This window comes from Flavobacterium quisquiliarum (assembly GCF_019308285.1).
Classification (GTDB): Bacteria; Bacteroidota; Bacteroidia; order Flavobacteriales; family Flavobacteriaceae; genus Flavobacterium; species Flavobacterium quisquiliarum.
Genome location: NZ_WWEM01000025.1, coordinates 1 through 57,671 on the forward strand (window position 1 = coordinate 1; position 57,671 = coordinate 57,671).

Genomic DNA, 57,671 nt, shown 5'->3' on the forward strand with positions numbered 1-57,671 from the left:
GGGAAGTTCGCATGTATATCCGATATTATTGCAATTCTCATATTTCTTTTAAGCAGTTTCTGCAGGCAGTTGTTTTGTAAAATACTTTTTTCTAAACCAAAATGCAAGGTTTACCAGTGCTATAAGAGCAGGTACTTCTACCAAAGGACCAATAACACCTGCAAATGCCTGTCCGCTGTTTATTCCGAATACTCCAATTGCCACGGCAATAGCCAATTCAAAATTATTGCCGGTGGCTGTAAACGCAATAGATGTAGCCTTTGAATAGTCAGCCCCAAAATATTTTCCTGTAAAAAAGCTGATGACAAACATTAAAGTAAAGTATATGACAAGCGGTATTGCAATACGCACGACATCCATCGGGATTTGAACAATAAGTTCCCCTTTCAGGCTGAACATTACAATGATCGTAAAGAGCAGTGAAATAAGAGTAATCGGTGAGATAAACGGCACGTACTTATCCTCAAACCATTCAGAGCCTTTTAAAGCTATCAAAGCATAGCGGCTTATGATTCCCAGAGCAAATGGAATACCTAGATAGATACCCACACTCTCGGCAATCTGTGCAATGATGATATTGACTTCAAAACCATCATATCCAAAATAGGGAGGTAGAATGGTTATAAAAATGTAAGCGTATACACTATAAAGCAGTACCTGAAAAATACTGTTTAGGGCAATTAGTCCTGCAGCATATTCGCGGTTTCCGTCTGCCAGATCGTTCCATACCACAACCATTGCGATACAGCGTGCCAGGCCAATCAGGATCACCCCGATCATGTATTCAGGATATCCGCTTAAAAACAGGAGCGCCAACAAAAACATCAAGACAGGGCCTACAATCCAGTTCAGGAATAAAGAGGCGCCCAAGACTTTAGTGTTCTTGAAAACCTGTCCCATCTGTTCGTATTTTACTTTTGCCAGTGGCGGGTACATCATCAGGATAAGTCCTATTGCCAATGGAATGTTTGTTGTTCCGCTGGAGAAAGAATTGATGAAATCTCCGCTGGAAGGAATAAAGTATCCTATAGCCACGCCTATAGCCATAGCAAGGAAAATCCAAAGGGTCAAGAAGCGGTCAAGGAAGCTTAACTTTTTGCGTCCGACAGCTGGTGCACAGTTATTTGCTGACATTTTATTTTTTTATTTGTGAGAATATGTAAAACATTTCAGTTCCAATCTGCAGACTGCGCTCCAGATAAGTTTCTTTCTGCTGAGGCGTTCCGTCGGAAATTTTTGGATCTTCAAAAGTGATCGGGATTCTTTTCTCAGCGCCTGCTATAAACGGGCATCCACCGGCAGCCTGCGAACAGGTCATTATTGCGGCAAATCCGCTTTCAGGATTGAAATCATCATCATAGGTTTTGGAAAAACCAATGACAGGAAGTCCGTCAGGTGAATATTTTATGGAATAAACGGGGTTTGATCCCTCTGAAAGAGTTTTGATGTTGAATCCTGAATGCTTCAAAATCTCCGCTGCCATTGGGAAAAGGGCAGTAGCCTCGGTTCCCCCCGAATAGCATGAAACGTTTTCGATGCCGTAATAGGCAGCCGCAGTCTGCGCCCAAACCTGCGAGAGATGGCTTCTTCTGGAATTGTGCGTGCAGATTAGGTTTAGTCTGGTTTCCAGCTTACCGTCCGCTTTTGTCTGAATGAAGTCGATTAGTGGCTGCAGGACTGCTTTGCGCTCTTCGGAGATCTGCTTAAAATCAAATGATTTAACGGTATTCTCAATTTGTGGATATAACATAGTTTTTTGGCTGTAAAGGTTTATTGATTTTCTGTTTAATGATTAGCAGCATCCTCCGCCCGGAGTGCATGAAGCGCCATTATCAGTATTTAGCTGAGATAATTTTACTTTTGGCTTATCAGAGGCAATGCCGCACTGCTCCTGAGCAAGGCAGGCTGTCTGTTTATTCAGCAGAGTGAAGTTTCTGCCGTTAAAATCCAAATCGTATTTACCGATAGTTGTGTTCTGGTACTCCACTTCAATTTCATGGTCTTCAATTCCCAATACTTTTTCTGAAAGCTCAATGATGTGAATCAGCTTTCCGGGTTTAAGCCTGTGTTCGTAGTCGCTGGCATCCCAAAGCTGGAAATTTACAACCGTTTCTTTTCTTACTGTTCCTCCGCAGTCGATGAAGTTTTTGGTAACCAGGCCTACTTCAGTCACGTGGAAATATTCCGGTACAAATGTGCCGTTGGGCAGTTCAAAATTTACAGCTTCAACTGTTTTAAGCACTTCTTTAATTTCTGAAAGTTTCATGTTTTTTTATATTTAGTTCAACTATATTTTTTATTAGATAATAACGGAGCTTCTTCTTTCAAGAATCGCAGTATCTCTCCAGATACCATTTTGTTTTCCAATTTTCTCCCTTACACCAAGTATCCTGAAACCTGCTTTTTCATGAATGCGCAGACTTGCTGTATTCTCAGGAAAGATCCCTGCCTGAAGTGTCCAGATTCCTTCTGCTTCGCTCTGCCGGACAAGTTCATTTAAAAGAGCAAGCCCGATTCCTTTTCCTGAATGTGCTGGATCCACATATACGCTCACCTCTGCAACCCCTGCATAAACGCAGCGTGAAGAAACAGGGGTAAGGGAAGCCCAGCCAATTGCCTTGCCATCTTCCTGCATCACAACTCGGCAGGACTTAAGATGTGACTGATCCCAGTTTTCCCATGAAGGGGCGCTGGTCTGGAAAGTCGCATTGCCGGTATCTATCCCTTTTTGGTAAATTAATTTTACCTGATCCCAGTGTTTATCCGAAAGTTTTCTGATTTCCATATCTTTTAGATTAACAGCATTCGCTTCTCTTTTTTGCAAGATTTGCTGATATATGCTCAAAAAAGCCTTTTATCTTTTCCAGTCCGGGTTCATTGATGCAGTAGCAGATAGAATTTCCTTCGATGCTTCCTTTAATCAGACCTGCATTTTTCAATTCTTTCAAATGCTGTGAAACTGTCGGCTGCGAAAGGGGAAGTTCGTTTACAATATCTCCGCAGATGCAGGCATCCACTTTTAATAAGTATTCCATAATAGCAATACGCGCAGGATGGCCTAATGCTTTGGCTAAAACAGCCAGCTCATTCTGGCTTTCTGTAAAGTGATCTGTTTTTGTTGTTCCCATCGTCTTATATTTATATTGCAATATTACGATATACAATTTAAAGAAAAAAAGATTTTATGTTTTTCTTTTGCTGGGTAAGATGCATGATCCGCAGAGGGCGCCCAGATTGTCCATAGCCGCGGTAAAGAAGGAAAGCAGTACCTGAATTATTTTTTAACGGCAGCTGAAAATGAGGCAGAGCTTATAAAATCATAGGTGCGGCGGAAGATTGCGGACAGACTCTATTGCCTGAGGGGCATACGCTTAGGAATTATACAGCTGGATTAGTTTTAGATTTGATCCGGGATTAGGTGGTAAGCAGAAAAGGAGCCCTGTTAAAAAACAGGGCTCCTTTAAAAAAAAATAAAAATGAAAACTACTAATTCCAGCCGCCGCCTAAGGCTTTATAAACATTAACAAAAGCATTCATCTGCTGTTTTTTGGTTTCGATAAGTTCAAACTTAGATTCTAAAGCATCTTTCTGGGTCAGTAAAACTTCCATATAATCTGCCCTGGCAGAACTAAATAAGTTATTGGATATCTGAACAGATTCGTTTAAAGCATCAACTTGTTTTGACTTCAAATCATAGCTTTTTGCTGTATTTTGAATTTTAGAAAGCTGATTCGCAACTTCAACATAAGCGTTTACCAAAGTTCTTTCATAATTGTAAACTGCCTGAATTTGTTTGGCGCTTGCAGTAAGATAACTTGCCTTAATAGCATTTCTGTTGATCAGAGGAGCAACCAAATCTCCGGCTATGGAATACAATAGAGATTCTGGAGAAGTCAGCAGATACTTGGCATTGAAAGCTTCATAACCAATTCCTGCTGAAATGCCCAGCGATGGATAAAATTTAGCTTTAGCGGCCTTAATGTCGAGTTTTGCAGCGATTAGTTCCATTTCTGCTTTTTTAATGTCGGGACGATTCTCCAGAAGCTGAGAAGGCACTCCGGCATGAATATCTGCAGGAGTTATAGAACTGAATGTATTGCTGTTTCTGGCAATTTTTTGAGGAAAACGCCCCAACAGGAAATTGATTTTATTTTCTGTTTCGGTTATCTGCTGCTGTATGTCAAACTGAATGCTTTGCGTGCTTAAAATCTGAGCCTCAAACCGGCGTACAGCCAGTTCGTTTACCCTTGCCGCTTCTTTTTGTATTTTTACGACTTTTAATGCATTGGTCTGAATGTCAATATTTTGTATGATGATTTTCAATTGATTATCCAATGCTAAAAGTTCGTAATACGAATCGGCTATTTCTGCAATCAAATTGGTAACTACAAAATTCTTTCCTTCAATAGAACCTAAATAACGGTTTAAAGCTGCTTTTTTAGCATTATGCAGTTTGTTCCAAATATCGATTTCCCAACTTGAAGTCAGCGCAAAACGATAATTAGGAAGCGGATCTGGTGTTTCTTTCCCAGGCATAATTTCTGTTGTAGCTTCACCAGAACCTGTGCTTGTGTATCTTCCTGACTTCGTTACATCTGCACCGGCGCTAAAACCTACAAAAGGCAGGTATTCTCCTTTTCGTGCTTTTACTTCGCTTCTGGCAATTTCAATTTCCTGAAGTGTGATGTTTAATTCCTGATTGTTTTTTAAAGCGATATCAATCAGATTTTCTAAATTTTCGTCTGTAAAATAACTTCTCCATTTTACTTTTCCGGTATTTAGAGTGTCTAAGCCAGTGTCAGCATAGTTTTCTGGCAGTGTTTTGTTTTCTGTTTTTTCTACAATAGTTGTCGTTTTACAACCCGCTATGGTGAGTAATACGCAGGCAAGACCTGCGTATTTTATATTTCTGTTATTCTTCATTTTCCTCCGTTTGATTGTTTGTTGAAAAATCATGTACATGATGCATAAAATCATCAGATAATGAACTTTCTTCTTCTCCTTTAATTAGTTTTCGGCCTTGAGCCAATGAACCAAAAATGTAGTATAGCCCCGGAACAATAATTACTCCGAAAATGGTTCCGAAAAGCATTCCACCAAGCGCGGATCCTCCAATAGTTCTGTTACCGATTGCACCCGCTCCAGAAGCGAAAATCAACGGAATCAATCCTGCAATAAAGGCAAATGATGTCATTAAGATTGGTCTGAAACGAACCTTAGCGCCTTCAATAGCGGCTTCGAGAATGGTAGCGCCCTGCTGGTGTTTGAGGACGGCAAATTCGACTATCAATACGGCATTTTTACCGAGCAGTCCGACCAACATAATTAATCCGATTTGCGCATAAATATCGTTTTGTAAGCCCATCATTTGAAGAATGACAAACGAACCTAAAATTCCAACAGGAATCGATAAAATCACTGAAAACGGAATAATAAAACTCTCATATTGCGCAGCTAACACAAAATAAACGAAAGCCAATACGACTAAAAAGATGTAAAGTGATTCGTTACCTCGTCCAGCTTCATCATAAGAAAGACCTTCCCATGCAATATCATATCCTTTAGGCAATGTTTTAAGCGCTGTTTCCTGTACTGCTTTAATGGCATCAGCAGTGGTGTATCCTTTTGCAGGCTGACCCTGAATAGCAGCAGAATTATACATGTTGTAACGCGTGATCTCATTAGGTCCCTGTGTTTTTTTAAGCGTCATAAAAGCAGAATAAGGCACCATTTCTCCATGATCATTTTTTACATAGAGATTCAATATATCTGACGGAAGTCTTCTGAATTTTGGATCAGACTGCACGTATAATTTAAAGAAACGTCCAAATTTGATGAATCCTTGTTCGTAGGTACTTCCGATTAGAATGTTGAGGTTTTCCATCGCTTTACCAATAGAAACTCCTTTCTGCATCGCTAAATCATTGTTGATCTCTAATTCATACTGCGGATAATTGGCAGCGAAGAATGTAAACAAACCAGAAAGCTCTTTACGTTTGCCTAATTCGGCCATAAACTGCTTGTTGATTTTGTCAAAGTCCTGATAATTGGTATTGGTTGTTTTGTCTAACAAACGCATAGAAAAACCTCCAGAAGAACCAAATCCTGGAATTGCAGGCGGTTCAAAAAACTCTACAACAGCACCCAGATCTTTAGATTTCTTTTCTAACTCTTCCATGATTTCTGTAACAGAATGTTTTCTGTCCGACCACGATTTCAAGTTAATCAAACACGTTCCAGCATTAGAACCACGGCCTTCCGTCATGATTTCGTAACCCGCCAAAGAAGAAACCGATTCAACACCTTCAACCTTTTCACAGATTTTCTGCAGTTTCTGCGCTACCTGATTGGTTCTTTCTAAAGTTGCACCCGGTGGTGTTTGAATGATTCCGTAAATAGTTCCCTGATCCTCACTCGGAATAAATCCAGAAGGTAAAACTTGATTTTCTATAAAAATGAAAGCACAGAACGCAATTAAAATTCCGAAAGTTAGAACTCTTCGGCTCACAATTGTTTTTAGAACGACAACATAACGGCCTGTAAGTCTTTCAAACCATCTGTTAAAAGCATCAAGAGACTTCGTCAAGATATTTCCTTTTTTCTCTTTTCCGTGATTGTTTTTCAAAAGAATCGCACAAAGAACAGGAGTAAGGGTTAAAGCCACAATTGCTGAAATAATAATCGAGCTTGACATGGTAACCGAAAATTGTCTATAAAAAGTTCCAACCGGACCCGACATAAACGAAACAGGGATAAAAACCGAAACCATAACGGCTGTAATGGCGATAATCGCACCTCCAATTTCACCCAAAACTAATTTTACAGCATGGTAAGGCGTAATATGCGGAAATTCTTCAAACTTGGCATGGACGGCCTCGACAACGACAATCGCGTTATCAACTACAATTCCTATCGCTAATACCAATGAAAATAGGGTTACCAAGTTGATTGACATTCCAAACATCTGGATCACAAAGAAAGCTCCAACCAAAGAAACTGGAACGGCAATAATTGGAATTAAAGTGGAGCGCCAATCTCCTAAAAATATAAATACAACTAAGGCAACCAAAATAAAGGCATCTCTCAAAGTATGAACCACCTGATCGATAGAAGCATCTAAGAATTGCGAAACGTCATAACTGATTTTATAATCCATTCCTGGAGGAAAACTTGCTTTCATTTCTTCCAGTTTCGCTTTAACGTCATTGATTACGTCGCTTGCATTACTTCCGTAGTTTTGTTTTAATACAATTGCGGCAGAAGGATGACCATCTAGATTGGAGTAAATATCAAAGAATTCACTTCCTAATTCTACTTTTGCAATGTCTTTTAAGCGAATGCTTTCACCTTCAGAATTCGCACGGACAATTACATTTTCGTATTGTTTTGGCTCGTCGTATCTTCCTTTATAAGTCAATACATATTCTAAAGATTGTGCTGCAATACCAGAACTTTGTCCTAATCGTCCCGGACGGCCAATAATACTTTGTTCTTGTAAAACTTCCATCACTTCTTCAACAGAAATTTTGTAAGCTCGCATTCGGTCAGGATTCAACCAAACACGCATGGCATATTTACGGCTTCCTAAAATTTGAGTTCTCGCAACACCTTTAACACGGCTGATTTCCGGAATCATTTTTACATCAGCGTAGTTGTAAAGGAATTTTTCATCCATGCTTTTGCTTTTCGAATAAAGATTCACATACATCAGCATGCTGGGCTGAATAGGGGTAATAACAACTCCTTCACGCTGAACCAGTTCAGGTAATAATGGCATTACCTGATCGACCCTTGTTTTGACTCTGATTACAGCTTCATTAGGATCGGTTCCTGGTTCAAAAATGATTCTAAGTGTTGCTTCTCCAGCACTTGTGGCATCTGTCGCCATATAACGCACACCTTGTGTACCGTTAAGCGAATTCTCTAAGGTGATTAAAGTAGATTTTACCAATACATCGGCACTTGCTCCCGGATAAGCAATAAAGATATTTACAGTTGTGGGCGCAATTTGAGGGAATTGCGAAATAGGTAGCTGTTTGATCGACAGCGTGCCTATAAATACAATTATAATCGAAATTATAATTGCAAAAACGGGTCTATGTATAAATTTATTAAACATTTCTTTTTCTTTTAGATTCGGTTATTCCGCATACAGTTCTAAGTTGGACATAACCGATTCGGGTTTTAAAACTTCGTAGTCTATTTTTTGATTTTCTTTTACAAGACGAAGTCCCTCTAAAAGTATTTTATCATGAATCGACAAACCTTCTTTTATTACAAATAGGTGAGGCATTTCCGCGGCAATAACAACCTCTCTCGATTTTACTGCATTGTTTTTATCAATTACATATACATATTTCTTGTCCAAAACTTCAAATGTGGCTTTCTGAGGTATCAGCATAGCATTTTTCAGTTCTATCGGCATCTGGATGCTTCCGGTTTCCCCGTGTCGTAACAATCTTTTTGGATTTGGAAAAACAGCTCTAAAAGGAATATTTCCTGTTTCATTATCAAAATCGGCTTCAATGGTTTCTACAACTCCGGGATATTGGAATTTTTTATTGTTGGCCATCAATAAATAAACTTTCATTTTACCATTTTTTCCTGCTTTTTCCTGATAATCTAAATATTCAGATTCCGGTACATTATAATATACCCACATTGAACTGTTGTCTGCCAATTCTGTAAGCAGTTCGCCTTCATCAACTAAACTTCCCTGACGGACATGAAATTTATCGATGATTCCGTCAAAAGGCGCTCTGATTTCTGTAAACTGAAGATGAACTTTGCTTAAGGCCATTTCAGCATTTGCTTTTTCCAGTTTGGCTTTTGCCATTGCCAGTTCATTTGGAGAAACCACTTTTTCGTCAGCTAATTTTTTAGCATTTTGGTATTCTATTGAGCTGAAACTTACTTCTGCTTTAGATTTTTTTAATTCGGCTTCATAAAGCGCAGGCATAATTTTAAACAACAGCTGGCCTTTTTTAACCATTTGTCCTTCATCTACATAAATTTTTTCAAGGTAACCGCGCTCTTGCGCTCTTATTTCGATATGTTGAATAGAGTGTATCTGCGATACATAATCTTTTGTAATGGTAGTATCTTTTTCAATTGGATTCGTAACCAGAAATTTGGTTTTTTGCTCTTTTTCTCCTTCTTTTTTAGAGTTGCAGCCTGCAAAAACTAATGCACATAAAGACATGAGCATGAAAATTCTTTTCATAATAATTTCAGAATTAAAACGTAATGATTTTGATTTTTTTAACAGCCTTAAATAAGGCTGAAGTATTCCACATCCGTTTGCCGGCTTAGAGAAATCATCTGCTGGCAAAGGATAAAACGGTAAATTGGAAATAGTTTGTGACTACTTAGGATAAAAAATCAAATTCTGAAAACTTGAAATCGAAGGTATACTTTATTAGAAAGTAAGGCGAAAATTTTAAAGTTATTAGCCTTTTTGTTAAAGGCAGGACACACTGCAAATTTATTGCGGCGCAGGAAATGTAAAAAGCAGCTGCTTTTTACAAGCTGTTTTTGAATGGTGGAAAAATTTTCTTCATTTTCTTCATTATCTAAAAGACAGCATTTTCTTTTGAAGGTTTCAACAAAATGTCTTTTAGCCAGATAAGCTCCCATATCGGACTTTATTTCCTGAAGTGCTGCAGGGTGCGGTTTTTTCTCTGAGAATTGGCTGCTGCTTGTATATACACTGCCATATCCCATTAACAGGACAACAAGTGACAGGGTAAAACTAGCAAACCATTTTTTCATAGGAAATACAAATTTAGATAAAGAATTTTATAAAAACAATCACTGTAATTTACTAATTTATGGCAAATGGTAATTTGGGATTTTTTAGACGATTTATTAAAAAAATCATTTATTTTTAGCCCTCATATTATGAATTGGCAAATAAATAGAGATTATGCCTTGTCTTTTTTTATCAAAAGCCGGCCGTTTTAAAGAAAATGAAAAGCTGGGCACCAATTCCTAATATGAAGTATGGTTCCAGCCCAGGTCTTATCAATGCCTTTTGCATATCAGCTCTTAAAAGCAGGCTTTTTTATATAAGGGCTGATGATGAAGAGACCGGATAAAATGAACGGGATACCCAGCCGGTGCCCGTTAACAGTAGAGTGCTAATTAGTGTGCCTTTGCAAAATAATCTTACTTACGTGAATGGTCCTAACTGGCATTATTAATAATACCGGGTGCTGGTTCATTTTTATGCATGGATCTTCTTGGCATTTTAAGCCCTAATGCCTATTTTTGTCCAATGGCAAAACTTATAAATCTCAAAATTTTCGCGCATTTTTTCCAATCTTCCGCAGCAGGAGGGATTCTGCTTTTAATTTGTGTGCTGGTTTCTCTTATAATGGCCAATACGGGGCTCGGAGTACATTTTAATGATTTGCTGGGGTATCCTTTGGGATTTGAAGCAGCGGGCCTGCAGCTGCGGTATCCGATCCTGCTGTGGATCAACGATGGTTTGATGGCTGTTTTTTTTCTGCTGGTAGGCCTTGAAATCAAGAGGGAAGTGATAGAAGGTGAGCTTTCATCTCTTCGCCATGCGGCCCTGCCGGTGCTGGCAGCTGTAGGAGGGGTCATGGTTCCCGCATTGATTTACTTTCTTTTTAACGGACAAAGTCCTGATATTGCCAAAGGATGGGGAATCCCAATGGCAACCGATATTGCTTTTGCGCTTGGAATACTTTCCCTTTTAGGAGATAAGGTTCCCTCGGGGCTTAAAATTTTTCTTGCCGCGCTGGCCATTGTGGATGATCTGATTGCTATTTTGGTTATCGCGGTTTTTTATTCCTCGGAACTTCATTTTCTGTATCTGGTTTATGCAGGGGGTATATTTGTACTGCTTATGATTTTTAACCGTTTGGGGGTAAAGAATTTGTTTTTTTATCTCCTGCCCGGTGCGGTGATGTGGTATTTTATACACCATTCAGGCATTCATGCCACGATAGCCGGAGTGCTTACGGCCTTAACGCTTCCCACTAACGAAGAAGAAACGGATTCCCCTTTGGAAAAGCTGGAACATGCTTTGGCTCGTCCGGTAAACTTTATCATCATGCCTGTTTTTGCACTGGCCAATACTAACATTGCTTTTGAATCTGAAATGCTGCAGGGACTTACCGGTAATCTCGGACTTGGAATTATTCTGGGGCTTTTCCTGGGCAAACCCATTGGCATCTTTGTAATGTCATGGTTCTCGGTGAAGATCAGGGCTGCTGATCTGCCTGCCCAGACTACATGGACTCATGTACTTGGACTGGGGCTTTTAGGCGGAATCGGCTTTACCATGTCCATATTTATAGCGCTATTGTCTTTTAAGGAACAGGCCTATCAGAATGAGGCGAAATTTGCGATACTTACTGCTTCTATACTGGCTGGGGTATCAGGCTTTATGCTACTGAGCTGGTATAATAAAAAGAAACGGGAACAGTAGTTTTTTGTTGATTCTTCTTAAGGGCTTACTGTCTTTTAAACAATACGGCATCTTTCACTAAAAGACGTTCATTGAGCCATTTGGTCAGTTTTTCACTTTCCTCTGCCGTTAGGTTTTTTGAGGCATCGTAAATTACAGCGGTGATCGTTGAGGTGCTGTCTTTATAATTCACTAAAGTGTTTTTGGCAATGGAAAGCGAATGGACATCAGGAAATAAGGTTCTTATTTCTTTTAAAAGCTGTTTGTTGTCAAATTTGTTTTTTGCCAGCTCTTTTTCCAGCTGGATTATTTTAACATCCTTTACATTCATTTCATTCTCGCTGCTCTTGATCTGATTTAAGATATCGCCTTTTATGTCGTTAAAGCGGTCGGTGCTGTCCTGTCTGATGCGAAGGCTGGTGCCGGCAAGGTACTTATTGCTGTTGAGTCTGCTTTTAAGGCTCTGAATCTCCTTATCGGAAAATCGTTTGGACAGGAAAGCAAGTTCGAGTTTTTTCTGCTTCGCGTTAAAATCCGTCTTTTTATAAACCACCGTATAACCCTTGCTGCTGAACTCACTGTCAACAAAAAGCTCTATATTTTTTTTAAACTGCTGTTCCCTGTATAGAGAGTAGGCGAGATAACTGCTGGGAACGAGCATTGCAGTAATGAGAAAAGCAATAATATACTTAACTTTTTGCTGCTGCTTTTCATCCACCTGTTTAACAGCAGGATAATTCAGGTATTTTATGATTAGAAAAGTGGCGATACCTATAAAAACGCAGTTGATGCAATAAAGGTAGAAAGCTCCTAGAAAAAAGCTCCACTGGGCAGTTGCAATCCCGTATCCTGCGGTGCATAAAGGCGGCATCAATGCCGTTGCAATAGCTACTCCGGGAATAGGATTTCCTTTCTCTGACCGCGTAACGGCAATGACCCCGACAACACCGCCAAAAAAAGCGATAAGAATATCGTAAATGTTCGGGGAGGTTCTCGCCAGAAGCTCCGACTGAACGTCCTTGAAAGGACTCAGGTAAAAATAAAGCGTGGAGACCACCAGACTCACAACCGTTGCATTGAGCAGGTTTTTGAGTGATTTTTTAAGCAGTGAAAAGTCATAAATGCCCAAGGCAAAACCGGCCCCTACAATAGGCCCCATCAGAGGGGAGATGAGCATCGCTCCGATGATAACAGCTGTTGAGTTTACATTAAGCCCCACCGAGGCCACAATTATGGCGCAGGCCAGTATCCAAAGATTGGCTCCTTTAAAGGAAATGTTTTTTTTAACGGTCTGCAGTGTTTTTTCCCTGTCGTCTTCTCCTTCTCTAAGATTCAGAATATCAGTAATTTTTCTCATAAGCTGTCTAAGTTAGTGTGAGCGCTGTGATATGGCATTGCTGTATTTAAAGATAGGATTTATTTTAATAACAGGGATGGAGTTCAAACAGATTAATTACTACCCCGGCTGGTTTATTATCCATTGATTTTATCTTTGTGGTATTGTTTGAGCCATTTTTCCATTTTTTGCAAAACCTGAATTTCCTCTGGATCACCTGCCGGATCTAAAAGGCCGATGATTGTTCTGTCGTAATTGAATTTCTTATCTTCAAAAATACAGCTGAATTTGGGTACTTCGTTGTGAGATACAAGCCATTTTCCGTGCTCTGTTTTTTTAATTTGAAATTTTTTCATAGGAGTTTAAATTTGTCTGAGTGCGTTAATTATAGTATTATTATAATGGGCAGGCACCGAACTATTGTAAACGGCTGACAGCAGTCAGTATTGTTCACACAGATTAATTTTTTTCAAAGCGGCAGGATCTTGGAGCTTTCGGTATTGATATAAAATTAATCCACAGCCTTATAGCCGATACAGAATAATGTTTCGCCTTCGTTTACCGGAAGTCTTCCTGCCTTATAGAGAATTGTGCCGCTTTGGGGCGCGGTGATTATTTTCACATTACAGCCAAAAACATCTGTGATATAGCCAATTTCCTCTTCTTTTATAACTCTGCTTCCTGCTTTAAAACTGCTGTAAAATAATCCCTGGCCGGGTCCCGAAACATAGGCCTGTCTGTTGTATTTGTTTTTTGCAGGAGCAGCCGGTATCACTTTTTTGCTTTCATACATTTGCAGCTCTTTGAGCATGCGGTAAACTGCATTTTTAGTAAAGAGCACATCTGACTTCTCGCAGCTGCCAAGCTTTCCAATTTCAATACTGAGCGCCGGGATGCCCAGCCTTACGGCCTGCTTAAAGGCATACATCGCCGGCTGGCCTTCGGCAATGGCATAGGGATAACTCACAATGGTGGAAAAACCGCTGTTTTCACTAAGACGGGAAACCAGCCGGGTCTGCTCTTTGAATTCCTTGTTATCGTAATAACAGATAAAGGGTATTAGATCTTCATTGACATCCCCGCCATGCAGATCCAGAAACAAGTCCGTGGCGTCAAAAACCTGAGTGGTGATAAAATTGGCAATTACCTCGGTGATGCTGCCTGTTCTGCTGCCTGGAAAAACACGGTTTAAGTTCAGGTTGTCCGAAGGGTTTACAAAAGGAGTTCTCTGGTAGAAGGACTGCAGGTTCATGATGGGAATAATGATTAAATTTCCTTTAAGCTTTTGAGGATTTATTTCCCTGCGAAGCTGCAGCAGAGAGGCTATGGGGGGATATTCCATTCCGTGAATACCTGCCGTTATGGTAAAAGTGGGACCGCTCTGGCTGCCTTTAATTAGAGTTGCGGGAAGATCTGCCGTAATGGAATCCAGGGTGCTTAAATGAAATATGGTGTCTTTGACACCTGGCTGCTGCAGGGCTAAGATCTTTTTTAAAGAATTTTTTTGAGACTGTGCTGTTTGAAACAGCAGAAAGGAAAATAAAAAAAAGAGTAAATTTTTCATGCGTATCTTAATGCGGCTGAAGCGCTTAATATATTATTGTTTAATTGATTTAAATTCAAAATAATAGCCCGGGATTCAATTTGCTGCAGGGAGAAAAACAAAAGCTGATCGGACGGCTCTTTACCTGTTTTTTAAAATTTGATGCAGTCTGCATTTTTTTATTGCATGGAACAAAAATGTTCCATTGTAATAATCCCTAAAAGTTATTATTCAAATGTCATGGATTTAAGCCTGTTTCGGTAGGATTCCAAAATATCTGATTTAGCCATAAAACCATAATACCTGCCGTTTTTTTCCACAGGGAGAAAAATTTTACTGCTTTTCTCAAATTTATTCATGACCGTTTCCATGCTGTCAAAAAGATAGATAGTTTGAACCGGCTTTAACATTATATCTTTTACCATTGTATTTTTAATTTGAGAAGTATCAAAAATGATTTCTCTGATGTCATCGAAATAAACCAGTCCCTCAAGCTCATTCTCCGTGCTCACTACTCCAAAAACCACCTGATCGCAGTGTGCCAGCAGATCGGAAATCTTTTCCATATCCTGATCTGCTGTAAGGGTGAGATAATCTTTTTTTACAAGATCCTCAATATTGAGCGTGCATAAAATATTGCTGTCTTTATTGCTGGTGAAGGCATTTCCCTTTCGGGCAAGGTTTTTTACATCGAGAGAATGTTTTTCAAAACGTTTTGAAACAGCAAAGCTCACCGAAGCGACGATCATAAGGGGTATCATCAGATCGTAGCCTCCGGTTATTTCTGCAATAAGAAAGATCGCTGTCAGCGGGGCATGAAACAGCCCGCTGAGGATTCCTGCCATCCCTACAAGGGTAAAGTTGCTTATCGGAAGATCCGTTAAGCCGGTCAGATTTAGGAGTTTTGAAAAGAAGTATCCAGCATAGGAACCCAGAAATAAAGAGGGGGCAAAGTTCCCGCCGTTCCCGCCGCTTCCAAGGGTTATCCCGGAAGCAAAAGCTTTTAGGAACATGGAAAATCCAACGAAAGCCAGCAGCACCCAGCTGCTGCTGCTGTACTGCTCAAAGAGTGTGTTTTTTAAAAGTGCTCCCGGGTTCTTATCGGCCAGGATTTTGATGCTTTCATAACCTTCACCAAATAGGGTGGGGAAAACAAAAATAAGAATTCCCAATACCGCTCCTCCAATTAAAGCTTTTTTATAAGCTCCGAATTTTAAGTGCGCAAAAAGATGTTCTGTTTTTAAAAATTTCCTGGCGTAGAAAACCGCTGTAAGACCAGTAAAAAGTCCCAGCAGCACGTAAAATGGAATATTATGATAGTCGAATGTCTGCTTTTCTCTGAAAACCAGCAGTATATTTTCATTTAAGACCACTGCTGAAACAAGCGCGCCTGTGGCTGCTGCAATCATAATAGGGGTAAAAGCCGCGATTGTGACATCTACCAGCAGCACCTCGACAGCAAAAAGCACACCGGCTATAGGAGCGTTAAAAGCGGCCGCTATACCGGCTGCAACCCCGCATCCTATGAGCAGCGTCCGTTCCTGGTAGCTTAATTTGAACTGCTGGGCAAAATTGGAACCAAAGGCGGCACCGGTAATTACAATTGGACTCTCCAGCCCGGCCGAGCCCCCAAGCCCAACAGTAAGGGAACTGGTCATGATCTGGGCGTACATTTGTTTTTTAGGGATAATGCTGGCTTTTCGCGCGACTGTGTACAGGATTTGAGAAGTCCCTTTCTCCAGGCTTCCCCCTAAGATCCTTTTCACCACAAATACAGTCAATACGATCCCGATAACGGGAAGCACACTGTTAATGAAACTTAATTTTACAATTGCGTTGATGGAAGCAGCAAAGGAAAAGACCCAGTGGGCAAAGGCCTTTAAAAATATTACAGCAAAGGCTGCAGTAATTCCAATTAGTACGCTGGAGAGAAAAATGAACTGTTTGCGGGTTAATTTTCTCTGTCCTTCAATCAGGATGTGTTTGGCTCTTAAGAGCTGTGTTAGGACTATCTTCATTGATTAGTAATCAGGTGCGGGAAGCCAGCGGGCATTTAAATATTCAGCCTGGGATCTGTCCTGCCTTGTTAGTTATCTCTATTGTGTTTGTCTGCAGTGCAGAGCTGGATTTATTATTTTACTTAGCCGCAGCGGTTCTCTGCAGGCTGAAATTTTTATTTTAGCAGTAAACAGGCAGAAGATTTCTTCTTGTTCTTGTCTTTCCGCTGCGAATGCTTGTAATTGCTGTAATGCTTTTTTATTGGTGCTTATCAGTGAGGAAATTTCTGCAGTATAAATTGAACAGCACCTGCGGACATAGTTTTTTAAAAAAGCATCGCCGGAAACAAGTGCCCAGACAGTACTGAGCCTTATTTATGGATGCAGAGCTGCCAGCAGTGTCTTTGACTGCCTTCACTAAACTATGCTTAGTACTGTATTGTGTCCTGCTGTTAAGCGGCAGATAAGGGACTGCCGAGCAGTTCTCCCCAATAATGAAAACTCATTTTAAAAAAGCTGGTAGAGGTGCAGGTAGTTATGACGCTGAATTTGGTAAATAACTTCAATACCGTAAATTAAGCTGTTTTTAAAGATTGTAAAAAGTGCTGATTTAGTGCTGTAAGGAATATTTAAAGCATCGCTTTCCGAAGCAGTTGCACGGTATTTTACTTTACTTTTAAATTTAAAATGGACATCCAGCTCTTTATATTTTATTACGAATGCAGAAGTGATTAAAGTATTGTCAAAAGAGATAAAGCCAGTTTTTAAGTGCCCAGCGCAAGATGGCTCAGGTGATCTGCCTGATGCGCTGTCAGCTGTGAAGGCAAGCAGCGATATTAGAAAAACGTATAGTAACTTTAAATGCTTCATTAGGGAACCTGCAGGGATTGTATTTCTCCAGAAAGAAAGTGTAACAATATAAGTGATGCAAATATACTGATTTTGAAAAAGAAGAATTATTAAATGACCTAAAAGCTTTATTTTTTTTTGTACGGGTTCTTTGTGCTGAATTTTAATTTTTTCATGGTTAATTTTTCCTGTCCCGGATCAGCAGGTTTTTGGCCTTTACGAATTATTTTTTGAATTTTTTGCTAAGTTGTATACTAGAAATACAAAGCTGCCTCTTCAAAGGGGTTAATGGGAAAAATCAAACGTTAATGTAATGCTGATTTTAAAGGCGGGGTTTACTGCGCGAGATATTTTGACTGCCCTTACTGCTGTTTAGAATTTTAGCAGATACGGTAAGCTCTGTATAAACAAGCAGGCAGATAATTGCTGTTTCAAGTGAAAAGTACATCAGATCAAAAGCTGTAAGCTTGCTGTAATGAATAAATAAAAAGGCAGTGGTCAGCGCACAGTACAGTAAATTGGCAGAACTTATTATTCTGATGTAAAGCGTCCATTTTGTTTTTAAAAATAAAAAGCATACAGCGGAGTAAAAGCATAAACAAGCCGCTATTGAGAAGAGTAGAGTTAATGTTGTCTTGGGCATCCCAAAATAGGGGCTTAGATTTGAAAGCACGGCAGAGAGCAGCACAGAATTAAGCAGAGCCCCCACAGAGTCAATTAAGAATAGTCTTCTGGGATTTTTTGCTAGATGACGGGTCAATTTTTCAATAATTTTATTCATTTTCGATTGCTGTTCTCTGATTTAAAGGTAATGGTTTTTTATCAGAGATTCTTATCTGTTCTTTTGTACTGGAACAATTTCCTCTTGCTGCTGTGATGTTATTCAAACACAAAGCCCAATTCAATTGGGGTTTATGTTTTTAAATAATTAATTCTATTTGTATTTGATCAAGCTATTTGTTTTCCCTGTGGAAGCAAACAGGAAAGTTTTTTTAATTTGGTTTGAGGCCGCATCGTCAATTGTATATAATGCTTTTTTTGAGCTCTTCCCGCTGTCCGTTGCAGTCTTTTGTACCGAACCCCGGCATAAAAGGATTTCCACTGCCATCGGGGCTGGGGCTGCTGAGGAGCCCTGTTTTGATAAACCCGCCAGATACAATTAAGTACAAGGCGGGCTGTCCATAAACATAATCTTCCATTTTATGTCTACTTAAAAACGTGTCAGTGTATGCTGTAATATCTGCAAATTGAAATATACAATTTACCAGAACACTATAGAGATAAGAATCTCCCTGTTTATTTATTTGTTTACAAGGGGCTAAAGATAAGAATCGGACTGTTTTAAAGGAAGGGTCACTGTAAATTCAGCGCCGTTGTCTTTCTCCCCCAAGGCAGTAATAGAGCCATTGTGCCTTTGGGCTATTTTTCTGCACAGGGCAAGTCCGAGCCCGTTTCCTTCGTATTTGTCTTTAGAGTGAAGCCTTTCAAAGGCATCAAATATTTTCTCTGCAAAAACAGGATCCAGTCCAATGCCGTTGTCCTTTATTTTTATTTCCAGCATCCCGGTGCCTTCTTGATTGTTTTTAATAGTAGAAGTGATTATCACTCTGGGCGGTTCCTCTGCTTTTGAGAACTTAAGGGCATTGTGCACCAGGTTATAAAAAAGCTGGTGGATCAGTATCGGCGCCCCTTCTATATGGGGAAGCTCACTTATGACCAGAATAGCTCCTTTTTCATTTATGATCAGTTCCAGATCGGTTTTGATATTTTCAATGACCAGGTCAAGGTTTATTTTTTCAACAGGCTGCGATCTTTTATCCAGGGTCGAGTAGGCAAGGATGCCTTCAATGATATTCTGCATCCTTTGTGCGGACTGGTCTACCTTTTGCAGGAATTTTTTAGCGTTCTCACTAAAATCGGCTTTGTACTCATTTTTTAAAATACTATTGAACGTTTTAATTTTTCGAATAGGCTCTTTCAGGTCATGGCTCACAACACCTGCGAAATGCATAAGGTCATCATTGGATCTGCGAAGCTCCTGTGTTCTCTCGGCGACCTGTTTTTTGAGTTCCTCTTCAAAGGCTTTCTGCTCGTGGATATCCTGTATGATCCCGATAAGGGTGCCGGGGGTTCCATTCTCGCCGGTGATAATTCTGCCATTGATCTTCACCCATTTAATCGATCCGTCATCGTTTAAAATTCGGGCCTCGTAGCACATTTTTCCTGTAGTCTGCGCCTGCTGGTGCGCTCTCTCGCGCAGGGCCTGGTCCTCCGGGTGCAGTCTGGCTATGAGCTCTTCGTTGGCAATCTCATGGTCGATGGACCAGATGGCATTGAAATTTCCCGAAGTTTTGATTTTTTTGGTCGCTAAGTCTATTTCATAGGTTCCCATTCCCGAGGATTCAACAGCCATTCTGAGCCTTTGCTCGGCACTCTGGGTCTGCTGTTTTGCAAGGTGCAGCTCGGTGACATCCGAGCCTGTATTCATCACCGCATAGATCCCGCCTCCCTTATCAAAAAGAGGGATAAAGCTGTAATTGAAATAATAGGTTCTAAGGGCACCGTCCACCATTAAATCAACCTGTTTGTCCTTTGCGTGAAAGGCAGTTCCGGTCTTGAGCACTTGGAGTGCCTGCTCAAAAAACGGCTGGTTTTGGGTTTCAGGGAGCACCTCCAGGTAGTTTTTTCCAATTATCTTGTCCCCTTTGCCCCAGGCCTGCATCATAGCGGGGTTGGCGAGTTGTATCTTTAATTCGTCCCCTGTATAAACAGCGGTGGGCAGCGGGGTATTATCCACAATGTCCTTCAAAAGCAATATATTGTCATACATCGTTGGGTGGTTTAGATTCTAACGAAAGTAGATTTAATTAATTTTAGTGTGTTACGTAAATATAAAAGAATGTTTCATAATTCCAATAGAATATTTTAACTGACTGCCAGATAATCAAAGTGTAGTGCAGTGATTTATTTAAATAATTAGTACTGGCTGGAAAATAAAGCTGTTTTGGGAGCTTCTCCCGCTATGCGTTTCACCCGAGCGCAAGCGAACTGGCGAAGCAGTCGGGGCTGGGGCTGCTGCTGAGACAGCAGAAGCTTCAGGCAAATCTGTATCAACTGCAAATCACGATTACTAAACACTGATAAAAGCAGCTCAAATACAGCGGCTGTCAAAGTCTATAACAAGCGCTCGTTCTCAAGGATTAAAATCCGGCAGTGTTAATGTATTAACAATATTGCAGAACAGGATCATCGTTTTATCAAGTGGCGCATACAGAACGGATTAGGTTTTAAAAGTTTTGAATCTGCAGAGAGAACTCTAAGCGGAATTGAAGTTGTGAATATGCTTCAAAAGAATCAGATGATTGAACCGGGGATATCTATGTTTAAATCATTCTGTAAATTGGCGGGCTGATTTTTAAATCACTTAAATTCTTATATTTTATTCTGACAGATGCGGCAGAACCTAAATTTTCCTATTTAAAAAAAACTGGTAAATTAAAAAAGCATGCACCCATATGGGCGCATGCTTTTAGATTATAATCTTTTGGTTCTAAATTAAATTTTAGTCTGATAAACAGATTTTCCGTCTAATGAAACTTCAATTAGACCAGTCTTTTCGGTAAATGTTGTTCTTAAGACACTTCCTTTAAAAAGAGAAACATCACCGTAAACTTTTCCCGTTTCATCGGTAGCATATTCGAACAATAATTTTTTGTTGTCCGGTTCGATTCCCAGCTTATAACTTGAAAACTTTGTTCCTTTTAAAGCGAATGACTGCTGGGAATCGATTATTTTATCATCCGCATAGAAATTTGTAACTGCCTTGTTCAGCGTAATGTCCGGATAATATTTATTTACTTTTTCAAGCAGGGAGTACTGAGCGGTGTTAGCATCTTCGAGTTTAGATGTAATGGTCTGCGCAGATGAGGCTGCTGTAAAAATAAGAGCTAAAAGTAATGTGATTCTTTTCATAATTTAAATTTTAATTGTTAGAGTTTTAAAATAATCTCTAAAACTTCATAATATCCATTTTTTTTGCATGATATATGATATTATTTCCATCAAGGTACTAAATATTTAGCACTGTTTGAAATAAAAAGCAAATTTTTTAGAAAATAACTATAAGAAAATGTATGCCTGCATCAGCTGCAGATTCGAACCTAATTGTTGGATCCGCTAGCATAACTCATTTTCTACTTTTACAATATTGGTGTGCCACGATTGTGCCACGAAACTTCAATTGGTAAAATGTTTTTAGAAAACAGCCTTAACATTTTGTGGCAAAAAAGGTATCCATTCCAAATGCAATGTGCCACGATTTTGCCACAAAACTTAATTTAAGGTTTTAAACCTAAATAAAAGTGCTATTAAGTGCGGGAAAAGGACTCGAACCAATGTTCTTCGATAATGATCTTGGAGTGCTGCTGTAAAACTTAGTTAATTGGTTGTTTTTTCTTTTTCTGTTATTTCTTTTAGATTTTTTATTTAGATTTTTGTCGATGATAGGGGTGATGGATGGAAAGCAAGAATAAAATAGTATCAAATTTTTCAATATTGTCGCTTGATTGCAGGTTTTTAAGACATTTGGACAATAAACTATTAGTATAAATAATTTATACTAAAAGTGTAATTTATTATCTTTGTAAGGATGAATAAAAATCTCTATATAATTGCAGGCTGTAATGGTGCTGGCAAGACTACTGCTTCATTTACAATACTTCCGGAAATACTAAATTGTAAGGAGTTTGTAAATGCGGACGAAATTGCTAAAGGACTTTCGCCTTTCCAGCCTGAAAAGGCTGCCTTTGAATCGGGAAGAATAATGCTCCACAGAATCAATGAATTATTGGCAAATGATGAAGTTTTCGCCTTTGAAACGACTTTGGCCACAAAAAGCTATAAAGCGAAAGTGATTTCGGCTCAGGAAAAAGGATATAAAGTGGTTCTTTTATTTTTTTGGCTCGATAGTGTTGACCTGGCAATTGAAAGGGTCAAGACCAGGGTTCAGGAAGGAGGACACAATATTGAAACCGATGTTATTAAACGCAGATATAAAAACGGAATAACTAATTTGTTTGCTATATATTTGCCTATAGTTAATGAGGCATTGATTTTTGACAATACAGCTGTAAAAGCTGAATTGATAGCACAAAAAACTTTGGGCAATGATATTGAAGTTATAAATGAAATCAAGTTCGATAAACTCACAAAGAACAAGTCATGAGAGAATACAAATCAACAACGACACCGACTCAGAAGAAGATTATAGAGGCAATGGATAAAGTTTCTGAAAAATTAATTGAGTTTAAAAAGAAAAATAACAGCGATCTGGTTGTTATGCAGGATGGCAAGATTGTAAGGATAAAAGCCAGTTCTTTATAAAAAGAATAGCTCTAAGCATCGAGAGCTCTCAGAAATGAGGGCTGTTTTATCTTTCTATCTTTATTAACTTAGTGTTTTTTCTTTTTCGTATCTAAAGTTTCGAACCTAAATTTGTCAGGCTTTGATACAGCTGATTTTTCATTTTTTCAAATTCCGATGTGCCGCGATTCTGCCGCAAACTTAAAGCGGTGGAATATCTTTAAAAAACACCTAAGCTTTTTGCGGCAAAAAAATAGCTGCCCGTGAGATATAGAACTCAGGTTTCTCATAAAAACAGCTCTGCTGTCTTTTACTGGGAATTTTAGTAAACCCTTAAAGGGTGAAATAAATGATGCTCTTCTGATTTCTGTTTCTCTTTGGAAGATAATTGATATAACCGTAATCATTCAGGTCTGCGGTGCATCTATGGCAGGTGACAGGGCCGCTTATTTTGGCAGTCTTCATAATTTCATGCCTGCAGGCTTTGATAGGATTAATATAGCCTGTGTATACTATTATTTTTTAGGTTTAATGTTAGTTTTAAGTTTTGGTATTATTTTTTGGAGCTCTTCCCGCTGTACGCTTCAATCTTTTTTGCCGAACCCCGGCAGAAAAGGATTTCCACTGCCATCGGGGCTAGGGGCTCCCAAAGAGCCCTGTTTTGTGTTGGAGAACTTGACATTCAAACCCAAATGCTGTATTTCTAATCAATACTTAAAACCGTAGATATAATTTTCTCACAATACTATTAGTTCCTCCGTCCAAAAAAAAATAGATTTTGCGGCCGCAGAAGCAGCACATCTATGCAGCAGATCATGATATGTTACCATTAAATTAAATTATGGTTAACTGCCTGTCTGTATTTATATTTTAAAATAATTAATCCTGAAATTTACAAGTGTATTGATAAAAAGTATAAACAAATTTCTCTTATAATAGTATCTCATTAAACGTGCAAAACTATCTTATCCCTTCAGAACTATCATGGCTTTCTTTCAATAGCTGCATTTTAGATGAAGCAGAAAACGTCAATAATTCACTATATGAACGAATTAAATTTTTAGCAATTCATTCTTCTAACCTGGATGAGTTTTTCAGGGTTAAAATTAGAAAACTGCTGATTAAAAATTCAAAGAAGAATAAAGATTTACTGGATAAAATTTTAGCTGAAGTTAATCTCCAGCAAAACAGGTTTGGTACTATTTGGAAGAATTCACTACTTACGGAATTAGCTGCTAATAACATTATTTACTATGAAAATCAAGAGCTTACTGAAGAACATCTTGAGGAGATAGAATATTATTTTAAAAGTATCATTCTCTCCTATATACAGGTCATTCATATTTCAGTAAACCAGCCTAAAACTTATTTCTTAAACAATCGCAGTTTATATTTTTTGGTGAAGTTAAAAGATTCTGCAGGTAACTTTAATTATGCGTATCTGAATATTCCTTCGGATAAACTCGATCGATATAAACAATTGCAAAGTCCGGGAGATACACATTATATTATTTCCATTGATACCATAATAAAGAATTGTTTATCCCTAATATTTCCTTCCGGAAAAATAGCTGCCTGCTATGCCATAAAATTAAATCGGGATGAAAATTATCTGATAGAAGATGAATACTCAGGAGATTTGATAGCAAAAATTGAAGCAAAAATTGAAGAACGCAAACGAGGTTCATCCACAAGGTTTTTGTATGATTCTAATATGGATGCTGAAACAATTTCGGTATGTAAAAAAACTTTCCGCCTTAAAAAAGATGAAATGATAAAAGGAGGAAGCCATCATAATTTTTATGACTTATTCAAGTTTCCAAATCCTTTGAAACCAGATCTTCAGGGAGCAGATTATCCGGGTCTCAAACACCTGCCTTTTGAAAGCAGCAAGTCAATTTTTGAAATTATTGACAAACAAAATCAATTATTACACTTTCCGTATCAATCCTATTATTATGTGCTTCAGTTTTTTAATCAGGCGGCAATTAACAGAAACGTCCTGGAGATAAAAATTACCTTATACAGGATTTCATCGCAGTCCTTAATTGCAAATGCTTTGATAAGCGCCGCCAAAAACGGCAAAAAAATAACTGTTTTTGTAGAAGTCAAAGCGCGTTTTGATGAATACAATAATTTATTCTGGTCTCGGGAAATGAAAAATGCCGGTGTAAAAATTATTCAAAGTATGCCGAATTTAAAGGTTCATGCTAAAGTTGCAATGGTGATAATGAAAGACAAGTATGGAAATAAAAAATGCTATAATTATTTATCAACTGGAAATTTTAATGAAAGCACGGCAAATGTTTATTCTGATTTTGGATTTTTCACTTCAGAAAAAAAATATGCAGATGATCTGAAAAAAATCTTTACATTTTTAAAAACCAAGAAAAAAGCAGAGGCGCCAAAAAATATTCTGGCGGCAGGCTTTAATATGAAAGAAAGGTTACTGGAATTAATAGATACTGAAATAGAAAATAAAAAAGCAGGCATGGAAGCTGCTGTTTTTTTAAAAGTAAACGGAGTTGATGAAAAAGATATTATCTACAAGCTTATTGAAGCCAGCAGGGCAGGTGTTGAAGTAACATTGATAGTTCGTGGAATCTGCACTTTATTGCCAGGAATTAAAGGTGTAAGCGAGAATATAAAAATCTACAGGATTGTAGATATGTTCCTGGAACATTCCAGAATTTACAAATTTGCAAATAATGGACAGGAAAAAATCTATTTGTCCTCTGCCGATATGTTAAGCCGAAATTTAAACAGGAGAATAGAAGTTGCTTTTCCGCTGTATGATGAAAAACACATTGCAGAAATTAATACCATTATCCAGTTACAACTGCAAGACAATACAAAAAGAAGAACCATAAACAGTGAAGGAAATAATGAACTCGGCATTCTCAGTACTGATGAAAAAAGACGTGCGCAAACCGAAATTTATGATTGGCTTGCCGAAAGTAACATGGAATAATGTTTTTTAATCTTATATGTAAGTAAATCTAAATCTAACAAAAAGCCTGAACGTAATGTCAGGCTTTTTGAATTATTAACTTTAAGATTATTCCTTTATTTAGTGTACTTTTTTCTCAGGATATTTATTTCTTTAGGCCCAATTCCCATTTCCTGCTGCAGGAAGTTTTCTATACTTCCGTATTGTGTTTTTATACCTCCAAAAAACAAGTGGATAAGCTCTGGTTTTAGTGCCATTTCCTTTTCTATCTGAGCTTCAGTTAAGCCGCTCATTTTTGCAAGCGGTGCCATCATTCCCTTGTTCATTTTCTTAAGATAAACATTTGATGCCACATAATCTTCTTCGATCGTTTTCTCAGGAACATTTAAAGTATATAAAAATAATGCTGTTGCCATACCGGTACGGTCACGTCCTCCGGTGCAATGATACATTACCGCTTCTTTTTTATCTGCAGTCAATAATTTTACAAATAAGGGACGGAATCTGTCGCCACTGTATTTTACGGCATCTGAACCATAAAATTTTTCAAGAAAACCTCCTTCTTTCAAAAGTTTGACCATTTGTGCCGCATTAGGAATACTATCGCTTCCTGCAGGACTTAAAGTATAATCCGTATTTTGCGGCAAACGGTCCGGAGCAGCTTTCGATTCAGCCACACCTCTAAAATCAACAACGGTATGAATTTTCTTTTTATCTAAAAGTGCTATATCTTCATTGGTCAATTTATCAATTCCGGCGCTTCTGTATACTTTTCCCCATACAACCTCTTTTCCATCTGTAGTTTTATATCCGCCTACATCTCTAAAGTTTAATGCGCCTTTTACAGGAACTAATCTTTTAATACTGTCTGTTAGCTGAGCGTTTGCCAATGTTTGTACCAAAATGGCCGCTATAATTATTGTTTTTTTCATTTTTATATTTGATTAATTTATTTGTTTTAAAATATGTCATAACGTATTCCTGCCTGACCTCGGCTTCCGTACCATTCCTGCGAAGTAATACGGCGTTTATCATTGCCCATAAACATTTTTACAGGAGAATCGCTTAGGTTATTTAATTCTATAAATACCTTAAGTTTTTTGTTGATGTTTACCGTTGCAGAAGCGTCAATGGTAAAGTTAGAATCTGTCCAGATGTAATAATCCGGACCTAATTGCTGATTAATCGTTTCTACTGATTTTCCGCGGTAATTACCTGCAAGACGAACCATTACGCCGTTGCGTTCGTAAAAAAGGATAGCGTTAAATAAGTTTTTAGATTGGTTTGGCAAACTTGTTTTATCATTATAAACAGCAGTTCCGTTAACGCGCGGTACTTCTGTATTGGAGTCGATAAAAGTATAGTTGAATTCTACTCCGAATCCGCTCCAGAAACCGTTAAGAAAATCAAATCTTTTATTGATTCCGGCTTCAAACCCATATAAAGAGGCTTTGTTTAAGTTTTTTGCCTGCGTAACCAAATAGTCACTGCCGTCAACATTCTGCATGCTTACATCAGTAAATACCACATCGGTAATGTTTTTATAAAATGCACCTCCGGATAAAATTCCAACATTGTCAAAATAGTATTCGCCCATCAGGTCAAAATTATTACTGAAAGTTGGTTTCAGATCAGGATTTCCCTGTGTAATTGTCTGAGGTGATGAAGTTGTATTTGTTGAACTACCAGGGGTCATGTCACCAAAATTAGGACGTACGAAGGTTCGCGTGTAAGCAGCACGAAGATTTGATTTGTCGTTTAATTTGTATTTTAAATGAAGCATCGGAAGAAATGAATTATAATTATTTTCTACCACAGAAGGGCTTAATGTAATTACGGCTGGAGTGCCTGTAGTAGTGGCTTTTGTACCGTTTAAAGTCATAGCAGTATATTCGTTACGCAAACCTCCAACTATTTTTAAGTTATCTGTAGCATCAATTTCGGCCATTGCATAGCCGGCAATTACATTTTCATCACCAGTATAAAAAGACGTTGCATTTGTTTTAGAGGTAAAATCCATAAATCCGTTAGCGGTCTGGAAAGACTGTCCGTACATATTAAACAATTGATCTTTGGTTAATGGATTTACAATAAACGAGTTGAAATCTCCATTCATGTTTGCGAAAAACTTACTTCCACTTGGAAAACTAGTAGTCTGCAATGCTGAAAGAGGAACTAGTGCAGGTGAATTTGGAATTCCGACAGCGGCTCCCGGCAGATAAACATAATTAGATCCGTAAGTATTTGTTCTGTCTTTATGGCGGTATTTTGCACCAAACTTCAGGTTTACTTTAGAACTGGCTTCTACTTTTAAATTTACTTGTCCAATCTGATCCCTTTCGCTGTTGTCAAGCTGTGCAATTACCAATTGATTGAGTAATAATTTTGTGGGATCCATTACTTCGTTTGGATTGGCAAGTCCAGTTTCAAAATGATCTACTGTACCGCCAACTCCGTTTGGAGAATCAAATCCCCAATAGCGTTTTCCATCGCTGGAAAGATCGTTGAAACCGCCTGTTATTTTTTGACGGAAAGTAGCAATAGGAAGACCTTTGTTACCAGAAGTAGGAGGAGTATCCAAGTAATATTCTGATTTATGATTGCTGTAACTCCAGTCCAGTTTAAATTTTTCGCTCATCTGGTGTTCCCCGCCAACTTCGAAACCGTTTAGAGCTGTTTGATAATGAGAATATCTGTAATTGTACTGAAAACGGGAATTGGTATAATCAATATAAGATTCATAAACAGGACGGATATCATCGAATTTATTGGCCATTGCTCTAAAGAATATTTTATCGGAAGAAGTAAGTTTGTATTCCGCGCCTACATTTAAACCCTTGGTTTCACGTTCGCCCATATAACGTTTAAAAAGCACGGTATTAAGTGATTTTTTTTGTTCCATAACAGTGGCACCGGTATTGTAAGTGGCTGCAAATTCATCAGATCCCCATTGTCTGCTCCAGATGGCTCCCGAAACAATGATACCAAGTTTATTATTGAAAAAGCGGTCTCCATAAGTTACTGACGCGTTATAAGTACCGTTTTCGCTAAAGGTGTTGTAGCCTCCTGCAGCACTTACATTCAGCACACGTTTTGTCGGCGCTGTACGGGTAATAAAATTAATTGATCCGCCAATTGCATCTCCCTCCATATCTGGTGTGATAGCTTTTGCTACCTGTACATACTGGATCATTTCAGAAGGAACGGCATCCAAAACAGAAGAGCGGTTACCCATCACATTTGAACTCGGAAGACGATTTCCGTTAAAAAGGGTAGAAGTCCACGCAAAAGGCGTTCCACGGACAGTTGCCTGATCTGCCTCGCCATGATAACGGGCAACAGCTACACCCTGCATACGCTGTACAGCTTCGGCAGCATTACGGTCCGGTAATTTACCAATGGCATCGGCAGCCATTACATCCATAATGGCAAGAGAATTTTTCTTAATGCTGTACGCTTTTGCCTGAGAAGGGGCCATGGTGCCTTTTACTACGATTTCCTTTAGTGCCGCTGAACCATCCGGTGACATTTGAATCAGGCCAAGGTCATTTATCCCTTTTACAAGAGTTACGGTTATGGACTTTGTTTCAAAACCAATATAACTGATCTCTATAGTAACCTCTCCTTCTGATGGCGCAGTTAATGTGAAGGCACCCTGTAAATCTGAAATGGCGGAGTTATTAAATGTTTTTCCTGCAATATTGGCTGTAGGCAATGTTCCTGCATCGCTGGTAACAACTCCTTTTATAGTCTGCGCATAATTTGAAGCCAGAGAGCAGACTGAGAATACAGCAGTGAAAAGTATTTTTTTAAATATCTTTTCCTGCTTAAACAAAGATTTTAAAATAATTTTTGGTGTCATGTTTTGTAGTTTTTCTGCAAAGATTGCTTTGATTTAAACTACAAAACGACTTTGTCGAACTAGAACTACTTTTAGAAAGTGCCAAACTTTTTACCTATGATTAAGTTATTGGTTTTTAAATAATTAAGTTTTGTTATTAAATTGTTATCAATCAATTTTTTTGCATTTACCAAACATTAAATTAACAGCCTGATACTACTTTAGCACAAAGATTTTACGATGAAATACATTATTGCCATTGGAATATTTCAGGCGCTCCTGGCCGCAGTTTTATTGCTTAGAAGCAGGTACCGAAAAAATGCAGATGATTTGCTGATTTCCTTAGTTGTCTGTATAGGACTGCATCTCTCTATTAAGTTTTTCATTTTTACTTTTGTCCAGGATCAGCAGGTACTCAATATGCTCAATACTTTTATCGGCTTTTGTTATATACCTTTATTGTATTTGTATACTTTAAAGACCATTCGCCCTGAATTTGTAAGCGCTTCAAAATGGTACGTTTTTATTCCCTTTGTAATTGGGGCCATAGGTTATTTCTCCACCGTTTGTGTCTTATCGGTTACATCGCCAAATGCTTATTTAGTTCTGTATTGGTATAACACTATTAGTCTTTATACACTGCTTCCACTGGATATCATATTTTCATTGGGCATTATTTATTTGGCCATTCATAAGCTGCCAAGAAACAGTCAGGAGAAAAAACTAATCGTGCAGCTTGCGTCTCTTTTTTTAAGTATCGGAATATTGAGTGTTTTGCTTCTGATTTTTAGTCCGTCTGTTTTCTCTCTAAATTATGTAAGCAGATCTGTTGTCTATACACTTCTTGTTGTAATTACCATTAGAATAATTACCTATAAACACGGAGTGATTGCGGAGCCGGTTGCAGCTAATTTAAATGATGAAATCTTAGTATCGACATCAAGTTATAATGAGGCTGCTGAAACTACTGCCGAAATAATATCAGATGTAAATCGTTCCTTGCCCCATAATGTTGTTGGAAATACTTTAATGATAGAAAAAGAAACATTGAAGCCTCAAAGGCGAAAAGAAATTTTAAGCCAGAGTGAAATGTTTAAGATATTACTAAAGCTTGAAAAAGCGATGGAGAGCGAGAAGTATTACAGGAACAGTGAATTAACACTTGACGGGCTTGCAAAACTTACCAGTATTAATAAATATCATATAAGTGAAACATTAAATCATTTCGTAAATAAGCCATTCTACACTTTTATAAATGAGTACAGGATCGGATATGTAAAAGAGCAATTGAAGAGTTTGTCTGAAAAAAGCAGCAGTATTAATATTCTTGACCTTGCTTATGAATCCGGATTTAATTCAAAATCATCATTTAATAAGTATTTTAAAGAGATAACCAGTCATACACCAAGGGAATATATAAATTTAATTGCAGCAGAATTAGTTGTGTAGCAGTATTCCAAAAGCCTTTTCTTTTTTGATTTATTAGTTTGAAGCCTGATTTTATTTGAAACTGACACTCATTAACAAGATTTTTTATTTCAATATAGGGAACATTTCTGTATTGAGGTTACTGAACTTTTTACTCTGGTTATTTCTTAAAAAAGAAATAAACTCCAGTGTAGCTTCTTAAACTAATGATAATTTATTATAGTAAACGGATTGTTAACATTAATAAAAGGTAATGTTGAAATTGCCATAACTTATGCTTGCATATTAAATTGTTTTTTTGATATAAAAATTTTTTTATGGAAAAGAACAATGATTTAGGCAGAAGAAGGTTTCTTAGAAATTCTTTATTGGCTGCCGGAGGAGTTTTCATCGCCCCGCTTATTGAAAGCTGCAGTGACGATGATAAAACCGATAACAGCGGTGCGCCCGATGGAATGAAAAATGAAGGGTTTGAGACAGGAGTAGCCAGTTTTGACCCGACTGAAACAGGAGTAATTATCTGGACAAGATATTCTCAAGGTTCAGATGCTGAAATTACCTGGGAGATCAGTAAGGATGCCGCATTTTCTCAAGTCGTAAGAAAAGGACAGGCCGGGGCATCATCCACGAATGATTTTACAATAGCGGTAGATGTTCAGAATATTCCTTCCAATACAAAATATTATTATAGATTTTATAATGCCAAAACCAAACAGGTAACCCTTACCGGAGAAACACGCACGCTGCCCTCTAAAACAGATAGTGTAACTGATGTAAAAATGGCTGTTGTTTCCTGTTCTAATTTTCCGGCAGGACTTTTTAATGTGTATGGAGCTATTGCTTCTTCGGATGCCGATGTAGTGGTGCATCTTGGCGATTATATTTATGAATATGCGCCGGGACAGTATGGAACAAATCCTTTTACCAACCCGCTGGGCAGAGAACATAAACCAGCCAGGGAGATTACAAGCCTGAGTGATTACAGGGAACGATACAGACAATACAGGGGAGATAAAAACCTTCAGCTTCTTCACCAGAAAAAACCTTTTATATGTGTTTGGGATGACCATGAGTTTGCCAACGATGCTTATAAATCCGGCGCAGAAAACCATCAGGCGTCCGAAGGGGATTTTCAGATGAGAAAAATGGCCGCTTTTCAGGCCTACAGCGAATATATTCCGCTTAAAACAGGAAAAGACCTTAGAATATACAGAAGTTTTAATTTCGGTAATATTCTGTCCCTGTATATGATGGATACCAGAGTGATTGCAAGGGATAAGCAGATGAGTTATGCCGATTATATTGATAATACCGGAAATTTTGACCAGACAAAATTTACAACGGATCTGCTGAGCACCAGCAGAAAATTAATCGGAAGCGAACAAATGACCTGGCTGGGATCACAGATTAGTGCCGATACGGCAAAATGGAAAGTACTGGGCCAGCAGATCCTGATGACAAAAATGCTGATTCCGGCTGAGCTGCTGTTGCTTTTAAACCAGGTTTTAGCAGAAGTGGATCATTTCGGAAGTGCACAGCCGGCCACCATGCAGGCCCTAATTGGTGCAATCTCTGCGCTTGTTGTTATTAAAATGAGATATAAACAGGGTGATCCATCTTTAACTCCTCAGGAAATTGCGAGGGTTACCACAACCCTGCCGTATAATCTGGATGCCTGGGATGGTTATTTTGCAGAAAGGGAACAATTGTACGGGGTGCTTTCCGGGAAAAATGTAGTGGTTTTGGCCGGGGATACCCATAATGCCTGGATGGGTAAACTAACCGATATGCAGGGGAATCATATAGGTACTGAAATAGCCTGCAGTTCTGTTTCATCACCAGGACTGGAAGCTTATCTGGGCATTACCTCGGACCCTGCAAAAGCAATAGAATTAGCGCAGGCCTTTACAGTGCTGATTGATGATTTAGAATATGCAAATTTGTATAAGAGAGGATATACCTATCTTAAGTTCACATCATCTGGCTGTGAAGCGGAATGGAGATTTGTAGATAGTGTAACGGCTGATACTACCGCTACATTTACAGAAAAAAAATATACCATAGCATAGGTTTGCACTGATCGATTTTTTTGCTAATGCCCAAAAACTAAATAAATTTGGACTGTAAAAATTAAATCGGGGCAGGAGTAAATAATCCTGCTCCGATTTTTTATCTTATGGATTTGAATGATTATAAACGAAGGATGGATTAGTAATATGTTTAAGATAAATTAACTGGTAAACAGCCTTCGTTAAGGCAGAAAAGGGACCGGTCATTAAGTTATAAATTTAATTTGCCGGATCATTGTCAGCTTTGCAATAGCATTTCATTGTTTTTCAATTTTGTAAACCGGTTATCTTGAAGCCTGATTTTTTTTATCTGGCGCAGACATTCATTAATGCCATTTTTTATCTCAGCATAAGGAACATTGTGAATTGAAATGATGGAATTTTTCACGCTTTCTGCGTAGTTTGCTGCATCAATTAAATCTGTTTCAATATTCTTTAAAATGCTGTTTTCCAGATTTTTATTTTTCTTGTAATAATAAATACAGGCAGTAATGTCCTCTATTTGTCCTTTTAGATCAGCTATTGCTTTTTTTGAAATGGCACGGCGGTAATAATTGGAAAACTCCAAGGGGTTATCTTCAATGAGTTGGTCGAAATCTTCAATTGCCTGGCAGTGCCTGTTTAGTTTTTGAAGGCATTTTGCCCTAAGTTTAAAAAACTTTACATCAGATCCCAAAGCTATCGCATTATCAAAATAGAACAGCGCTTCGCTTAATTGGTTTGACAGGTACAGTTTTTTTCCTTTTCTAAAATTAAGCAGTTCCTGCTTTGGGTTTGCCCTGGAAAAAATATTCTTAAATTTTATTGCCGATTCATTAAACCATTTCATATTCTAAAATTTAGCGGTCAGATTATTTATAAAATTTAAAGAAAACAAGGGCTTTAAATTTAGTGTTTTTTTTAAATATAATACCCTGTCAGAAGAATTAATTTTACATTTCCCTGACAATTAGTTTCTTAAAAAAAGGGCGGATGCCTTTGGTTATGCTTATAGAGGAGCAGATAGTATGCATAATGGTAAAGTATTTGCTGAAAATATAAGTTTTTACTTATTTTATTATCAGGTTTTAAATTTATTTTGTTCAATAAGCCTTCTATGGGGCCCTGCAGGCGTGTTTAAAAAACTTAACATTGGAAAATATATTTTAACAGTACATTTGTTTACAATTTGATAACAATAAAACAATCATTTAGTTAAATGCCTGTCAAGTTTGTAGAGGTGTGGTAATTTTTTATTATAACAGTAACAGCAAATGAGCAAAAACAACAGCGAGGAAAAATCCGGTGACCAGCAGGATAGCAGCCAGGCAGAGAAGGCCACTGAAATACCTGCCGCTTCGCAAATCCTCTGCGGCGAACTTGCCGGCATAGAAGCCCAAGCTCCTGAAGCCGGGGATTTACAAATCGATACGGAAAAACCGGTAAAAGAAATTTCTGAGGGAAAAGAAAAATCAGAAAAGAACAAACTTAAAATCAAAAAGATGAAAGAAAAAGAAAAAGAAAAAGAGAAAAAACAGTCAGCAAAGAAAAAAGAAAAGGCTAAAAAGAATAAAAAAGATAAAAAGGCAAAACTAAAAGCGAAGGCTAAAAAGAAAGACCGTACCCAGAAAGCCAAAAATAAAGCCAAGGCAAAGAAAATTGCCAAAAAGAAAGCGAAAAAGAAAGCTAAAAAATCTAAGAAATAAGAGTAGCTCTTGCCATGGCAAGGGCTTTTTGCTGATATAGCAAGAGTCTGGTTTGAACAATGTTCATTTTATCTATTGCATTATCGTTATGCAAAGAATGAAAAACACCTGCAATTCTTATTAAATTGTAAATAAAAATGCATGCTCAAGCTCCTGCTCCCTGCCAGCGCAGTAGGCCCAGGTCCAATATTAAGTTTGCATCAGCGAGGCGAATTGAATAGTAAGTTTGCCTATTTTTGTCTGAAATAATTATAAACCAAAACCAAAAAATGGAAATCTTACGTTTTTTAAAGCCTAAAAAAAAAGAAGCGCTTTGTTTCTGAAAATGTTTTTACGGCCAATCAGGATAAACAATTCAGGCTTTCAATAGAAGCGCTGGTGGGTCTTCGGGACTCGGGGGTTGAAGAAGAGGATGAATTAAAAATCGATTATTTCTTTTACACCGATACTTTGGAAAAAGCCCGCGAATTCGAAAATGAAATCCGAAAAGTGGGCTATATTGTCAATCACGGGACGGCTTCCCATGATAAAAGCCTTTTTGTCGTATCAGGCAGGACCACACCAATTAGAATGATGCATGAAACCCTGAGCAGCTGGATTGCAGAGATGTGCCAGATGGGGTATAGGTCGGACTGCAGCTTTGATCATTGGAGCATTGTTGAGCAGTCCAAATAGGGCCGCGTATTTTTTCTCAAGCGCCTGGTGGTAACAAGTTTGGTTTTATTTTTTGTCAATAAAACTGTTTTGTATAAAATGCAAATTAGAGAAAATAGAGAATGAAAACAATCCAGTTCAGAACAGATGACCTTACCCAGTATACCGTTAACATATCGCAGATAACCTGTATCTTTCCAGATGATCAGTCAAAGGGGACTTGGGTATACCTTAGCTGCGGCACCAGGCTTAAAACACTTCTTGCACTTGATGCTGTAATGGAAATGATAAAGCAGGCAGAAGAAGGATAAGTATTTTTATTTTTTCAGCGCATTTGGTTACTTAAAGGTCTATTTTGTCGGATAAAGTTGGATTTTGGAGAAACAATTATAAACGGTAATATTTGAGATTAACCACTAGGATACTCTTGTGGATCTAAGGGTAGATCTGAAGCATCTATTAATGTATAATAGTTTCGAACCTAAACTTGGTAGACCTTTATTTTGTTGTATTTGTGTTTTTCAATATACCCATGTGCCGCGATTCTGCCGCAAAACTTAAAGCGGTGAAATACCTTTAAAAAACACCTAAACTTTTTGCGGTAAAAAAATATGTGCTCGTGAGATAAAGAACCCAGGTTTCTCATAAATACAGCTCTGCTGTCTTTTACTGGGAGTTTTGGTAAACTCTTAAGGGGTGAAATAAATGATGCTCTTCTGATTCTGTTTCTCTTTGGAAGATAATTGATATAACCGTAATCATTCAGGTCTGCGGTGCATCTATGGCAGGTGACAGGACCGCTTATTTTAGCTTTACTCCGATTGGATTCTCGCTTTTAGTTTCCTTTGAAGCTCGTCTTACAAGTGTATAGAACTCTTTTAAATGCCACCAGGCAGGGCAAATCTCAAGGTCTCCTTTATAATGGTATATAGTGAGAAAACAGCTTTTAAGGAAAAGCTGGGAATCTGTGATTCTCGCCCATGGTTTTAACTCTACCGGCTGTGGAGGGGGAGTGGCTTCAAAATAGCGTTTTATTTCTTCTGGGGTCATGGGGCAAAATTAGTTAAAAAGTATAGGCCTGTCAAGGGGTGATGGGGTGTTGGCTTAAAATTTTAAGTTGTCTTCTCTGCTTTTGTTCCAACTGTACTGGCAGTCATTAAATTACTATGCCGATTTTATTTTTAGTTTTTGGAATCAGTTTGAGACCCCTCCGGTGTTGCATTATCCATTAGGTCCTTTTCTATGCCCTTCCCGGTTATGTCTTTGGGGCCGCTTTGGGGTTCCTTATAAGGGTTCTGCGGGTCATAGGGACTGGGTGTTTTTGGCTGTGTGTTTTGGGGCTTTGATCGGGTTTTGGGAATTACGGTGGTCCTTGTGGTAATTTTTTGTTGTATATTTTTTGGTTTGATATTGTTTTTTTGGAGCTTTTTCCCGCTATCCGTTTCAATCTTTTGTGCCGAACACCGGCACAAAAGGATTTCCTCTGCTATCAGGGCTAGGATCTGCAACAGATCCAATTTGTCCTTGGAGAATGTAATTTGAACCCAAGTTGATATAAGGAATTGCAGAGATTGGTGTACCACATGTCTATCCAGTCTTTGTATGGCTATACCAATTTGTTTTGGATGTCCTGTTGGGGCTTGTAGTGAAAGTTTATTATTATATACCACAAAAAAACTAATGATAATAACAAGTTCCAATAGCAATATTTTGCGGTCAAGCGCTTCACAAAAGGATTTTATCGCTTTGGAAGCTAGTTCAATTTTTTTTCATATGTATTTTTTATTTTAATGCCCAGCTTTTGCAGAAGTTCATTTCCCTCTTTTTCATTCACAAAAGAGCTTTTTTTATTTTTATAAAAATTAATTAAAATATTCTCCGCCTTATCGTTTTCCAAAAGCATCAGAGGCAACAGATCATAGCAGTAAGTGTTGTATGTAGTTTGATCATTTATTTTAGCAAAAGATAAATCATAATTTTTGATTTCATTAATGTTCTTGCGTTTAGCTGCCATAATCTGGTTTAAATACTTGTCATCTGCTTCTTTCATAAGATATTTTAAAGTGAAGTATTCGGTGAAAGCCTCAGTTAAAACCGGGTTTTCAAAACGTATTGAATTATCTCCCCACCACATATGCAAAATTTCATGTATTAATATCCTCTTGTTAAAATAATCATTTTTCAGAAACTTTTCATTTAAGGCTAGCGCTCCATATATATTTTTACCTGCAAGATTTCCCTCAAATGGCATGAAAACTATTTTTGGTTTTTTACTTACTGGTTCAAAAATCTGCTGAAAATTTTCAAATGATTTGGCTATAATATCAATAATCTGATACTTTCTTTTTTGATTTTCAGGAAGGGTTTTCCTCTGGTAGATTTTGTAATCTTTGTATAATTCTTCTTTGAAATCCCCCGCAATAACGGGAGGAGCAGTATAAAAATCCTGCTCTAAATCATCTTTCGCAGGGTATATGAGCGTTAGGCTGGAAGGAAGCGCAATATTGAGAACAATTTTCTTTTTTGAATTAAAAGTACTTTTTTCCATTGCGAGGTAATTCTCGGCAATAAAAAATACCGATTCCTTTAAAAAGAAATTATCGTAATGCGCAGTGGGCAGGTTTACGGAATATTCCAGTCTGCCGGCAGATTTTAAATACTGCCGGTAAATACCTCTGAATAAATCTGTTTTGTCTTTCAATGACTGCTCATTACTGCCAATAAGCGGAATATTTTTGTGAAGAAGAAGTGTGTCTTTTTGTGTTATCCCACTGATATTTTCGCTTACATTGATAGAGCCTGCAGTATTAATTTTTAGATTAACTTTAATTTCCTGGGAATTTCCTGGGATGAAATGAAACAGAACAAGCAGAGAAATTATTTTACATATATTTTTCATAAACAGTGTATTTAGGTTTATAATTGACTTTTTCAGGTAGAGTCTCATCGTTGAAACTGTAGACACGTAATTCTAACTTATCGATACCTTTAGAAATTAATCGCTGCTCCATATCTGTCATTAACTGCCTTCCTATGCCATTTCTCTTTTGCTCTTCATGTACAGCAACATACAGTACTTCCCCGATTACCGAATCTTTAAAAATAAAATTATTCCGAACCTGTGTTATTTTAGCCAAAGCGAAGCCTACCACTAAAGTGTTTACTTCAGCAACACTCAATATTAAATTGCTCTCTTCTTTAAATACATTAGTAAAGAGAAGGTTATAGCGGTCCAGATGAATTTCCTTTTTTACATCCATACTGTTCCTGGCGTGTTTGGCATCAAGTTCCTTAAATAATGGCAATATTGAAAGGCAGTCCTCTTTTTTGGCTAATCTAATTTTCATTTTTAAGTATATCTATTAAAGTAATAAGTTCAATTTCAGTAATTTTTTCATAGCAGTTTTTTAGAATATCAATACGTTCACTGACTGTATTGAAATATTCATTTTCAGTCTCTGAGTATTCTTTGAGCAGAATATTATGAGCAAACAGGAGCGTTTCCATCCTTTTTAATTTTATTGTGAGAAGTTTCAGCCGATCTTCTTCAATTGCCAGCGATTCAGCAAGATCCTTTACTTCTTCATATAGAAAGTTAATCCGGTCAAGAGTTAAGAGTTTTTCCTGTTTTAAGTTTGATGTTTCAATATCATACTGAGTTCTGCTGATTTCAAGTTCAGTGCGTTTTCTGCCAAAATCCAATAGGGGAACACTTAAAGAAATTGAAAAATTCTGGCTCTGATTTGGATTCTGGAAAATGTCGTAGTAATAATTAGATGCATTATTAAATCCTGCGCCTATAGTTACATTAGCAGAGTAAAATCTACTACTTTCAAGCCTTTTTACGCTTTTCTCAAGTCCCAGCAGACGGCTGTTTTCCATAACCGCAAAAAGCTCTAAATAGCGATCGATATAATATTGTTTGTCTTTTAAATCAAGCTGGAGTTTCGGGGTTTCAAAATAATCATTATCATCAATTATCCTTGAATTAAAAAAATGATTGATGCTCTCGGTTTTCAAGCTTTCTGATTTACTTAAAAAGCGGGATCTTTTCTGAAGGTCTAATACTTTTAATTCGATATCTATGGAATCATAAGCAATTAATCTTCCGGCATTAATGAGTTTTTTGAGAACTTTTTTATAGATGTCTGCCGTTTGTAGAGCCTTATTATTAATAATTTTTTCATTCTTTATCTGAAGTATTTGAAAATATTCTTCAACGGCTTTCTTTTTCACTTCTATCTGTACTCTTTTATACTCGATTTCATTAGCTTGGTATCTCGCATCCTGTATCCTTTTATCCCATTTCATCTCATTGAAAAAGTTCAGAGGCTGAGATAAACTGGCTCCAAGCCATGATGCAGAATAAGAGGTGGTTACATCTCCCTGGTCAAAATTGTCCAGACGGTTAAAAGAATTTGATATTGAAAGCTGGCCGCCTGTAAAAGGAAGCTTTTGAGATACCGTCAGATTCACACGTGAATTAGCATTGTTAGATTCTCTAAATGCATAGGTCCCATCGGGCTGCAGAATTTCAGAAATAGACCTGTTGTAAGCGGGAAGGGTAAAACTAAGTGAGATATCTGGAAGAAAACTTTTATTGAACAGGCTGTTCTCTTTAATTTTTATGCTTTGATTTTTGTTAATATTTGACATTTCAGTTGAACTGTACATATTGTTTATAAAATCGTTTACCTTGTGGGTACGCTGTGGATATAATATTTGAGAACAAAAAAAGATACTGATAAAAATTATTTTATAATTCATTATGTTTTAAGAGAAAAAGGCAGGAATTTTCTTTGATTCCTGCCTTTAATAATGTCAAGACATTTAAACAGCTGTTAATTTGCTTACTGCTGCAGTAGATATCTTAATTGTTAATTTCGAATCTGGATTTAACACTCTTGCAGTTATATACTATTTTTTGTTCTTTTTTTTTGAACGTTATAAGTTATATATCCTAACAATACAGCTACAGGAATTAATGTAAAAGGAGCAAAAGTTTTGGAAGTATCATGTGTAACTTTTTCCATAGCTTTTTGCTGCTGTTCTGACATTTCATTTTCCGTAAAAAAACCATCTTGGTTTAAATCAAATTTCGAAAGTTCCTTTTTATAACGGTTTCCATTAAAAATCACTATCGAATTTAAAATGAGATAAGATAGTATAGTAATTAAAACAGCAGTTTTTAAAGGAGTGAAGAATTTCATGTTTTATTTTGTTTTTGAGAATGTTAAATTTAGTAACCGTACTGGTAGCCAGAACCGCCGCCTCCGTAATCATATTCAGGAGTGGTGCCGGCCTCATAGTTGTAAATAGTACCGCTCGCGCCTTCATCCCAGTTTCCAACAATTTCGAACGGTGTTCCGGTAGGATCCCACGAACCTTCGAAATTATTAAATAGATCCCAAGGGTCTTCAAATGAATCATGAAAATCAATATTTACATTTGCTGACCATGTAATATCGCCAACGCTGTCAACAGTGAAACTTCCCTGGGCATTACCATTAATTGTTGCGGCCCCTATGGCAAAAGCATCACCAGTAAAGTCGTAAGCATTATTGAAGTTATACTGCACAGGTCCGCTTGAATTGGTTTGAATGCCATGAGATTGAATGTATGAAATAATTGAAGCTTCAATTTGAGCATTTACTCTTCCCATCATCTCTGTGTATTCGTCACTTTCTCTTATGTAAAATAATGACTGATTAACATCAGTTAATAATAAGTGCTAAACCGCTGTAAACTTAATGTTTACAGCGGTTTTTCTTTTTTGTTCCCTATTGTTTCTGCTATTTTTTAATCTTTTTTGCCTTTTATTTGTACCTTATTTGTACCGGCACTTAAAAGGCGATAAAGTGGTACTTATGTGTACTTGTGGTCTATAAATGACGAGAAATAGTCGATTAAAAGATTAAATAAAGAATGTCTATCTGCGGGGAAGAATTTCTGTCCAAAAGGGTGGCTTCTGCTTACTGCTCGACTAAATGCAGCAAGAAGGCATACAAAAAACTCTAAATACTATAATGAATTAAGAAACACCAGTATTATTCATTTTTTGCTTAAAATACATCCAAAATATTGGATACTATATTCATTGTAGCAAAGCTTTTAAAAACACCCAATTGACATTGCTTTAAATTTTATGATAAATAATAAAGAAGCCACAATTCGTATCAAGATTTGAGGAGGATTGATTTTAGTTGTCCACAATCTTAACTTCTAGTTGAAAAAAAATGTATCACTCTAATTTTAGAATTTTGAAGTAATTGATAGTTCATTTCTTAGGAAATTTTCTGAAATAATTTTTCAGATTAAGAAATTTCTGAATCATAAAGTTTGAATCAAGATATTAGTATAATATTCTAATTTTTACAAGTTTCTTATTATTAGATATTTAAAAGGTATTAATGTCATTTAGATAGAAAAATGAGAAAAAGCAAGGTATTAATATCTATTAACTTTATAGAGTTTGTATATATTTGTGTACTTTAAATTTAAAATTTTTAATTAATTTTTAAATGTTTATATTGAGCCGCTGTTTTACAGTGTAATCTTACATTTTTTATTTTTAACTATTTTGAATTCTTAATATTTTTCAGCCGCAGAAATGAAAACATTAACATCGAAAGAGTATAAGTATATATTTGATAGTATGTACACTAGTTTGTGCCTGTTTGCTAACAAGTATATTGAAAATCTTGAAGCCTCACAAGATTTAGTGCAGGATGTTTTTATTAAGATATGGGAAGAAAAAATTGTCTTTACGAATGACAAAGCTATTAAATCATATCTATATACAGCAGTTAAAAATCAGTCCCTCGATTATTTAAAGAGTGCTTATGTAAGAACAACTAAATCTTTAGATGTAGAAGATATATCTAAATGGGAGACGGATCAGTTTTTTCATAGTGAAGTGGTTATCTCCGATACAAATCACATATTAGAGAATGCCATAACAGCATTACCTGAAAAATGTGCTCAAGTCATAAGATTGAGTATGAAAGGAATGACTAACCCAGAAATTGCTGAGGAACTTGAAATTTCAATAAATACTATTAAATTACAAAAAAAGATTGCCTACAAGCGTTTGCGCCCTTTATTAAAAGATTATTTCTTTTTATTCGCTTTTATAGCCGAATTAAAAAATTAGCTACAAATTATACAGTGATAACTTGTTTTTGTTATCGATATTTAGGTGTTTTTGTAAAAACATTAAAAAAAATATTTTTTTTTTTCTATACCCACTTTATCTTTTTAGTCGTCTTAGTATAAAAAAGAAACTAAAATGACGACTTTAAACAAACTTTATAAACTTTCAAGACAGATTGCTCTGTCTCTGGTCAAAGAAGAAGATCAAAAAGAATTAAAAGAGACGGATCTTTTTGAGCAAAAGTATAAAGATTACATTTTTGAAAACATAAACAGTCCTGAAAAAAGAAGACAGCGACAGTTATTAGTACAACAAATAAATAAAAAAAGGGCTTGGAAAAATGTACAAAAAGCCATTGGCGTAGCTAAACCCCCTATATGGAAGTATGCCGCCGCTGCCGCAGTAATTGTCTTAGGAACTCTATTCTATTTTGCTCAGTACAATTCAGCAGGAAAAATTGAAACCACAGTTGCATCTGGTAAACCTGCTATTGCACCAGGTACAGATAAAGCGACCTTAGTTTTAGGAAATGGACAGACTATCGTTTTAGGAAACGGAAATACTTATAAGGGCAATGGAGTAGCTGCAAATGATAAATCAGTAACCTACTCAGATAATAATGCATCTATAGAGTACAATTATCTAACCATTCCGCGTGCAGGACAGTTCTCTTTATTATTAGCAGATGGAACAAAGGTCTGGCTTAACTCTGAAACCAAGCTGAAATTTCCAAATCATTTTATCGACGGTAAGCCTCGTTTTGTAGAACTGGTGTATGGTGAGGCTTATTTTGAAGTATCTCCAAGTTCAGCTCATAAAGGGTCACACTTCAATGTAAAAACCAAAGGACAAAATGTTGAAGTACTCGGTACCCAATTCAATATCAAAGCCTATAAAGATGAAGAAAATCTAATAACCACCTTAAAAGAGGGGAAGGTTGTTATTGATTATGCCGCTAAAAAAGAACAACTAAGCCCTGGAGAACAATCTGTCGTAAATGTAATGGCTTCTTCTTTAAGAATAACTCCTGCCAATCTAGACAGGGAATTAGCTTGGTTAAATGGTCAATTTGTTTTTGATAATTTGACATTAAAAGATATTGTAAAAGTTCTATCCCGATGGTATGATGTTGAATTCATTATCAAAGATGAAACGATTAAAGATGAAAAATTTAAAGGACAATTTAGTAAAAATCAAAACCTTGAAGTGATACTAGAATTAATCAAAACTACTAACCAAATTAAATCCTATGAAATAAAAGAAAAGACTGTAATTTTTAAATAAATATAAAAAGAGGGAAAGCATATAAACTTTGGCCGGTGTATAACAATCCCCCTTTTTGATTCCCAATGACCAATTATTTTTAATAACCAATCACCATTACAAATTTATGAAAATTAACCAAACCATTTTTCGTCCCTCTTATCGGGATCGATATTTTATTTTTATGATTCGAACCATATTGTTATTTAGCTGCCTCACTGCTTTTAGTATGTCGCCAACAATAGCTTTTTCTCAGAATGAAAAAATTGTGATAAAGAAAGACGTGACAATTAGTGTTAATGAAATATTTGACTTAATTATCCAGCAAACCAATTACAATTTTATCTATTCTCAAGATTTGTTTTTAAATGCACCCAAGGTAAATTTAAAAAAGGGAACAGTTAAAATTTCAGATTTACTTGAAAAGTGTGTTACAGCTAATAAGCTTGAGTTTTCATTAGCTGGAAATAACACTATTGTAATCAAACCTTCTCTTGTAGCAATTCCGCGTAATTCTAATCAGCAAATAGAAATTCAGATATCTGGTATTGTAACAGATGTTAAGGGTTTAGCTATACCAGGAGTAAGTGTAACTTCAAAAAAGACAAAGTCTACTGAAGTTACAGATTTGAATGGACAATTTACTATACAAGTTGCTGAAAATGATATTCTTCAATTTTCATATATAGGTTATAAAACTAAAGAAGTTGAAATTTTTAATAATAAGCAGATTAAAGTAGTTTTAGAAGAAGATGTTACGGAACTTCAGGCTGTAAAAATTGTATCTACAGGAATCTACACCAGAAATAAAGAAAGTTTTACCGGCGCGGCATCTACATTTACTGCCGCTGAATTGAGAACTATAGGAAATCAGAACTTAATTCAAAGTTTAAAAGTACTAGACCCCTCATTTGTTCAGATTGATAATATAGCTGCTGGATCGAATCCTAATATTTTACCAGATGTACAAATCAGAGGAGCTAACAGCTTACCAGGTTTAAGTGGCGAATATGCAAATAACCCTAATTCCCCATTGTTTATCTTGGATGGGTTTGAGACTACTCTGCAGAAAATTTACGACCTGGATATGAACAGGGTAGCCGCTGTAACGATCCTTAAAGATGCCGCTGCAAAAGCTATTTATGGATCCAGAGCGGCAAACGGAGTTGTTGTAGTTGAAACTAAAAGACCTCAAAAAGGGAAACTGAGAGTAAGCTATACGGGAGATTTAAATGTAACCGCTCCGGATTTGAGCAGTTATCATCTAACCAATGCTGAGCAAAAACTACAAGTAGAATTAAACGCAGGAAGGTATAGTTCTAGTTTTTATTATAGTGAACAATTACTTAAAGAGCAATATAATCGAACCTATGCTGAGGTAGCAAGAGGAGTTAATACCTATTGGCTTTCGCAGCCCTTAACAACAGCTGTGGGGCATAAAAGTACATTGTCTTTAGAAGGAGGAGATGATAATTTTACTTACGGAGCAGATTTAACATATAACTCCATACCAGGAGTTATGAAAGAATCAGGGCGCAGAACGACTTCGGGCAATATATTTTTATCGTATCGTGTGAGTGATTTCATTTTTAGAAATATTTTGACGGTTACCGGCAATCATGCTTACGATTCTCCTTATGGTTCATTTTCGGAATACACAAGATTAAATCCGTATTGGACACCATATGATGATAATGGCAATATTAAAAAATTATTAGGACAGTTTAATTCCGGATCTGGAACTCCTGTAAACTATTATAATCCATTATTTAATGCCATGTTAGGAACTAAAAATTTTAGTGATTACATTGATATTACCAATAATTTTCAAGCAGAGTGGACTGTTTCCAAGGCACTTAAAATTGTTGGTCGTATCGGCTATACGCAGATTCATGAAACCAGAGAAGATTTTTATCCTGCCAATCATACCCGCTATGCTGAATATTCGGAAGAAGATTTCTATAGAAGAGGGGATTATACCATAACCGATGGTATAAGCCATTCTATTAAAACAGATCTTACGCTAAATTATTCCAAAACGATCAATAAACACCTTTTTTATCTAAATGCCGGATGGAATTTATATGAAGTGGGAAGCGAAAGCCATGGTGTACATGCTCAAGGATTTTTAAATGACAGAGTTGATTATATAAATTTTGCAAGACAATATGCTCAAGATGGACGACCATCAGGTTCTGATGCTCTTACTCGTGAAACGGGATTACTTTCTGCATTAAACTATTCATATGATGACCGCTATTTAGCAGATCTTACCTATCGTTTGCAAGGATCCAGCATATTTGGTGCCGATAACCGCTGGGGGAATTTCTGGTCGGTTGGTTTAGGATGGAATATTCACAAAGAAAAATTCTTCAAACAAGATTGGATAACGCAGTTAAAATTACGCACTTCTACAGGATATACAGGAAGCCAGAATTTTAATCCCTATCAAGCCATGGCTACTTACAACTATTTTACAGATAGTTATTATGATAACATTGTGGGGGCAAAATTAATAGGTCTGGCAAACGATCAGTTGAAGTGGCAGCAGACGCAAGATTATAACTTTGGTCTAGATTTAGGGTTATGGAGCAAATTATCTTTACGATTTGATTATTACATAAGTCTCACTAATAACCTGCTAACACCTGTTTCAATGCCCGGATCAGTAGGGTTTAGCACTATTTCAGAAAATTTAGGCGAAATAAGAAATAATGGTGTCGATGCCACTTTAAACTATAAAGTATGGAGTAATCCTTCCAGCAATAGTTTTGTTAATTTATTTTTAAACGTTGGATCTAATAAAAACAAATTAGTTAAAATTTCGGATGCACTGAACTCAGTTAATGATGAATTAGAAGCAGATAGAGGCACATCTACAAAACCCTTTGTAAGATATCAGGAAGGAAAATCGACTACTGCTATCTGGGCTGTTCGATCTATGGGAATTGATCCTGCTACAGGGAGTGAAATTTTTGTAAAAAAGAATGGAGAGCTAACTTATGTCTGGGATCCAAATGATCAGGTAGCTGTAGGAGAATCTACTCCTAAAGTGCGAGGAAGTTTTGGATTTAATGCACAGTACAAAGGTTTTGGTATCAACTGCGCATTTTCGTATCGTGTAGGAGCCCAATATTACAATCAAACTTTAGTAGATAGAGTAGAAAATGTGGATATTCAATATAATGTCGATGAACGTGTATTTACTGATACATGGAAAAATCCAGGAGATAATGTCTTCTTTAAAGCAATTGGCCGTACTCCAACCCGAACCAACCCAAGTTCCCGATTTGTTCAAGATCTTGATGAATTACTATTGAATTCTGTGAATGTTTCTTACGATTTTAGAAATAAGAACTTTTTAGAAAAATCGCATTTAAGCAGATTAAGATTGACACTATTCGGTAATGATTTAGCAAGAATCTCAACTATTAGAGCCGAAAGAGGATTAGATTTTCCTTTTGCAAGAACGTTTTCTTTTTCTGTCCAAGCATCATTTTAAGTGATGCAATATTAACGTATAAAGTTTTAAACAATGAAAATATATAAAATATTTCTCCAAATAATAGTCTTAGCACTATCGCTAGTTTTGAGTTCTTGTACAGACTGGCTCGATGTTGAACCCAAATCCCAAGTTCGCGATAGTAATTTATTTTCGTCCGAAAGTGGCTTCAAAGAGGCATTGGCAGGCGTTTACACGACTTTGGCCTACGAACCATTATATGGAAGAGAAATGACCTTTGGATTAATGGGTGTTTTAGGGGCTGAATGGGATTTTCAAAGTATTTCTTATGACTTTGATAAAACCTATGATTATAAAAATAGTACTATATCTTTAAACAGAATTGATGCTATTTGGAATCAGATGTATAACGCAATAGCTAATGATAATAAATTACTAGAAGAAATTGATGCTAAAAAAGGAGTCTTTAGGGATAATAATTTTGACATTATAAAAGGAGAGGCTTTAGCACTAAGAGCATGGATTCATTTTGATCTTCTTCGTGTATTTGGGGCAAGCTACAAGGAAAACCCAAACAAATTATCGATTCCCTATTTCACAAAAGCCAGTAAGGGAATTGCACCGCAACTTTCAGTAGATGCCGTAATTACTAATGTTATTACTGATTTGAACCAAGCAGCAGAGTTATTGAAAAACGATCCTGTAGTAACAGGCCGGCAAATTACTATTGCAGATGATAATGGATATTTAATGAATCGTCAGGTGCATTTAAATTATTATGCAGTCAAAGGACTCTTGGCAAGAGCTTATCTCTACAAACAGGATTATGCTCAAGCAGTCTCAAATGCTATGGAGGTAATAAATTCAGCGAAATTCCCCTGGATTACTCAAAATAGTTTGGTAGATGCAAATAATGCAAACCTTATATTTTCTACGGAACATTTATTTGCTTTAAATATTGTTCGAATGAATACTATATATCAAAACTCGTTTACCACAACAGGTGGCAGTAATGTTTTTTATATGTTTCCTGCAACCAGAACCGAATATTACGATAGTAATTCAGATGATTACAGATATCTATACTGGTACAGAGCAAACAATGAAGGGAATTATTTTTTAAGAAAGTACGAACAATTAGAAAGTACAAGCTGGCCGACTGCTTATCGCAATAAAATGCCAATTATCAAATTGTCTGAAATGTACTTTATTGCCGCGGAAGCACTCAAAGATACAGATATTACAAAAGCTTCAGCCATGATTAATGAAGTACGAATACATAGAGGGTTAACCACAATGAATATTGATCGTACTGTATTTGATACTGTTTTATTGCAAGAATTTAGAAAGGATGTTATAGGTGAAGGACAACTCTTCTTTTTTCATAAAAGATTAAACTCAAGCCGTATTCCTCGTTCGCCAATTAATGATATAATAGCTATTAAAGGTTACAAATTACCAATTCCAATAAGTGAGCTTAATAACGCACCTGGCAGAGTAGATAATCAATAATTAAAAAACACATTTCATCACTATGAAAAATATAACATTTGCAATACTAATCTGCTCCTTGCTATTTATAGGATGTGAAGAGGAACCCAAATCAGTATTTCCTGAAGATTTCAGCGGACTGAATTTATGGTTAGGCACTAACACTACAAAACCAGATAGTTTGGAGTACAACTATGCTTTTAAATCACTTAACAGCGTCGACAGCATAATGTTTTCTGTTAGACTAACGGGATTCTCTAGTGCTCAAGACAGAACTTTCAGGTTAAAGCCAATAGGTGGAGATACCACTGTAATTTTAAAAGGAGTTCATTATAAGTTAAAGGACTATGTATTGAAAGCAAATACCTATCAAGATGTTTTTCCTGTTTATATTTATCGTTCTTCTGATTTTAAGAATAAGTCTGCTAAGATTGTTTTTGGTCTTAAAGAAAATGAAAACTTTAAAAAGGGAATTACAGAACGTTCTGATTTAAAAATTGTTTTCAAGGACAAATTTAGTAAACCGGCTCATTGGGATGTAGACCCGCTTCCTTATTACAGATTGTCTACCTTTTTCGGTGTCTACTCTGATGTGAAATTTCAATTTATTACAACCATAATCGGTGAAGCACCAGTATTCAAAGTTCGTTACACAGGCACACCGGTTCCTCCTAATGAAATTAGTTATACGCGTGCCCAGTATTATCAAAATCGCTGCAAAAGCGAATTGATAAAGTACAATCAAGAGCACAGTCAGCCTTTGAGAGATGAAAATAATGTATTAGTTGTTTTTCCATAATCTTTGGATAAGACTAATTAAAAAAAATAAAAATGAGAAAAGCAAATATATTTAAGTTGTACAGCTTCTTGTTTCTTATGATTACCATGGTTTCCTGTTATGATGATAAAGGGAATTATGAGTATCAAAAGTTAGATGAAGTAACTATTGATGTTTCTGAAATGGAAACCTCTTATTCTATTTTGCGTTATGATACCTTAACGTTAAAACCTAAAGTAATCTATAAGGGTACACAAGTAAATCCTGAAAACCCTCAATTTAAAGAGTTAAGTTTCAGTTGGGAAATGTATCCCGCCCAGATCAATAGAGATGTCCAGGAAAGACACGATTTAGCAACTACTTTACACCTTCATAAAGAGATTACGGCCAATGAATTAGTTTGGGAGGTGCTTTTTACAGTAACCAATACAAACACAGGAGTAAAAACATTTGCAAAATTTCCTGTGGCTGTCACTCCTTCTTTAGCCGAAGGCTGGATGGTACTCTACGAAAAAGATGGTAATACAGATGTTGGTTTGATAACTAATAATGAAATTTCTAAAACCGCCACTAATGAACGGGTGTATTATGATTTATATGCAAATGCTAATGGAGCTCCGATATCTGGTAAACCAGGTTCGCTAATTTATTCACTTGCTAACTTAACCGGAGCTCATGCTTTATATATACAAAGCACTAATGATGCTGTTCGCGTTGATCCCACAACATTTAGAAGTACTGCTGTTTTTAATGATAAATTATTTTGGACGCCTCCAGCAGTAAAAACTCCTGAATTTGTCAATGCAACTATAGCCAGAAAGGAATTTCTAATAAATAACAATCAGTTGCATGTGGTTGATTATACCATTATTGCACCTGGAGACAGAGCATTTAATGATGCATTAGCAGGCAGCTATGGAAAATTAGCACCTTGGATGGCAACTGCGACGAGTGCAGCTTTTGACGCAATTTTATATGACCAAACCAAAAAGAAGTTTGTAAAAGTGGTTTCCAGAGGCGCAGAAATTATTCCTATTGCAACTGCACAGGTTGCAACGGCAGCATTTGATGTCAATAATGTCGGTTTAGAATTAATCGATTCTGATTTAGGATTCAGCAATTTCGAACATATGCTTATGAAAGATGCTGTTGGCAGTTATTTTTTACTAACTGCAAATTTTATTGGCGGAGAGACCACTACAATTGGACGAGGTAAATATAACATGAGTTCGTGTCCCGAAATAGCAGGTGTTAATGCTATTGCCGCAGGGGCATATGGCGAAGTATTTTACTATAGTTCGTCTAATAATTTATATCAATTTAAATACACGCCTGGCACTACAGATAGACTTTGGACTCCTCCGGCAGGCGAAACCATAACAACAATTTCTTTACAAAAATATTATAATCAAAATAGAGCTACAGGTGTTATATATGATCCTAAGAATTTTTGTAAGATTTTATACATCGCAACGTATAATGAAAGCACAAAAACAGGATCGGTTTATCAAATGGGGGTAAATGAAACCAATGGGGCAATAATAACTGGTACAGAAAAAAAGTACACAGGGTTTGGTAAAATTAAAGCCATGGCATGGAAACCATTTATTGTCAGGTAATCGATTTTATCCCGATACGCCACAAATGTATCGGGATAAAATAATAAGTAATTAATAACAAAAAACAATAAAACTAAATAAATGAAAAAGTTTATAATTTCAGTGATAATGTGTTCTGCTGCAATTGCAGTTAGTGCACAAGATTTTACCATTAAAGGAAAAATTAAAGGACAAGGTAACGAGCAAATAATTGTTCCTGGGCCTGAAGGAGATATTAAAGTACAAGCAAAAAATGATGTATTTGAATTGAGCGGTAAAGCCACAGATGAGCCTATCGTTACTCAATTAAGAACAAGTTACGATCGCAACATCTATTTAGGTGGAGGTAAAACAGGGATGTATATGCCAGCTCCAGGTTTAGAAATTGTCCTTAGTAAAGGAGCAAATATTACTGTCAATGGTAATGTAGAGGAACTGCATCTGGCTGAAGTAACAGGCGATATCCATAATGACGGTTTTACAAAACTAAGAAAAATACAAGCCAAAAACATAAAAGAAATGATGGCGCTTCAACAACAATTCACGGAAATACGTATGATGGGTATTAAAGAAGAGACCGAGAAGCATGTAAAAAAGATGATGGCCAACCGAAAGGCTATTGAAGATGGTAAAAATGCTTTTATTAAAGAAAATCCCGATTTACTTGCCAGCATTTATTACTTAAATCAAACATCCAAAAGTTATTCTGAAAGCGAGTTGGAACAGGCATTCAATGCCTTGTCCCCAACATACAAAAATACCAGATATGGTCTGGGGATAAAATCTAAAATTGAGGCCAATAAAATAATAAGCGATGGTGGTGCGATGCCTGATTTTACCAAACCTGATGTAAATGGTAAGCTGGTTAAACTTTCCGATTTTAAAGGAAAATATGTACTGTTAGATTTTTGGGGCAGCTGGTGTGGCCCGTGTCGTGCAGCTAATCCTCATTTAAAAGAATTGTATGCTAAATACAAATCGTTAGGTTTTGAAATCTTAGGTGTTGCAAGTGAAAAAGTTCAAAGTCAGACTATAGCTGAAAAAAATTGGAAAGGTGCTATTGAAAAAGACGGGTTAACCTGGACAAATGTTATTAACAACGAAATTAATCTAAAACAAGATGTTGTTGAAATGTATAGTATAGAAGCATATCCTACACAAATTTTATTAGATAAAGAAGGACGATTAGTTAAACGTTGGAAAGGCGCAGGACACGAAGAACTAGATCAAACATTAAAAGAAATATTTAAACAATAAGTTATTATGATACAATTAAAAAAATTATCCCCTTTTTGTCTAAGTTTCATTTTTTTCTTTTTCGCATCATTTTTCTTACAAGCACAATCAGAGAAATCAATTCTTATTCATGGACACGTTCAAAATCTAAACCCGGAGATTTTTAAAAAATACAATAAGATCTGGTTATATGAAGGAATTGGAAATCAAAGAAAACTTATCGATTCAACAGAAATAAATGAGCAGGGAGATTTCAAACTAAAAACGAATAAAAAACAAACGCTGTATTCCTTAGATATTTTAAAATGGCAGACCGCATCTTTTTGGGCCGAGGCAGATGTAAAAGTTTCGGCTCGTGGTTATGATACGTCTAAATTTAAAATGAAAAATTCCGGTTTTGTTGAACTGCAAAGTAGCTCTAAAGCAACTAAAATTATTAATGCGGCTGATTACAATCAATATCTTGCTTCCGAAGAAATGAAAATATTGAATGATGAATGGCTAATGGCAAACCGTACTGCACAGCAGGATTCAACCTGGAGAAAGCATATTAAGAGTGACGGATTTATTAAAAAATCAGGTGAATTTAACAGACTTCGTTTGGAGAACTTTATTGAAGTTAACTCGGATAGTCCTGCCATTGCTTATTTACTGAGTTTGTATCCTACTGATGCTGATAGTGCGTTTTTTGAATCAAATATACAACAAGCACTAAAAAAATATCCACAATCTGAGAATCTGAAATATCTGGATAAGGAGTATCAAACCAAAAAGAATATTCGAAATTCATTAAAAAATAAAAGTCAGATACCTTCATTTGCTTATCCTTCTCCTAATGGAGATGTAATCAGCATAGAGTCTTTTAAAGGTAAATATGTTCTGATTGACTTTTGGGCAAGCTGGTGCGGTCCCTGCAGAAAAGCCATTCCTGCGGTAAAAGAACTTTACGCTAAATATAAAGACAAAGGATTCGACGTGTTGAGTGTTTCCGTAGATTCTAATGAAGAAGCATGGCGCAAAGCTATGGCACAAGAAAATATGCCATGGTCCCAAGTGTTAAGTCCCGATAAAGAAAAGACTCTAAAAGAATTTATGATTGTAGGTATACCAACCTTATTTTTAATTGATAGAGAAGGTAAAATAATTCAGAAATTTACTGGTTTCAGCGAATCCTTAAAAGACCAGTTAGCTAAAGCAATTGAAAGTGAAAAGTAAAAAAACAGCATTTGTTCTACTGAAAAAAATATTTGTATTGCTGCTGTTAACCCACAGCGTTTTAACAGCACAGAATACAGAAATTCAAGATAAAGCCATCAAAAAAGTTTTAGAAAAATCATATCCCGCAGCTGTAAAGCTGTGGGGTATTGATAGTTTAAACTTAAAACAAAACAGCCCGCAGTTTTCGGGTGTCGTCGTGACACAGGAAGGAATTATTTTAACCGCAGCTCATGCAATTCATCCAGGTAATTTTTACAGGGTACATTTTCCTGATGGAAAAACGGTGAAAGCTAAAGCTATGGGAAGAATGGGAATTAAATCGATGCAAGGAAGACCGGATATAGGAATGCTTAAAATAATTGATCCGGGAACTTATCCTTTTGCTGAAATGGGCTGGTCTGACAGTATGAGTACTGATAATTTGTGTATCAGTATAGCTTATCCAACAACACTCAATCAAGATATTCCAACAATACGTGTAGGTAAAGTAGCAACCGTGTTAGATCCATGGGGATTTATGGTTTCAACCTGCAAAATGGAACCGGGGGATTCTGGAGGGCCGCTTTTTGATAATCTGGGAAGAGTTATTGCAATTCATAGCCGTATAGCTATAGATGAAGACATTAATTACGAGTCACCGATCAATCTTTTTAGAGAATATTGGGACAATTTATTGCAACCGATAAATTACGCAGAATTACCTTCAAATAAACAACAGTTTACATCTGACGCTTTAAAGGATAAACTTATCAATAATGTAAGTATTCCATCATATAGTTTAGTAGCAAAAGGCACAGTTGAAATAGTAAGCAAGGTTGATAGGGCAGAAGTAGTAGCTTTTGGCACGCTTATTAAACCCGAGAAAAAATCAGGAAAATTCACATGGATTGTTACCAAAAGCAGTCTGCTGATAAACGATTTTTTAGTTAAAATTGATGGTAAATTTTACAATGCAAAAGTTTTTACCACTAGTCTGCCAAATGATTTAGCACTTATAAAAATCAATAAAATTGATAAAGAAGCCATTTCTAAAACTAAAGTTGCTAACTCATTTGAAAATCCTGGAACAACCCTTGTCAGTTTTTTAAGTGATAATAAAAATGAATTAAGTTCATTAGGATCTAGAGTCTTTGAATTTAAGACTAAACCTGCTAAAGGTTACTTTGGTGCAGGTGCCAATTTTATTAAAGGAAATATAACTATTACGAGTTTAGGCCCAGATAGTCCAGCAGCAAAAGCAGGTCTTAAGGTACAGGATCAGGTTAAATTTATTAACGGAATTGCTGTTATTAAACCTGAAGATTATGGTAGGGAATTAATGCAGTATGCGGTTGGAGATACTATTTCGATAAAGGGATTAAGAAACGGAGAAGAGTTTGATTATGCTGTAGTATTAGGAGAATCCCCTTTAAGTGATCATCCTGCCAATAAATTTCAGGGTGGTAGAAGTGAACGATTTGATAACTTTGAATCTGTTTTTGCTCATGATGCAAAGTTACAACCTCATCAATGTGGAGGACCTGTTTTTAAAACTGACGGAACTTTTATGGGAATTAATATAGCTCGGTTTAGCCGCACTTGTTCTCTGGCAATACCCGCTGAGGTGATTTTTAGTTTTGTAGAATCCTCTTTAAATACTGAAATTTAATTCATCTTAAAGAAAACGACTGTCTTGCTATACCGCAATCAAAAATAAATATTGTTCTTATATACCAAAATAAACCGAGTTAGAAATAACTCGGTTTTTTTATGTCTATAGATGAATTTAGATATGTGAATCGGTTTGTCTAACCGCAGTTTTGCTACAAACTGATAATTGTCATTTCTTCTTCGAATTCTTTTTCGTAATATTACTATTGTAAATTTTTTTGAATGAGAAAGATCAAATACAAGAAAGGACGCAAGCTGCAGCATATTACTTTAGAATATACAGGAACGCACAAAGAACATGAAACTGAGATGCAGCTTTTTGTTTATGATGATGCAGATGTCGTTGAATATGATAAGTTTACAGTTTTAGCTTTAAATTCTTGTTTTGACTATACTAAGAATAATTGGCTCAATATTCATGGTTTGAATGACATTAATCTGATTAAAACAATTGGAACTCATTTTAAACTGGATGATTTTCTCCTTGCCGATATTTTAAATACAACCAAAAGAACTAAACTAGAAGAACAGCAAAATGTTTTATTCTTCAATATAAAGTCCCTTTTGCCTTCTGAATATTCAGATAATATCAGCGTTGAGCAGATCAGTTTTATTCTGAAAGAAGGAATTCTAATTTCATTTCAGGAAAAACGAAGTGATTTCTTTACGCATATTCGAGAGCGTCTTCGCACACATGCAGGAATTGTAAGGACAAAAAAAGTAGATTATCTTCTTTATTTACTACTTGATGCCGTAATGGAAAACTTCTATATTACCATTGAAGACGAAGAGGAAAAAATCGAAGAATTGATTAATCAAGCTAAGAAAGGAGCGCATCCGGTTATTCTGGAGAAAATTGAGAATCATCGCGATAATTTTAATTTTTTAAAACGATCTATCGTGCCACTTCGAGATTCATTATACTATCTTAAAACGATTAAAGATGATGATGAAAATAATGGACTTATACAGAAAGAAACTTTTAATTTCTTTATCAGACTTCATCAAAAGAGTTTAGAGCTTTTAGAACAGATAGAATCAGATATGAGTGCATTGGAGAGTGCTTCTAATTTCTATTTTTCGGAACAAAGCCGAAAAATGAATGAAATTATGAAAACCTTGACGATAATTTCAGCCATCTTTATTCCTCTTACTTTTATTGTGGGAGTTTACGGAATGAACTTTGAATATATGCCGGAACTCAAAATGAGAAATGGTTATTTTATAGTCATGGGCATTATGTTTTTATTAGTGATAGCTTTGATTGTCTATTTCAAAAAGCGACGCTGGTTTTAACATTTGTTTCAGTAAAAAAGGAATGATTTCTATTAAATTTGTTATTTAGAATAAATATAAATAATTATGAGTAAAGCAATATATATAGCCACTAGTGATCACAATAGTGGTAAATCGATTATCACGCTCGGTTTAATGAGTATCTTGATTGGAAAGACTGCTAAAGTGGGTTATTTTAGGCCTATAATCGAAGATTTTGTTGACGGCGAGGTAGATAATCATATTGAGACAGTTTTGTCGTATTTTAACCTTGATATTCAGTTTGAGGATGCTTATGCGATTACAAAAAGCAGATTAATCAAGAAAAAGAATAAAGGAAAAATAGGCGAGGTTTTGGATTTGATTATTGAAAAATATAAAAAACTGGAAGAGCGTTTTGATTTCGTTTTGGTTGAAGGAACAAGCTTTACAGGAGAAGGAACTTCGATTGAATTAGATTTAAACGTTTTAATCGCTAAAAACTTAGGAATTCCGACCATAATTGTTGGTTCGGGAGTTGGTAAAACCTTAGAAGAACTTTTAGACAGCTTGTATTTAGTGTATGATTCATTTAAAGTAAAAGAGGTAGAAGTTTTATCGGTTTTTGCTAATAAAGTACAGCCCGAAAACATTGAATTGGTTACTAATAGCCTTCAAAAAACGTTACCTTCAAATGTTTTGATAAACACTATTCCACTTATCTCTAGTTTAAATAATCCAACAATGCAGGAAATTGTAAACGAATTGAATGCAAAAGTGTTATTTGGAGAAAATTACCTGAATAACGAAATCGGACATTACAGCGTAGGGGCGATGCAATTGCATAATTATTTAGTTCATTTACATGACAATGCTTTAGTAATTACTCCAGGAGATCGTTCTGATATTATTTTAGGTGCTTTACAGGCAAACGAATCAGCCAATTATCCAACCATTTCAGGAATTATTTTGACAGGAAATATTGTTCCGGAAGAAAGTATCTTAAAGCTTATAGAAGGACTTTCGGCAATTGTTCCAATTATCGCTGTTGATGGCGGAACTTATCATATTACAAACAAAATTGGGTCTATAAAATCTGAAATCTATGCAAATAATACACATAAGATTGAAACCTCAATTACTACTTTTGAAAAATATGTAAATAACGATGCTTTATCCGAAAGATTGATCACTTTTCAAGCAGAGGGAATGACGCCAAAAATGTTTCAATATAACATGGTTAAAAGGGCGAAACAACACAGAAAACATATTGTATTGCCGGAAGGAAATGATGACCGAATTATTACGGCCGCGTCAAGATTATTAGATATGGATGTGGTTGATATTTCTATTATTGGCGATAAAAAGCAGATTGAAAATAAAGTCGTAGAATTAGGAATTACATTTGATTTTTCTA

At 36.5% G+C, this 57,671-nt stretch carries 48 protein-coding genes (1 of these 48 running past the window's edge); 21 read left to right on the top strand and 27 right to left on the bottom strand.

Features of this window, described 5'->3' with window-relative positions; all coding sequences use genetic code 11:
• Positions 1–48: 48 nt before the first annotated feature.
• From arsB to GSY47_RS11435, 9 genes are all read right to left on the bottom strand, one after another.
• The gene (arsB, locus tag GSY47_RS11395; RefSeq protein WP_129053268.1) at positions 49–1,134 is read right to left on the bottom strand and encodes an ACR3 family arsenite efflux transporter; all 1,086 of its coding nucleotides are present in this window, start codon (positions 1,132–1,134) and stop codon (positions 49–51) included.
• Between the two features lies 1 nt (position 1,135).
• Entirely contained in the window at positions 1,136–1,750 is a 615-nt protein-coding gene (locus tag GSY47_RS11400; RefSeq protein WP_219071072.1) for an arsenate-mycothiol transferase ArsC, read from the bottom strand.
• Positions 1,751–1,792: 42 nt separating this feature from the next.
• Positions 1,793–2,266: a DUF6428 family protein gene (locus GSY47_RS11405; RefSeq protein WP_219071320.1), complete on the bottom strand. Its 474-nt coding sequence runs from the start codon at positions 2,264–2,266 to the stop codon at positions 1,793–1,795.
• Positions 2,267–2,299: 33 nt separating this feature from the next.
• Positions 2,300–2,785 carry a GNAT family N-acetyltransferase gene (locus GSY47_RS11410; protein ID WP_219071368.1) on the bottom strand — a complete coding sequence of 162 codons (486 nt, stop codon included), beginning with the start codon at positions 2,783–2,785 and terminating at the stop codon, positions 2,300–2,302.
• Between the two features lie 10 nt (positions 2,786–2,795).
• Positions 2,796–3,128 (bottom strand): ArsR/SmtB family transcription factor, encoded by a 333-nt coding sequence (locus GSY47_RS11415; RefSeq protein ID WP_219071321.1) that lies wholly within the window; start codon positions 3,126–3,128, stop codon positions 2,796–2,798.
• A gap of 358 nt (positions 3,129–3,486) precedes the next feature.
• A complete protein-coding gene (locus GSY47_RS11420) occupies positions 3,487–4,923 on the bottom strand; it encodes a TolC family protein (RefSeq protein WP_219071325.1) in 1,437 nt (478 codons plus the stop codon).
• Positions 4,913–8,119, bottom strand: a complete 3,207-nt coding sequence (locus GSY47_RS11425) for an efflux RND transporter permease subunit (RefSeq protein ID WP_219071327.1) — start codon at positions 8,117–8,119, stop codon at positions 4,913–4,915. The genes GSY47_RS11420 and GSY47_RS11425 overlap by 11 nt, the downstream gene beginning before the upstream one ends.
• A gap of 21 nt (positions 8,120–8,140) precedes the next feature.
• A complete protein-coding gene (locus tag GSY47_RS11430) occupies positions 8,141–9,223 on the bottom strand; it encodes an efflux RND transporter periplasmic adaptor subunit (protein WP_095927849.1) in 1,083 nt (360 codons plus the stop codon).
• Positions 9,224–9,381: 158 nt separating this feature from the next.
• Positions 9,382–9,771 carry a hypothetical protein gene (locus tag GSY47_RS11435; RefSeq protein WP_219071329.1) on the bottom strand — a complete coding sequence of 130 codons (390 nt, stop codon included), beginning with the start codon at positions 9,769–9,771 and terminating at the stop codon, positions 9,382–9,384.
• 505 nt (positions 9,772–10,276) lie between these two features.
• Here GSY47_RS11435 and nhaA point away from each other — a divergent pair.
• Positions 10,277–11,458, top strand: a complete 1,182-nt coding sequence (gene nhaA / locus GSY47_RS11440) for a Na+/H+ antiporter NhaA (protein WP_246611320.1) — start codon at positions 10,277–10,279, stop codon at positions 11,456–11,458.
• A gap of 25 nt (positions 11,459–11,483) precedes the next feature.
• Here nhaA and GSY47_RS11445 read toward each other — a convergent pair whose 3' ends face one another.
• From GSY47_RS11445 to GSY47_RS11475, 7 genes are all read right to left on the bottom strand, one after another.
• A complete protein-coding gene (locus GSY47_RS11445) occupies positions 11,484–12,794 on the bottom strand; it encodes a TIGR00341 family protein (RefSeq protein ID WP_219071332.1) in 1,311 nt (436 codons plus the stop codon).
• 116 nt (positions 12,795–12,910) lie between these two features.
• Positions 12,911–13,129, bottom strand: a complete 219-nt coding sequence (locus GSY47_RS11450) for a hypothetical protein (RefSeq protein WP_219071334.1) — start codon at positions 13,127–13,129, stop codon at positions 12,911–12,913.
• Between the two features lie 155 nt (positions 13,130–13,284).
• A complete protein-coding gene (locus tag GSY47_RS11455) occupies positions 13,285–14,337 on the bottom strand; it encodes a succinylglutamate desuccinylase/aspartoacylase family protein (protein WP_219071335.1) in 1,053 nt (350 codons plus the stop codon).
• 206 nt (positions 14,338–14,543) lie between these two features.
• The gene (locus GSY47_RS11460; protein ID WP_219071336.1) at positions 14,544–16,334 is read right to left on the bottom strand and encodes a chloride channel protein; all 1,791 of its coding nucleotides are present in this window, start codon (positions 16,332–16,334) and stop codon (positions 14,544–14,546) included.
• A 486-nt stretch (positions 16,335–16,820) separates the two neighbouring features.
• Positions 16,821–17,183 carry a hypothetical protein gene (locus GSY47_RS11465; protein WP_219071337.1) on the bottom strand — a complete coding sequence of 121 codons (363 nt, stop codon included), beginning with the start codon at positions 17,181–17,183 and terminating at the stop codon, positions 16,821–16,823.
• A gap of 301 nt (positions 17,184–17,484) precedes the next feature.
• Entirely contained in the window at positions 17,485–17,943 is a 459-nt protein-coding gene (locus tag GSY47_RS11470) for a hypothetical protein (RefSeq protein WP_219071338.1), read from the bottom strand.
• Positions 17,944–18,480: 537 nt separating this feature from the next.
• Positions 18,481–19,992, bottom strand: coding sequence for a PAS domain-containing sensor histidine kinase (locus GSY47_RS11475; protein WP_219071339.1), 1,512 nt, complete (start codon positions 19,990–19,992; stop codon positions 18,481–18,483).
• Between the two features lie 402 nt (positions 19,993–20,394).
• On the opposite strand from GSY47_RS11475, the gene GSY47_RS26415 reads away from it, so the two are divergent.
• Entirely contained in the window at positions 20,395–20,574 is a 180-nt protein-coding gene (locus GSY47_RS26415; RefSeq protein WP_379786625.1) for a DDE-type integrase/transposase/recombinase, read from the top strand.
• A 143-nt stretch (positions 20,575–20,717) separates the two neighbouring features.
• Here the strand turns inward: GSY47_RS26415 and GSY47_RS11485 are convergent, their stop codons facing one another.
• Entirely contained in the window at positions 20,718–21,134 is a 417-nt protein-coding gene (locus GSY47_RS11485; RefSeq protein ID WP_219071340.1) for a hypothetical protein, read from the bottom strand.
• A 676-nt stretch (positions 21,135–21,810) separates the two neighbouring features.
• On the opposite strand from GSY47_RS11485, the gene GSY47_RS11490 reads away from it, so the two are divergent.
• From GSY47_RS11490 to ppk1, 3 genes are all read left to right on the top strand, one after another.
• On the top strand, positions 21,811–22,386 hold the full coding sequence (locus GSY47_RS11490) for a zeta toxin family protein (protein WP_219071342.1): 576 nt from the start codon (positions 21,811–21,813) through the stop codon (positions 22,384–22,386).
• Positions 22,383–22,544: a hypothetical protein gene (locus tag GSY47_RS11495; RefSeq protein ID WP_165571362.1), complete on the top strand. Its 162-nt coding sequence runs from the start codon at positions 22,383–22,385 to the stop codon at positions 22,542–22,544. The genes GSY47_RS11490 and GSY47_RS11495 overlap by 4 nt, the downstream gene beginning before the upstream one ends.
• Positions 22,545–23,475: 931 nt before the next feature.
• Complete coding sequence (gene ppk1, locus GSY47_RS11500; RefSeq protein WP_219071343.1) at positions 23,476–25,494, top strand: polyphosphate kinase 1; 2,019 nt, start codon at positions 23,476–23,478, stop codon at positions 25,492–25,494.
• A gap of 95 nt (positions 25,495–25,589) precedes the next feature.
• On the opposite strand, the gene GSY47_RS11505 is transcribed toward ppk1, so the two are convergent.
• The gene (locus GSY47_RS11505) at positions 25,590–26,405 is read right to left on the bottom strand and encodes a tyrosine-protein phosphatase (protein WP_219071344.1); all 816 of its coding nucleotides are present in this window, start codon (positions 26,403–26,405) and stop codon (positions 25,590–25,592) included.
• 26 nt (positions 26,406–26,431) lie between these two features.
• Positions 26,432–29,335 (bottom strand): TonB-dependent receptor, encoded by a 2,904-nt coding sequence (locus GSY47_RS11510; protein ID WP_219071346.1) that lies wholly within the window; start codon positions 29,333–29,335, stop codon positions 26,432–26,434.
• Positions 29,336–29,554: 219 nt separating this feature from the next.
• On the opposite strand from GSY47_RS11510, the gene GSY47_RS11515 reads away from it, so the two are divergent.
• Both GSY47_RS11515 and GSY47_RS11520 read left to right on the top strand, forming a co-directional pair.
• Entirely contained in the window at positions 29,555–30,763 is a 1,209-nt protein-coding gene (locus GSY47_RS11515) for a helix-turn-helix domain-containing protein (protein WP_219071347.1), read from the top strand.
• A gap of 296 nt (positions 30,764–31,059) precedes the next feature.
• Complete coding sequence (locus GSY47_RS11520) at positions 31,060–32,811, top strand: alkaline phosphatase D family protein (RefSeq protein ID WP_219071349.1); 1,752 nt, start codon at positions 31,060–31,062, stop codon at positions 32,809–32,811.
• A gap of 238 nt (positions 32,812–33,049) precedes the next feature.
• Here the strand turns inward: GSY47_RS11520 and GSY47_RS11525 are convergent, their stop codons facing one another.
• Complete coding sequence (locus tag GSY47_RS11525) at positions 33,050–33,640, bottom strand: tetratricopeptide repeat protein (protein ID WP_219071354.1); 591 nt, start codon at positions 33,638–33,640, stop codon at positions 33,050–33,052.
• A 424-nt stretch (positions 33,641–34,064) separates the two neighbouring features.
• On the opposite strand from GSY47_RS11525, the gene GSY47_RS11530 reads away from it, so the two are divergent.
• The 3 genes from GSY47_RS11530 (at position 34,065) to GSY47_RS11540 (ending at position 35,461) form a co-directional block, all read left to right on the top strand.
• Positions 34,065–34,496 carry a hypothetical protein gene (locus GSY47_RS11530; RefSeq protein ID WP_219071356.1) on the top strand — a complete coding sequence of 144 codons (432 nt, stop codon included), beginning with the start codon at positions 34,065–34,067 and terminating at the stop codon, positions 34,494–34,496.
• A gap of 378 nt (positions 34,497–34,874) precedes the next feature.
• Positions 34,875–35,171, top strand: a complete 297-nt coding sequence (locus tag GSY47_RS26420) for a ribonuclease E inhibitor RraB (protein WP_219071357.1) — start codon at positions 34,875–34,877, stop codon at positions 35,169–35,171.
• Between the two features lie 101 nt (positions 35,172–35,272).
• Positions 35,273–35,461 (top strand): hypothetical protein, encoded by a 189-nt coding sequence (locus GSY47_RS11540; protein WP_219071358.1) that lies wholly within the window; start codon positions 35,273–35,275, stop codon positions 35,459–35,461.
• Positions 35,462–35,951: 490 nt separating this feature from the next.
• Here GSY47_RS11540 and GSY47_RS11545 read toward each other — a convergent pair whose 3' ends face one another.
• The 7 genes from GSY47_RS11545 to GSY47_RS11575 all read right to left on the bottom strand — a co-directional run bounded on the left by GSY47_RS11545 (position 35,952) and on the right by GSY47_RS11575 (position 40,815).
• Positions 35,952–36,200, bottom strand: coding sequence for a DUF6965 family protein (locus tag GSY47_RS11545; RefSeq protein ID WP_219071359.1), 249 nt, complete (start codon positions 36,198–36,200; stop codon positions 35,952–35,954).
• Between the two features lie 131 nt (positions 36,201–36,331).
• Positions 36,332–36,850 carry a hypothetical protein gene (locus GSY47_RS11550; RefSeq protein WP_219071360.1) on the bottom strand — a complete coding sequence of 173 codons (519 nt, stop codon included), beginning with the start codon at positions 36,848–36,850 and terminating at the stop codon, positions 36,332–36,334.
• A 53-nt stretch (positions 36,851–36,903) separates the two neighbouring features.
• The gene (locus tag GSY47_RS11555) at positions 36,904–38,115 is read right to left on the bottom strand and encodes a gluzincin family metallopeptidase (protein ID WP_219071361.1); all 1,212 of its coding nucleotides are present in this window, start codon (positions 38,113–38,115) and stop codon (positions 36,904–36,906) included.
• Complete coding sequence (locus tag GSY47_RS11560) at positions 38,033–38,497, bottom strand: GNAT family N-acetyltransferase (protein ID WP_219071363.1); 465 nt, start codon at positions 38,495–38,497, stop codon at positions 38,033–38,035. The genes GSY47_RS11555 and GSY47_RS11560 overlap by 83 nt, the downstream gene beginning before the upstream one ends.
• Positions 38,487–39,917 (bottom strand): TolC family protein, encoded by a 1,431-nt coding sequence (locus GSY47_RS11565; protein WP_219071364.1) that lies wholly within the window; start codon positions 39,915–39,917, stop codon positions 38,487–38,489. Before GSY47_RS11565 ends, GSY47_RS11560 begins: the two co-directional genes overlap by 11 nt.
• 143 nt (positions 39,918–40,060) lie before the next feature.
• On the bottom strand, positions 40,061–40,360 hold the full coding sequence (locus GSY47_RS11570; protein WP_219071365.1) for a hypothetical protein: 300 nt from the start codon (positions 40,358–40,360) through the stop codon (positions 40,061–40,063).
• 29 nt (positions 40,361–40,389) lie between these two features.
• Entirely contained in the window at positions 40,390–40,815 is a 426-nt protein-coding gene (locus GSY47_RS11575) for a hypothetical protein (RefSeq protein ID WP_219071366.1), read from the bottom strand.
• A 945-nt stretch (positions 40,816–41,760) separates the two neighbouring features.
• Between GSY47_RS11575 and GSY47_RS11580 the strand changes: the two genes are divergently transcribed.
• The 11 genes from GSY47_RS11580 to pta all read left to right on the top strand — a co-directional run.
• A complete protein-coding gene (locus GSY47_RS11580; RefSeq protein WP_179003296.1) occupies positions 41,761–42,303 on the top strand; it encodes an RNA polymerase sigma-70 factor in 543 nt (180 codons plus the stop codon).
• Positions 42,304–42,438: 135 nt separating this feature from the next.
• Positions 42,439–43,587 carry a FecR family protein gene (locus tag GSY47_RS11585; RefSeq protein ID WP_179003297.1) on the top strand — a complete coding sequence of 383 codons (1,149 nt, stop codon included), beginning with the start codon at positions 42,439–42,441 and terminating at the stop codon, positions 43,585–43,587.
• 208 nt (positions 43,588–43,795) lie between these two features.
• Positions 43,796–47,068, top strand: a complete 3,273-nt coding sequence (locus GSY47_RS11590; RefSeq protein WP_218651401.1) for a SusC/RagA family TonB-linked outer membrane protein — start codon at positions 43,796–43,798, stop codon at positions 47,066–47,068.
• 87 nt (positions 47,069–47,155) lie between these two features.
• Complete coding sequence (locus tag GSY47_RS11595) at positions 47,156–48,541, top strand: RagB/SusD family nutrient uptake outer membrane protein (RefSeq protein ID WP_218651402.1); 1,386 nt, start codon at positions 47,156–47,158, stop codon at positions 48,539–48,541.
• Positions 48,542–48,563: 22 nt separating this feature from the next.
• Entirely contained in the window at positions 48,564–49,319 is a 756-nt protein-coding gene (locus tag GSY47_RS11600) for a DUF4843 domain-containing protein (protein ID WP_179003300.1), read from the top strand.
• A 32-nt stretch (positions 49,320–49,351) separates the two neighbouring features.
• Positions 49,352–50,917 carry a PKD-like family lipoprotein gene (locus GSY47_RS11605; protein WP_179003301.1) on the top strand — a complete coding sequence of 522 codons (1,566 nt, stop codon included), beginning with the start codon at positions 49,352–49,354 and terminating at the stop codon, positions 50,915–50,917.
• Between the two features lie 81 nt (positions 50,918–50,998).
• A complete protein-coding gene (locus GSY47_RS11610; protein WP_179003302.1) occupies positions 50,999–52,153 on the top strand; it encodes a peroxiredoxin family protein in 1,155 nt (384 codons plus the stop codon).
• A 6-nt stretch (positions 52,154–52,159) separates the two neighbouring features.
• Complete coding sequence (locus GSY47_RS11615) at positions 52,160–53,347, top strand: TlpA family protein disulfide reductase (RefSeq protein WP_219071367.1); 1,188 nt, start codon at positions 52,160–52,162, stop codon at positions 53,345–53,347.
• The gene (locus tag GSY47_RS11620) at positions 53,337–54,998 is read left to right on the top strand and encodes a S1C family serine protease (RefSeq protein WP_179003304.1); all 1,662 of its coding nucleotides are present in this window, start codon (positions 53,337–53,339) and stop codon (positions 54,996–54,998) included. The genes GSY47_RS11615 and GSY47_RS11620 overlap by 11 nt, the downstream gene beginning before the upstream one ends.
• 224 nt (positions 54,999–55,222) lie before the next feature.
• Positions 55,223–56,296, top strand: coding sequence for a magnesium/cobalt transporter CorA (gene corA / locus GSY47_RS11625; RefSeq protein ID WP_179003305.1), 1,074 nt, complete (start codon positions 55,223–55,225; stop codon positions 56,294–56,296).
• 66 nt (positions 56,297–56,362) lie between these two features.
• Positions 56,363–57,671: the 5' portion of a phosphate acetyltransferase gene (gene pta, locus GSY47_RS11630; protein WP_179003306.1), read on the top strand. The gene runs 785 nt beyond the window's last position; only the first 1,309 of its 2,094 coding nucleotides appear in the window; its start codon is at positions 56,363–56,365; its stop codon lies beyond the right edge, outside the window.

What these genes read in the sequence shown, in the direction of transcription:
- arsB (WP_129053268.1), bottom strand. Translation starts at nt 1,134, where the DNA reads ATGTCAGCAAATAACTGTGCACCAGCTGTCGGACGCAAAAAGTTAAGC.
- GSY47_RS11400 (WP_219071072.1), bottom strand. Translation starts at nt 1,750, where the DNA reads ATGTTATATCCACAAATTGAGAATACCGTTAAATCATTTGATTTTAAG.
- GSY47_RS11405 (WP_219071320.1), bottom strand. Translation starts at nt 2,266, where the DNA reads ATGAAACTTTCAGAAATTAAAGAAGTGCTTAAAACAGTTGAAGCTGTA.
- GSY47_RS11410 (WP_219071368.1), bottom strand. Translation starts at nt 2,785, where the DNA reads ATGGAAATCAGAAAACTTTCGGATAAACACTGGGATCAGGTAAAATTA.
- GSY47_RS11415 (WP_219071321.1), bottom strand. Translation starts at nt 3,128, where the DNA reads ATGGGAACAACAAAAACAGATCACTTTACAGAAAGCCAGAATGAGCTG.
- GSY47_RS11420 (WP_219071325.1), bottom strand. Translation starts at nt 4,923, where the DNA reads ATGAAGAATAACAGAAATATAAAATACGCAGGTCTTGCCTGCGTATTA.
- GSY47_RS11425 (WP_219071327.1), bottom strand. Translation starts at nt 8,119, where the DNA reads ATGTTTAATAAATTTATACATAGACCCGTTTTTGCAATTATAATTTCG.
- GSY47_RS11430 (WP_095927849.1), bottom strand. Translation starts at nt 9,223, where the DNA reads ATGAAAAGAATTTTCATGCTCATGTCTTTATGTGCATTAGTTTTTGCA.
- GSY47_RS11435 (WP_219071329.1), bottom strand. Translation starts at nt 9,771, where the DNA reads ATGAAAAAATGGTTTGCTAGTTTTACCCTGTCACTTGTTGTCCTGTTA.
- nhaA (WP_246611320.1), top strand. Translation starts at nt 10,277, where the DNA reads ATGGCAAAACTTATAAATCTCAAAATTTTCGCGCATTTTTTCCAATCT.
- GSY47_RS11445 (WP_219071332.1), bottom strand. Translation starts at nt 12,794, where the DNA reads ATGAGAAAAATTACTGATATTCTGAATCTTAGAGAAGGAGAAGACGAC.
- GSY47_RS11450 (WP_219071334.1), bottom strand. Translation starts at nt 13,129, where the DNA reads ATGAAAAAATTTCAAATTAAAAAAACAGAGCACGGAAAATGGCTTGTA.
- GSY47_RS11455 (WP_219071335.1), bottom strand. Translation starts at nt 14,337, where the DNA reads ATGAAAAATTTACTCTTTTTTTTATTTTCCTTTCTGCTGTTTCAAACA.
- GSY47_RS11460 (WP_219071336.1), bottom strand. Translation starts at nt 16,334, where the DNA reads ATGAAGATAGTCCTAACACAGCTCTTAAGAGCCAAACACATCCTGATT.
- GSY47_RS11465 (WP_219071337.1), bottom strand. Translation starts at nt 17,183, where the DNA reads ATGAAGCATTTAAAGTTACTATACGTTTTTCTAATATCGCTGCTTGCC.
- GSY47_RS11470 (WP_219071338.1), bottom strand. Translation starts at nt 17,943, where the DNA reads ATGAATAAAATTATTGAAAAATTGACCCGTCATCTAGCAAAAAATCCC.
- GSY47_RS11475 (WP_219071339.1), bottom strand. Translation starts at nt 19,992, where the DNA reads ATGTATGACAATATATTGCTTTTGAAGGACATTGTGGATAATACCCCG.
- GSY47_RS11485 (WP_219071340.1), bottom strand. Translation starts at nt 21,134, where the DNA reads ATGAAAAGAATCACATTACTTTTAGCTCTTATTTTTACAGCAGCCTCA.
- GSY47_RS11490 (WP_219071342.1), top strand. Translation starts at nt 21,811, where the DNA reads ATGAATAAAAATCTCTATATAATTGCAGGCTGTAATGGTGCTGGCAAG.
- GSY47_RS11495 (WP_165571362.1), top strand. Translation starts at nt 22,383, where the DNA reads ATGAGAGAATACAAATCAACAACGACACCGACTCAGAAGAAGATTATA.
- GSY47_RS11505 (WP_219071344.1), bottom strand. Translation starts at nt 26,405, where the DNA reads ATGAAAAAAACAATAATTATAGCGGCCATTTTGGTACAAACATTGGCA.
- GSY47_RS11510 (WP_219071346.1), bottom strand. Translation starts at nt 29,335, where the DNA reads ATGACACCAAAAATTATTTTAAAATCTTTGTTTAAGCAGGAAAAGATA.
- GSY47_RS11515 (WP_219071347.1), top strand. Translation starts at nt 29,555, where the DNA reads ATGAAATACATTATTGCCATTGGAATATTTCAGGCGCTCCTGGCCGCA.
- GSY47_RS11520 (WP_219071349.1), top strand. Translation starts at nt 31,060, where the DNA reads ATGGAAAAGAACAATGATTTAGGCAGAAGAAGGTTTCTTAGAAATTCT.
- GSY47_RS11525 (WP_219071354.1), bottom strand. Translation starts at nt 33,640, where the DNA reads ATGAAATGGTTTAATGAATCGGCAATAAAATTTAAGAATATTTTTTCC.
- GSY47_RS11530 (WP_219071356.1), top strand. Translation starts at nt 34,065, where the DNA reads ATGAGCAAAAACAACAGCGAGGAAAAATCCGGTGACCAGCAGGATAGC.
- GSY47_RS11540 (WP_219071358.1), top strand. Translation starts at nt 35,273, where the DNA reads ATGAAAACAATCCAGTTCAGAACAGATGACCTTACCCAGTATACCGTT.
- GSY47_RS11545 (WP_219071359.1), bottom strand. Translation starts at nt 36,200, where the DNA reads ATGACCCCAGAAGAAATAAAACGCTATTTTGAAGCCACTCCCCCTCCA.
- GSY47_RS11560 (WP_219071363.1), bottom strand. Translation starts at nt 38,497, where the DNA reads ATGAAAATTAGATTAGCCAAAAAAGAGGACTGCCTTTCAATATTGCCA.
- GSY47_RS11565 (WP_219071364.1), bottom strand. Translation starts at nt 39,917, where the DNA reads ATGAATTATAAAATAATTTTTATCAGTATCTTTTTTTGTTCTCAAATA.
- GSY47_RS11570 (WP_219071365.1), bottom strand. Translation starts at nt 40,360, where the DNA reads ATGAAATTCTTCACTCCTTTAAAAACTGCTGTTTTAATTACTATACTA.
- GSY47_RS11575 (WP_219071366.1), bottom strand. Translation starts at nt 40,815, where the DNA reads ATGATGGGAAGAGTAAATGCTCAAATTGAAGCTTCAATTATTTCATAC.
- GSY47_RS11580 (WP_179003296.1), top strand. Translation starts at nt 41,761, where the DNA reads ATGAAAACATTAACATCGAAAGAGTATAAGTATATATTTGATAGTATG.
- GSY47_RS11585 (WP_179003297.1), top strand. Translation starts at nt 42,439, where the DNA reads ATGACGACTTTAAACAAACTTTATAAACTTTCAAGACAGATTGCTCTG.
- GSY47_RS11590 (WP_218651401.1), top strand. Translation starts at nt 43,796, where the DNA reads ATGTCGCCAACAATAGCTTTTTCTCAGAATGAAAAAATTGTGATAAAG.
- GSY47_RS11600 (WP_179003300.1), top strand. Translation starts at nt 48,564, where the DNA reads ATGAAAAATATAACATTTGCAATACTAATCTGCTCCTTGCTATTTATA.
- GSY47_RS11605 (WP_179003301.1), top strand. Translation starts at nt 49,352, where the DNA reads ATGAGAAAAGCAAATATATTTAAGTTGTACAGCTTCTTGTTTCTTATG.
- GSY47_RS11610 (WP_179003302.1), top strand. Translation starts at nt 50,999, where the DNA reads ATGAAAAAGTTTATAATTTCAGTGATAATGTGTTCTGCTGCAATTGCA.
- GSY47_RS11615 (WP_219071367.1), top strand. Translation starts at nt 52,160, where the DNA reads ATGATACAATTAAAAAAATTATCCCCTTTTTGTCTAAGTTTCATTTTT.
- corA (WP_179003305.1), top strand. Translation starts at nt 55,223, where the DNA reads ATGAGAAAGATCAAATACAAGAAAGGACGCAAGCTGCAGCATATTACT.